Origin of the sequence: Frankia sp. AvcI1, from assembly GCF_001420875.1 — a bacterium.
Lineage (GTDB): Bacteria > Actinomycetota > Actinomycetes > Frankiales > Frankiaceae > Frankia > Frankia alni.
The window spans coordinates 56,962-112,042 of sequence record NZ_LJFZ01000001.1; the positions used below are offsets into that span (position 1 = coordinate 56,962).

Annotated in this window: 39 protein-coding genes, 52 pseudogenes and 1 riboswitch (2 of these 92 running past the window's edge); of the genes and pseudogenes, 55 read left to right on the top strand and 36 right to left on the bottom strand. The window is 73.4% G+C overall.

Annotated elements, in window-relative coordinates; genetic code table 11:
* Positions 1-1,215 carry the 5' portion of a bifunctional adenosylcobinamide kinase/adenosylcobinamide-phosphate guanylyltransferase gene (locus UK94_RS00230; protein WP_055748225.1) on the bottom strand. 219 nt of this gene lie to the left of the window's left edge, so the window shows 1,215 of its 1,434 coding nt (coding positions 1-1,215); its start codon is at positions 1,213-1,215; the stop codon falls past the left edge of the window.
* A 537-nt stretch (positions 1,216-1,752) separates the two neighbouring features.
* On the opposite strand from UK94_RS00230, the gene UK94_RS00235 reads away from it, so the two are divergent.
* Positions 1,753-1,965, top strand: a complete 213-nt coding sequence (locus tag UK94_RS00235) for a hypothetical protein (RefSeq protein WP_011606242.1) — start codon at positions 1,753-1,755, stop codon at positions 1,963-1,965.
* 285 nt (positions 1,966-2,250) lie between these two features.
* On the opposite strand, the gene UK94_RS00240 is transcribed toward UK94_RS00235, so the two are convergent.
* Entirely contained in the window at positions 2,251-2,859 is a 609-nt protein-coding gene (locus UK94_RS00240; RefSeq protein WP_235485963.1) for a hypothetical protein, read from the bottom strand.
* Positions 2,860-3,002: 143 nt separating this feature from the next.
* Between UK94_RS00240 and UK94_RS35200 the strand changes: the two are divergent.
* The 5 genes and pseudogenes from UK94_RS35200 to UK94_RS00250 form a co-directional block, all read left to right on the top strand.
* A pseudogene (locus UK94_RS35200) lies at positions 3,003-3,143 on the top strand (nitroreductase family deazaflavin-dependent oxidoreductase); the annotation flags it as partial.
* A gap of 1 nt (position 3,144) precedes the next feature.
* Positions 3,145-3,293 (top strand): annotated as a pseudogene (locus tag UK94_RS35205) (nitroreductase/quinone reductase family protein); the annotation flags it as partial.
* A 1-nt stretch (position 3,294) separates the two neighbouring features.
* Positions 3,295-3,369 (top strand): annotated as a pseudogene (locus UK94_RS35210) (nitroreductase family deazaflavin-dependent oxidoreductase); the annotation flags it as partial.
* A 1-nt stretch (position 3,370) separates the two neighbouring features.
* Positions 3,371-3,488: pseudogene (locus UK94_RS35215) on the top strand (nitroreductase family deazaflavin-dependent oxidoreductase); the annotation flags it as partial.
* A 68-nt stretch (positions 3,489-3,556) separates the two neighbouring features.
* Positions 3,557-4,153 carry a TetR/AcrR family transcriptional regulator gene (locus UK94_RS00250; protein ID WP_011606239.1) on the top strand — a complete coding sequence of 199 codons (597 nt, stop codon included), beginning with the start codon at positions 3,557-3,559 and terminating at the stop codon, positions 4,151-4,153.
* A 100-nt stretch (positions 4,154-4,253) separates the two neighbouring features.
* On the opposite strand, the gene UK94_RS00255 is transcribed toward UK94_RS00250, so the two are convergent.
* The 9 genes and pseudogenes from UK94_RS00255 to nadA (UK94_RS00270) all read right to left on the bottom strand — a co-directional run.
* The gene (locus UK94_RS00255; RefSeq protein ID WP_268761171.1) at positions 4,254-4,997 is read right to left on the bottom strand and encodes an enoyl-CoA hydratase-related protein; all 744 of its coding nucleotides are present in this window, start codon (positions 4,995-4,997) and stop codon (positions 4,254-4,256) included.
* 96 nt (positions 4,998-5,093) lie between these two features.
* The coding region (locus UK94_RS35220; RefSeq protein WP_235485965.1) for an aldo/keto reductase at positions 5,094-5,324 on the bottom strand (231 nt) is incomplete at its 5' end.
* A 1-nt stretch (position 5,325) separates the two neighbouring features.
* Positions 5,326-5,384: pseudogene (locus UK94_RS35225) on the bottom strand (hypothetical protein); the annotation flags it as partial.
* 39 nt (positions 5,385-5,423) lie between these two features.
* Positions 5,424-5,783 (bottom strand): annotated as a pseudogene (locus UK94_RS35235) (aldo/keto reductase); the annotation flags it as partial.
* A gap of 1 nt (position 5,784) precedes the next feature.
* A pseudogene (locus UK94_RS35240) lies at positions 5,785-5,944 on the bottom strand (aldo/keto reductase); the annotation flags it as partial.
* Position 5,945: 1 nt separating this feature from the next.
* Positions 5,946-6,059, bottom strand: a pseudogene (locus UK94_RS35245) (aldo/keto reductase); the annotation flags it as partial.
* 80 nt (positions 6,060-6,139) lie between these two features.
* Positions 6,140-6,717: DUF3043 domain-containing protein (locus tag UK94_RS00265; protein WP_235485967.1), on the bottom strand; the 578-nt coding region annotated here is incomplete at its 5' end.
* Positions 6,718-6,753: 36 nt separating this feature from the next.
* Positions 6,754-6,985 (bottom strand): quinolinate synthase NadA (gene nadA / locus UK94_RS35250; protein WP_235485969.1); only part of this gene is annotated, 232 nt, incomplete at its 5' end.
* A 1-nt stretch (position 6,986) separates the two neighbouring features.
* A pseudogene (gene nadA, locus UK94_RS00270) lies at positions 6,987-7,944 on the bottom strand (quinolinate synthase NadA); the annotation flags it as partial.
* A gap of 588 nt (positions 7,945-8,532) precedes the next feature.
* On the opposite strand from nadA (UK94_RS00270), the gene UK94_RS00275 reads away from it, so the two are divergent.
* The 5 genes and pseudogenes from UK94_RS00275 to UK94_RS35265 all read left to right on the top strand — a co-directional run.
* On the top strand, positions 8,533-8,781 hold a 249-nt coding region (locus UK94_RS00275; protein ID WP_235485971.1), incomplete at its 3' end, for an iron-sulfur cluster assembly accessory protein.
* 20 nt (positions 8,782-8,801) lie between these two features.
* Positions 8,802-8,847: pseudogene (locus UK94_RS72460) on the top strand (iron-sulfur cluster insertion protein ErpA); the annotation flags it as partial.
* 246 nt (positions 8,848-9,093) lie between these two features.
* Positions 9,094-9,341, top strand: a 248-nt coding sequence (locus tag UK94_RS35255; RefSeq protein WP_235485973.1) for a PfkB family carbohydrate kinase, incomplete at its 3' end; no start/stop codon positions are given.
* A gap of 10 nt (positions 9,342-9,351) precedes the next feature.
* Positions 9,352-9,629: pseudogene (locus tag UK94_RS35260) on the top strand (carbohydrate kinase family protein); the annotation flags it as partial.
* A 1-nt stretch (position 9,630) separates the two neighbouring features.
* A pseudogene (locus UK94_RS35265) lies at positions 9,631-10,074 on the top strand (PfkB family carbohydrate kinase); the annotation flags it as partial.
* Positions 10,075-10,141: 67 nt separating this feature from the next.
* On the opposite strand, the gene UK94_RS00285 reads toward UK94_RS35265, so the two are convergent.
* Together UK94_RS00285 and UK94_RS00290 are read right to left on the bottom strand one after the other, a co-directional pair.
* Complete coding sequence (locus UK94_RS00285; protein ID WP_083866885.1) at positions 10,142-10,426, bottom strand: sulfurtransferase TusA family protein; 285 nt, start codon at positions 10,424-10,426, stop codon at positions 10,142-10,144.
* A gap of 246 nt (positions 10,427-10,672) precedes the next feature.
* Positions 10,673-11,821, bottom strand: a complete 1,149-nt coding sequence (locus tag UK94_RS00290) for a cysteine desulfurase family protein (RefSeq protein WP_055748233.1) — start codon at positions 11,819-11,821, stop codon at positions 10,673-10,675.
* A 245-nt stretch (positions 11,822-12,066) separates the two neighbouring features.
* Here UK94_RS00290 and coxB point away from each other — a divergent pair, with 245 nt between their 5' ends.
* The 7 genes and pseudogenes from coxB to UK94_RS00305 all read left to right on the top strand — a co-directional run bounded on the left by coxB (position 12,067) and on the right by UK94_RS00305 (position 15,136).
* Positions 12,067-13,041 carry a cytochrome c oxidase subunit II gene (coxB, locus tag UK94_RS00295; RefSeq protein ID WP_041939642.1) on the top strand — a complete coding sequence of 325 codons (975 nt, stop codon included), beginning with the start codon at positions 12,067-12,069 and terminating at the stop codon, positions 13,039-13,041.
* 5 nt (positions 13,042-13,046) lie between these two features.
* Positions 13,047-13,283, top strand: a pseudogene (locus UK94_RS35270) (cytochrome ubiquinol oxidase subunit I); the annotation flags it as partial.
* 1 nt (position 13,284) lies between these two features.
* A pseudogene (locus UK94_RS35275) lies at positions 13,285-13,561 on the top strand (cbb3-type cytochrome c oxidase subunit I); the annotation flags it as partial.
* Position 13,562: 1 nt separating this feature from the next.
* Positions 13,563-13,953, top strand: a pseudogene (locus UK94_RS35280) (cbb3-type cytochrome c oxidase subunit I); the annotation flags it as partial.
* Position 13,954: 1 nt separating this feature from the next.
* Positions 13,955-14,077: pseudogene (locus UK94_RS35285) on the top strand (cbb3-type cytochrome c oxidase subunit I); the annotation flags it as partial.
* Position 14,078: 1 nt separating this feature from the next.
* A pseudogene (locus UK94_RS35290) lies at positions 14,079-14,720 on the top strand (cbb3-type cytochrome c oxidase subunit I); the annotation flags it as partial.
* A 14-nt stretch (positions 14,721-14,734) separates the two neighbouring features.
* The gene (locus tag UK94_RS00305) at positions 14,735-15,136 is read left to right on the top strand and encodes a cytochrome c oxidase subunit 4 (RefSeq protein WP_041939640.1); all 402 of its coding nucleotides are present in this window, start codon (positions 14,735-14,737) and stop codon (positions 15,134-15,136) included.
* A 142-nt stretch (positions 15,137-15,278) separates the two neighbouring features.
* Here the strand turns inward: UK94_RS00305 and trpD are convergent, their stop codons facing one another.
* Both trpD and UK94_RS00315 read right to left on the bottom strand, forming a co-directional pair.
* On the bottom strand, positions 15,279-16,388 hold the full coding sequence (gene trpD, locus UK94_RS00310) for an anthranilate phosphoribosyltransferase (RefSeq protein ID WP_055748499.1): 1,110 nt from the start codon (positions 16,386-16,388) through the stop codon (positions 15,279-15,281).
* A gap of 116 nt (positions 16,389-16,504) precedes the next feature.
* Complete coding sequence (locus UK94_RS00315) at positions 16,505-16,933, bottom strand: response regulator (protein ID WP_011606227.1); 429 nt, start codon at positions 16,931-16,933, stop codon at positions 16,505-16,507.
* Positions 16,934-17,344: 411 nt separating this feature from the next.
* Between UK94_RS00315 and UK94_RS00320 the strand changes: the two genes are divergently transcribed.
* The 5 genes and pseudogenes from UK94_RS00320 to UK94_RS35300 all read left to right on the top strand — a co-directional run.
* A complete protein-coding gene (locus UK94_RS00320) occupies positions 17,345-17,824 on the top strand; it encodes a transcriptional repressor (RefSeq protein ID WP_050997216.1) in 480 nt (159 codons plus the stop codon).
* Positions 17,811-18,251: a rubrerythrin family protein gene (locus UK94_RS00325; RefSeq protein WP_011606224.1), complete on the top strand. Its 441-nt coding sequence runs from the start codon at positions 17,811-17,813 to the stop codon at positions 18,249-18,251. Before UK94_RS00320 ends, UK94_RS00325 begins: the two co-directional genes overlap by 14 nt.
* 134 nt (positions 18,252-18,385) lie before the next feature.
* Positions 18,386-18,982, top strand: coding sequence for a DUF3501 family protein (locus tag UK94_RS00330; RefSeq protein ID WP_011606223.1), 597 nt, complete (start codon positions 18,386-18,388; stop codon positions 18,980-18,982).
* A gap of 200 nt (positions 18,983-19,182) precedes the next feature.
* Positions 19,183-19,466 (top strand): annotated as a pseudogene (locus UK94_RS35295) (SseB family protein); the annotation flags it as partial.
* Position 19,467: 1 nt separating this feature from the next.
* Positions 19,468-19,755: pseudogene (locus tag UK94_RS35300) on the top strand (SseB family protein); the annotation flags it as partial.
* A gap of 210 nt (positions 19,756-19,965) precedes the next feature.
* On the opposite strand, the gene UK94_RS00340 reads toward UK94_RS35300, so the two are convergent.
* Complete coding sequence (locus UK94_RS00340) at positions 19,966-20,457, bottom strand: hypothetical protein (RefSeq protein ID WP_055748235.1); 492 nt, start codon at positions 20,455-20,457, stop codon at positions 19,966-19,968.
* A 509-nt stretch (positions 20,458-20,966) separates the two neighbouring features.
* Between UK94_RS00340 and UK94_RS75655 the strand changes: the two genes are divergently transcribed.
* The 10 genes and pseudogenes from UK94_RS75655 to UK94_RS35330 form a co-directional block, all read left to right on the top strand.
* Positions 20,967-21,016, top strand: a 50-nt coding sequence (locus tag UK94_RS75655; protein ID WP_313949434.1) for a hypothetical protein, incomplete at its 3' end; no start/stop codon positions are given.
* A gap of 31 nt (positions 21,017-21,047) precedes the next feature.
* A pseudogene (locus UK94_RS00345) lies at positions 21,048-21,533 on the top strand (heme-copper oxidase subunit III); the annotation flags it as partial.
* Positions 21,534-21,538: 5 nt separating this feature from the next.
* On the top strand, positions 21,539-22,137 hold a 599-nt coding region (locus UK94_RS00350; RefSeq protein WP_235485975.1), incomplete at its 3' end, for a cytochrome c.
* 1 nt (position 22,138) lies between these two features.
* Positions 22,139-22,453 (top strand): annotated as a pseudogene (locus UK94_RS35310) (cytochrome c); the annotation flags it as partial.
* Positions 22,450-23,346, top strand: an 897-nt coding sequence (locus UK94_RS00355) for a (2Fe-2S)-binding protein (protein ID WP_235485976.1), incomplete at its 3' end; no start/stop codon positions are given. The pseudogene UK94_RS35310 and the gene UK94_RS00355, both read left to right, overlap by 4 nt.
* Before the next feature lie 37 nt (positions 23,347-23,383).
* Positions 23,384-23,784: pseudogene (locus UK94_RS35315) on the top strand (Rieske (2Fe-2S) protein); the annotation flags it as partial.
* 46 nt (positions 23,785-23,830) lie between these two features.
* Positions 23,831-23,973: pseudogene (locus UK94_RS72465) on the top strand (hypothetical protein); the annotation flags it as partial.
* A gap of 1 nt (position 23,974) precedes the next feature.
* Positions 23,975-24,582: pseudogene (locus UK94_RS35320) on the top strand (cytochrome b); the annotation flags it as partial.
* 1 nt (position 24,583) lies between these two features.
* Positions 24,584-24,759, top strand: a pseudogene (locus UK94_RS35325) (cytochrome b); the annotation flags it as partial.
* Position 24,760: 1 nt separating this feature from the next.
* A pseudogene (locus UK94_RS35330) lies at positions 24,761-25,394 on the top strand (cytochrome b); the annotation flags it as partial.
* A 113-nt stretch (positions 25,395-25,507) separates the two neighbouring features.
* Here the strand turns inward: UK94_RS35330 and UK94_RS35335 are convergent.
* The 3 pseudogenes from UK94_RS35335 to UK94_RS35345 all read right to left on the bottom strand — a co-directional run.
* A pseudogene (locus UK94_RS35335) lies at positions 25,508-26,468 on the bottom strand (endonuclease); the annotation flags it as partial.
* A 1-nt stretch (position 26,469) separates the two neighbouring features.
* Positions 26,470-27,081 (bottom strand): annotated as a pseudogene (locus tag UK94_RS35340) (exonuclease domain-containing protein); the annotation flags it as partial.
* Between the two features lies 1 nt (position 27,082).
* Positions 27,083-27,250 (bottom strand): annotated as a pseudogene (locus UK94_RS35345) (exonuclease domain-containing protein); the annotation flags it as partial.
* Positions 27,251-27,569: 319 nt separating this feature from the next.
* On the opposite strand from UK94_RS35345, the gene UK94_RS00370 reads away from it, so the two are divergent.
* The 3 genes and pseudogenes from UK94_RS00370 to UK94_RS35355 form a co-directional block, all read left to right on the top strand.
* On the top strand, positions 27,570-27,983 hold the full coding sequence (locus tag UK94_RS00370; protein ID WP_041939637.1) for a VOC family protein: 414 nt from the start codon (positions 27,570-27,572) through the stop codon (positions 27,981-27,983).
* Positions 27,984-28,081: 98 nt separating this feature from the next.
* A partial coding sequence (locus UK94_RS35350; protein ID WP_235485978.1) for an HIT family protein occupies positions 28,082-28,306 on the top strand: 225 nt, incomplete at its 3' end.
* A gap of 1 nt (position 28,307) precedes the next feature.
* Positions 28,308-28,477, top strand: a pseudogene (locus UK94_RS35355) (HIT family protein); the annotation flags it as partial.
* 95 nt (positions 28,478-28,572) lie between these two features.
* Here the strand turns inward: UK94_RS35355 and UK94_RS00380 are convergent.
* Positions 28,573-29,919, bottom strand: a complete 1,347-nt coding sequence (locus UK94_RS00380) for a DUF4352 domain-containing protein (RefSeq protein ID WP_055748240.1) — start codon at positions 29,917-29,919, stop codon at positions 28,573-28,575.
* Between the two features lie 491 nt (positions 29,920-30,410).
* On the opposite strand from UK94_RS00380, the gene UK94_RS00385 reads away from it, so the two are divergent.
* The 3 genes and pseudogenes from UK94_RS00385 to UK94_RS00395 all read left to right on the top strand — a co-directional run.
* Positions 30,411-31,402, top strand: a 992-nt coding sequence (locus tag UK94_RS00385) for a hypothetical protein (protein WP_235485980.1), incomplete at its 3' end; no start/stop codon positions are given.
* A gap of 1 nt (position 31,403) precedes the next feature.
* Positions 31,404-31,721 (top strand): annotated as a pseudogene (locus UK94_RS35360) (NYN domain-containing protein); the annotation flags it as partial.
* A 642-nt stretch (positions 31,722-32,363) separates the two neighbouring features.
* Positions 32,364-33,500, top strand: a complete 1,137-nt coding sequence (locus tag UK94_RS00395) for a glycosyltransferase family 4 protein (RefSeq protein WP_041939634.1) — start codon at positions 32,364-32,366, stop codon at positions 33,498-33,500.
* A gap of 87 nt (positions 33,501-33,587) precedes the next feature.
* Here the strand turns inward: UK94_RS00395 and UK94_RS35365 are convergent.
* From UK94_RS35365 to UK94_RS35390, 6 genes and pseudogenes are all read right to left on the bottom strand, one after another.
* Positions 33,588-34,180: AMP-binding protein (locus UK94_RS35365; protein ID WP_235485982.1), on the bottom strand; the 593-nt coding region annotated here is incomplete at its 5' end.
* A gap of 1 nt (position 34,181) precedes the next feature.
* A pseudogene (locus UK94_RS35370) lies at positions 34,182-34,369 on the bottom strand (AMP-binding protein); the annotation flags it as partial.
* Between the two features lies 1 nt (position 34,370).
* Positions 34,371-34,518: pseudogene (locus UK94_RS35375) on the bottom strand (hypothetical protein); the annotation flags it as partial.
* A 1-nt stretch (position 34,519) separates the two neighbouring features.
* Positions 34,520-34,760, bottom strand: a pseudogene (locus UK94_RS35380) (long-chain fatty acid--CoA ligase); the annotation flags it as partial.
* 1 nt (position 34,761) lies between these two features.
* A pseudogene (locus tag UK94_RS35385) lies at positions 34,762-34,941 on the bottom strand (AMP-binding protein); the annotation flags it as partial.
* A 1-nt stretch (position 34,942) separates the two neighbouring features.
* A pseudogene (locus UK94_RS35390) lies at positions 34,943-35,393 on the bottom strand (AMP-binding protein); the annotation flags it as partial.
* A gap of 301 nt (positions 35,394-35,694) precedes the next feature.
* Between UK94_RS35390 and UK94_RS00405 the strand changes: the two are divergent.
* The 4 genes and pseudogenes from UK94_RS00405 to UK94_RS35395 all read left to right on the top strand — a co-directional run.
* A complete protein-coding gene (locus UK94_RS00405) occupies positions 35,695-36,462 on the top strand; it encodes a metallophosphoesterase (RefSeq protein ID WP_011606205.1) in 768 nt (255 codons plus the stop codon).
* Between the two features lie 153 nt (positions 36,463-36,615).
* Positions 36,616-37,050, top strand: coding sequence for an SRPBCC family protein (locus tag UK94_RS00410; protein WP_011606204.1), 435 nt, complete (start codon positions 36,616-36,618; stop codon positions 37,048-37,050).
* A 15-nt stretch (positions 37,051-37,065) separates the two neighbouring features.
* The coding region (locus UK94_RS00415) for an ArsA family ATPase (RefSeq protein WP_313949431.1) at positions 37,066-37,924 on the top strand (859 nt) is incomplete at its 3' end.
* 1 nt (position 37,925) lies between these two features.
* A pseudogene (locus UK94_RS35395) lies at positions 37,926-38,271 on the top strand (ArsA family ATPase); the annotation flags it as partial.
* Here UK94_RS35395 and UK94_RS00420 read toward each other — a convergent pair.
* On the bottom strand, positions 38,253-38,759 hold the full coding sequence (locus UK94_RS00420; RefSeq protein WP_055748243.1) for a hypothetical protein: 507 nt from the start codon (positions 38,757-38,759) through the stop codon (positions 38,253-38,255). The pseudogene UK94_RS35395 and the gene UK94_RS00420 sit on opposite strands and share 19 nt — an antisense overlap.
* A gap of 545 nt (positions 38,760-39,304) precedes the next feature.
* Between UK94_RS00420 and UK94_RS00430 the strand changes: the two genes are divergently transcribed.
* Both UK94_RS00430 and UK94_RS35400 read left to right on the top strand, forming a co-directional pair.
* Positions 39,305-39,962 (top strand): ROK family protein (locus tag UK94_RS00430; protein WP_235486136.1); only part of this gene is annotated, 658 nt, incomplete at its 3' end.
* A 1-nt stretch (position 39,963) separates the two neighbouring features.
* Positions 39,964-40,234 (top strand): annotated as a pseudogene (locus tag UK94_RS35400) (ROK family protein); the annotation flags it as partial.
* Between the two features lie 27 nt (positions 40,235-40,261).
* On the opposite strand, the pseudogene UK94_RS35405 reads toward UK94_RS35400, so the two are convergent.
* The 7 pseudogenes from UK94_RS35405 to UK94_RS35430 form a co-directional block, all read right to left on the bottom strand.
* A pseudogene (locus tag UK94_RS35405) lies at positions 40,262-40,529 on the bottom strand (TIGR00300 family protein); the annotation flags it as partial.
* A gap of 1 nt (position 40,530) precedes the next feature.
* A pseudogene (locus UK94_RS35410) lies at positions 40,531-40,762 on the bottom strand (TIGR00300 family protein); the annotation flags it as partial.
* Position 40,763: 1 nt separating this feature from the next.
* Positions 40,764-41,069: pseudogene (locus UK94_RS35415) on the bottom strand (TIGR00300 family protein); the annotation flags it as partial.
* Between the two features lies 1 nt (position 41,070).
* Positions 41,071-41,527: pseudogene (locus tag UK94_RS35420) on the bottom strand (TIGR00300 family protein); the annotation flags it as partial.
* 249 nt (positions 41,528-41,776) lie between these two features.
* Positions 41,777-42,337 (bottom strand): annotated as a pseudogene (locus tag UK94_RS35425) (hypothetical protein); the annotation flags it as partial.
* Between the two features lie 529 nt (positions 42,338-42,866).
* Positions 42,867-43,469: pseudogene (locus tag UK94_RS00445) on the bottom strand (alpha/beta fold hydrolase); the annotation flags it as partial.
* A gap of 1 nt (position 43,470) precedes the next feature.
* Positions 43,471-43,631: pseudogene (locus UK94_RS35430) on the bottom strand (carboxylesterase); the annotation flags it as partial.
* 580 nt (positions 43,632-44,211) lie between these two features.
* Here UK94_RS35430 and UK94_RS35435 point away from each other — a divergent pair.
* The 10 genes and pseudogenes from UK94_RS35435 to UK94_RS35460 all read left to right on the top strand — a co-directional run.
* A pseudogene (locus UK94_RS35435) lies at positions 44,212-44,409 on the top strand (1-acyl-sn-glycerol-3-phosphate acyltransferase); the annotation flags it as partial.
* Between the two features lie 13 nt (positions 44,410-44,422).
* Positions 44,423-44,470: pseudogene (locus UK94_RS35440) on the top strand (hypothetical protein); the annotation flags it as partial.
* Position 44,471: 1 nt separating this feature from the next.
* A pseudogene (locus tag UK94_RS00450) lies at positions 44,472-45,120 on the top strand (1-acyl-sn-glycerol-3-phosphate acyltransferase); the annotation flags it as partial.
* A 177-nt stretch (positions 45,121-45,297) separates the two neighbouring features.
* Positions 45,298-46,836 carry a hypothetical protein gene (locus UK94_RS00455; RefSeq protein WP_235485989.1) on the top strand — a complete coding sequence of 513 codons (1,539 nt, stop codon included), beginning with the start codon at positions 45,298-45,300 and terminating at the stop codon, positions 46,834-46,836.
* 4 nt (positions 46,837-46,840) lie between these two features.
* Entirely contained in the window at positions 46,841-47,371 is a 531-nt protein-coding gene (locus tag UK94_RS00460; protein WP_011606194.1) for a polyadenylate-specific 3'-exoribonuclease AS, read from the top strand.
* Positions 47,372-47,590: 219 nt separating this feature from the next.
* A partial coding sequence (locus UK94_RS00465) for an ATP-dependent 6-phosphofructokinase (protein ID WP_235485991.1) occupies positions 47,591-48,404 on the top strand: 814 nt, incomplete at its 3' end.
* Position 48,405: 1 nt separating this feature from the next.
* Positions 48,406-48,616, top strand: a pseudogene (locus UK94_RS35445) (6-phosphofructokinase); the annotation flags it as partial.
* A gap of 42 nt (positions 48,617-48,658) precedes the next feature.
* Positions 48,659-48,785, top strand: a 127-nt coding sequence (locus UK94_RS35450) for a 3-deoxy-7-phosphoheptulonate synthase (protein ID WP_235486137.1), incomplete at its 3' end; no start/stop codon positions are given.
* A 1-nt stretch (position 48,786) separates the two neighbouring features.
* Positions 48,787-49,437, top strand: a pseudogene (locus UK94_RS35455) (3-deoxy-7-phosphoheptulonate synthase); the annotation flags it as partial.
* Between the two features lies 1 nt (position 49,438).
* Positions 49,439-50,056 (top strand): annotated as a pseudogene (locus UK94_RS35460) (3-deoxy-7-phosphoheptulonate synthase); the annotation flags it as partial.
* Positions 50,057-52,317: 2,261 nt separating this feature from the next.
* Here the strand turns inward: UK94_RS35460 and UK94_RS00480 are convergent.
* Both UK94_RS00480 and UK94_RS35465 read right to left on the bottom strand, forming a co-directional pair.
* The coding region (locus tag UK94_RS00480) for a Stk1 family PASTA domain-containing Ser/Thr kinase (protein ID WP_235485993.1) at positions 52,318-54,223 on the bottom strand (1,906 nt) is incomplete at its 5' end.
* A 1-nt stretch (position 54,224) separates the two neighbouring features.
* Positions 54,225-54,537, bottom strand: a pseudogene (locus UK94_RS35465) (serine/threonine protein kinase); the annotation flags it as partial.
* Between the two features lie 492 nt (positions 54,538-55,029).
* A riboswitch (TPP riboswitch) is annotated at positions 55,030-55,081 on the top strand; it runs 63 nt beyond the window's last position.

Sequence of the window (55,081 nt, forward strand, 5' to 3'; positions counted from 1 at the left end):
CAGCTCCGCCGGGTCATCGAGCAGTGCGGCCACCCACAGCCCGACGCCGTCGACGAGCAGCGGCGGACCCGGCGAGCGCAGCAGCGGCGCCAGGTCGAGGGTCTCCACGGTCGTCCACGCCGCCGGACGGCGCTCGCGGTGCGCGGCGATCCGCGCCGACCACTCGGCGTCGGTGGGGTCCGGGGGCGCGGAGGTGGCGACGTACACCACTGCCGGCTCGGCGAGCAGCCGGCGTTCCGCCTCGGCGGACTTCCCCGACCGGGCCCCACCGGTGATCAGGACCCGGTGCGGCGCCGGCGTCCCGGTGGAGCCGGTGGGGCCGGCGGGGCGTGAGTGGGGCGCGAGGTCGAGGACGGTGCCGTCGCCGGGAGCCTGCGCGCCGAGCAGGGCGAGCCGGCGGGCCAGCTCGTCGCCAGGCGGGTTGCGGTGGCTGAGGTGGACGGCGAGCACCCGGGTGCCGTCGACGACGGCGCCGCGGCGGCGCAGCTCCGCGACGAGTTCGGCGAAGGAGTCGAGATCGAGGTGCTCACCGAAACCGGGCCGGTCGCCGTTGTTCTCCTCCAGCAGCACCACGTCGTACGCCCGGCCGGTCACCGCGGCGAGCGTTGCCGCTGGCAGCGGCGCGGCGGTGTCGCAGCCGTAGAGCAGCCGGCCGCCGTCGGGCGCGGTGACGTCGTAGAGCACCGCGGGGCCGATGCTCGCGTCGCCGTGCCGGGCGGCCAGCGGGCGCACCAGGTACGCGGCGTCACCCTCGCCGAGGCGCAGCGGATCGCCGTCCGGTGAGTCGTCGCCGTCCGGTGCGTCGTCGCCGGCCGTCGCCGGGACGAATCGCAGGGCGGAGCCCTCCCGGGTCGGGTCGGCGCCCTCCCACCGGGTCAGGAACGCGCGGCACACCGCCAGCGCCGCGGGCGGCCCGACGACGTCGAGTGGCCGACCGGCGGCGGACGACCACGACCGCCACATCAGGCTCTCCGGGCCGAGGTGGTCGGGATGCGCGTGGCTGATCAGCAGATGGCGCAGGCCGGAGAGTCGGACCCCGAGCCGGGCGGCGGTCCGCGGCACGTCGGGCCCGCAGTCGATGAGCAGGGCGTCGTCGACGAGGACGGCGGTCTGCCCGCGGACCTCGTTCTGGCGCGCCCAGGCGCAGGACGCGCAGTCGCACCACGGATTCGGCCAGCCGTCCGCCGAACCCGTGCCGAGCAGCGTTACCCGCACCGCCGCCGCGCCCGGATCACACGTGCGGGTGGCGCTTGCGCTCCCACCGGGTCATCAGCGCGAGCACCGCCGCCAGCAGAAAGATGGCCACGAAGGTGACGATCACGGCAGNCCACCAGGTCAGGGGCGGATCGTGCTCCGCGGACTCGGCGGCGAAGGCTGCGGCGTTGTAGACGGTCGTTCCCACGCGGGTTGTTCCTCCTCGACGGATGTACCGGACTCGACCGGATGGACCGGATGTGCGCTCGACGTCGCACGTCGTTCCGTGTCCTGTCGAGGCCGACGTTACCGGCGTCGAGGACATCCTGACGCGGGTGTCCGCCTGCGCGCCAGTGGCGTGCGGCACCGAGCCAGNCGTCCGCTCGGCCGATTCCCCGGGGAGCATCGGCCCCTGGCGAGGGTGACCACGGGCGGCACGCTGATCCGCGGCGCCGCGCCGACGAGGGGCACACGGTTGGATGGGTCCACCGGTCGACCGATCGGCGATCGCGCACGGCGGCCGGCCGACTCGGGCCGCCCCGGAGAAGGGACCCACGCATGACCTGGACCTGGCGTTACGAGGGCGACGACGGAGCGATCGTCACGGTCGGCGGTGCGTCGAGCTCCGAATCCTTCACCAGCCAGGGCGACGCCGAGACCTGGCTCGGGGAGACCTGGCGCGACCTGCTCGCCGCGGGCGTCCTCCAGGTCACCCTGCTCGACGCCGGACGCCGCATCTACGGCCCGATGAGCCTGCGCCCGGTCACCTGATCCGTGCCGCGTCCCGACCTCCCCGATGCCGGCCTGCTCACGGCACGTGGTGGGNCAGCAGGCGGTGGCCGGTACCTGGTGGCCGGTGATGCTGCCTGCCATCGATGGAACCGGGCCGATGGCGCGGCGCGGTTCCGCGGAACCGCATGCTGGCCGGGGCCGGGATTGGGACGCGTGGCGCGGTTTCGCGCGCCGCGCCGATCCCCGACCGGCGTCGCCCGCGAGCTCGGCGTCGCCAGACACGCGCTCTCGTTCCCCATCGCGGAGAAGAGCGCTGTGAGCGCCTCAGATGGTCGGCCCGGGAGGGAGAGCGTGTCGCCCGGACGAAACCTGGTCGCCGAGATCCCGAACAGATGCGAGGCGTGCCCAGTCGTTGTTGCGGACCAGCATGCACCAAAGGCCTGCGGCGCGGCCGACGGTGGGACCGTCAGGAACCTCTCTGCCGTCGATCGTCGCTACGGCGTCGACTGCGGCCCTGGCGGCTTGTTCGGGGTCGGGGTGGCGGCGGTGAACAGACGCGCGCGCGAGTGCGAGATGTGTACCGGCGGTCGACCTGTATCGCCCGCTGTGGGCCAGCATCGTCAGTGATCTTCTGGCGTGTGGTTCAGCTTCCTCGCCCGCGCCGAGGTAACCGAGGATGACAGCACTGAACGCCTCGTACGTTTCGTCATCGATGGGTGAGAGGCCCGGCACCTGCTTGCCCGTCCAGATGTTCTCGCCCATGGTTCGCAGGGCGGAGCGCGCTTCGTCCTGCCGCCCGGCAAGGGCGAAGGCGCGGGCCTGTGCGCAGGCCAGCATCGGAACGATGTACGGGTGTGCGCGTGCTTGCGCCTGCACGGCGATGTCTGCAGCAGTGTCGAACTCGCGACCGAAGAAGGCCACGGCTGAACGCATGGCGGCCTCGGATCCGGCGAGGAGAGGATCGCCGGCTGCCCTGGCATGCCGCCCGGAGCGGGTTGACAGGCTCTGGCTAACGTTGTTAGCTAGCGGTGTGGCTAACGGTGTTAGCCGCATTGTCGACCCGGAGGTGTGGATCCATGAGCGAGCAGCGTGATCAGGCGTCGTCCCGTGCCGGCGGGGCGCATTACCTCGCGCCCGGCTGGTTCACCCGTAATGTGGCCAACCGCCTGGTGGCGCTGGTAACCCGGGCCGGGGTGAGCGTGCTGGGCAGCCGGGTGNTGGAGGTGCGCGGGCGGGCCAGCGGCCAGCCGCGGCGGACCCCGGTGAACCTGCTGACCTACGAGGGGCGGCAGTACCTGGTGTCGGCGCGCGGCCATGGGCAGTGGGTCCGCAACGTCCGCGCCGCGGGTGGTGAGCTGTCTTTGCTGNGGGGGCGCTCGCGTACGCTCTACCACGCCGACGAGCTGGACCCGGCGGACAGTGTCGCCGTGCTGCGGGCCTACCNGAAGCGATGGAAGGCCGAGGTCGGCGCCTTCTTCGATGGGATCGGGCCCGACTCCACCGACGAGGAGATCCGCCGGATCGCCCCTCGCCATCCGGTCTTCACGCTGACCGCGCGCTGACCCTTCGTGGCGTCGCCCCGGCGCCGCGGGAGAGATCGGCACGGGCGCGCGAGAGAGGGACGGGACGGATGGGGACGCCGCAGGGTTCGGGTGGGCTGCCGCTGGCGCCCGTCGCGCCCCGGCCCGCACTGGCGCCGCCCTCGCCGCGGCTCGGCGAGATCATCGCGGTCGCGCGGGAGGTGCTGGAGAAGGAGGGCGCGGCGGCGCTGACGATGCGCCGGCTCGGCGAGCTGCTGGGCATCCGCGCGCCCTCGCTGTACAAGCACCTCGCCGGCAAGAACCAGCTGGAGGCCAGGCTGGTCGACGCCGCCCTGGTCGAGATCGGCGACCTGCTGCACGGTGTCGTCGACCGCGCCGACGCCGCGAGCGTGCTCGGCGACCTGCTGGCCGCCTACCGCGCCCACGCCCGCGCGCATCCGAACCTCTACCGCCTGGTCACCTCCGGCCCGCTACGCCGCGACCAGCTCACCGCGGGGGTGGAGGACTGGGCGGGCGAGCCGTTCTACCGGGCCACGGGGGAGCCCTACCTCGCGCAGGCGCTGTGGGCGGCGGCGCACGGCACGGTCATCCTCGAACTGGACGGCCGGTACCTGCCGGGCTCCGACCTGGATCGGACCTGGGCCGCGCTGACCGCGGCGTTCGGTCGACCCGTCGACGGCGCCTGATCCCGCTCCCGTCGCGTCCCGCCCGCCCGCGGCGGCGGAGGAGGCCGGGCCGCAGCCGAGGAGGCCGGGCCGCAGCCGAGGGCGTCGGGCCGCCAGCCGCTCAGCGGCCCAGCCGGCTGTTCAGGGCGGCGCCCTCGGCGAGCTCGCGGCGCAGCACCGCGCGGGCGATCTGGATCCCGGCCCGCTCGATCCCCGGCCGGGGCGCCGCCGCGGGCTCGGCGGGACCGGCGCGCAGCAGGCGTTTGGTCGCCGCCACCGCGGGCGCCGGGAAGGCGGCGATGCGCGCGGCGAGCTCGCCGGTCACAGCGTCGAGGTCGGCGTCGGGGCAGCGGCGGATCGCCAGGCCATACTCGACGGCCTCGGCGCTGCTCAGCCAGCGCGAGGTGAACAGCAGCTCGGCGGCCCGCTGGGCGCCGACCGCCCGCGGCAGCAGCACCGAGCTCATCGCCTCGGGCACCGTCCCCAGCTCGGTGAACGGTGCCCGCAGCCGCGCCGACTCCGCGACCACCACCAGGTCGCAGTGCAGCAGCATCGTCATCCCCAGGCCGACGGCCGGCCCGCGGACCCCCGCGACGAGCGGCTTGGCCAGGCCGGCCAGGGCGAGGACGAGCGCCTCGAAGTCGGCGACGAGCCGGCCGCGGTCGGTGCCGGGAAGCTCGGTGAGGTCCGCGCCGGCGCAGAACGCCCGCCCGGCGCCGGTGAGCACGACCACCGCCACCGCCTCGTCGCCGTCCGCCGCCACCAGCGCCGCCCGCAGCGCCCGGTAGGAGTCCGCGGTCAGGGCGTTGAGCCGGTGGGGACGGTTCAACGTGAGCCACCGGACCGGTCCGGCGTCGCGGGTCAGGACGTGCTCACCCGCGGCCGGCGGGGGTAACTCGGCTTCGTCGGAGGTCGGGTCGGCGNCACTCACCGGTCACCTCGATCGGGTTCGGCGGCGGCCTCAGCCGCGCTGGATGACGTCGGCGAGCACGTCGTCGATCCGCTTGAGCAGGGCCGGGTCGAGGGTCACCCCGGCGGCCCTGACGTTCTCCCGTACCTGCTCCGGCCGGGAGGCGCCGATGATCGCCGAGGCGACGTTGTCGTTCTGGAGCACCCAGGCGACGGCGAGCTGGGCCATGCTGAGGTCGGCGTCCGCGGCGATCGGGCGCAGGTCCTGCACCGCGGTCAGGACNTCGTCGTTGAGCAGCCGGGAGATGAACCTCTCTCCGGTGCCGCCGGTGGCGCGGCTGCCNCTCGGCGGCGGCTGACCGGGCAGGTACTTGCCGGTCANCACGCCCTGCGCGATCGGCGACCAGACGATCTGGGAGATGCCGGCCTTCTCGCTGGCGGGCACGACGTCCGCCTCGATGGTGCGCCACAGCATCGAGTACTGCGGCTGGTTGGAGATGATCCGGTCCAGCCCCAGCTCGCCGGCGATCCGCACGGCGTCGGTGATCTGCTCGGCGGACCACTCCGAGACCCCGATGTAGAGCACCTTGCCGGCGCGGACCAGGTCGTCGAAGGCCCGCAGCGTCTCCTCCAGCGGCACCGTCGGGTCGTACCGGTGCGCCTGGTAGACGTCGAGATGGTCGGTGCGCAGCCGGCGCAGCGAGGCGTGGGCGGACTCGATGATGTGCTTGCGGCCGAGGCCNTTGTCGTTCTCGCCGGGGCCGGTCGGCCAGTAGACCTTGGTGAACAGCTCGTAGGACTCCCGGCGGACGCCCTGGAGAGCGTCGCCCAGCACGGCCTCGGCGCGGGTGCCCGCGTACACGTCCGCGGTGTCGAAGGTCGTGATGCCCTCGTCGAGGGCGGNGCGCACGCAGGCCGTCGCCGCGTCCGCCTCGATCTGATCACCGTGGGTGATCCAGTTTCCGTAGGAGATCTCGCTGACGGACAGGCCGCTGCGCCCCAGGCGCCGATGCTTCACATCACAAACCTACGACGGCGTCCGCCCACCCCGGCGAGGGTCCGCGTAACCCACGCCGGGGCTCGCAGCCCAGCTGAGGGCTAGGGCCGCGCGTCGCCGCGGGACACCCGCGGGCGCGGCAGCCGCCAGCGGCGCGGCAGCAGGGCCCGTTGCGCGGCGTAGGCGCGTACCCGCACCCGCGAGTCCGGGTAACGCTCGGCGACCTTACGGCTCACCTGCCAGGAGAGCACGATCGAGTCGACGACGACCGCGATGATGCCGAGCAGCATCAGCAGGGTCGCGGCGAGCCGGACGACGCCGTTCGGGATCAGGCCGCCGACGAAGTACACGACCGCGGCCACCAGGAAGAACGGGCCGACGGTGAGCCGGGTGTCGACCAGGTCGCGTGCCAGCACCCGCTCCGGGGCGCGCTCGCGCGGCGGCAGCCGGCTGACGTCCCCGGACATCATCGCCGCCCGGTACTCCTGGCTCTGCCGGCGGCGGGCGGACTTGGCGTCCTGGCGGCTCGCGCCCTTGCCCGCCGGCGCGACGGTCCTGCCGCGGGCGGCCCGGGCGTCCGAGCGTTTCGGCGTGGGACGCCCCTTCGCCGCGGTGCGCCGCGGGTCGGCCGACGGGTCCTGAACGTCGAGCTCGACCTGCTCGGCGAGCGGTTCGGCGTNGGCCTCGGNGGAGCCACGCCGCTTCAGCAGGGCCATCAGGGCAGAGCCAACATCTGATCGAGTGCCTTCCGGGCAAAGGTGGCCACGTCCCGGTCGACGGAGATCTGGTTGACCGTCTCGCCGCGGACGAGCGACTCCAGCGCCCAGACGAGGTGCGGCATGTCGATCCGGTTCATGGTGGAGCAGAAACACACCGTACGGTCCAGGAAGACGATGGTCTTGTCGGGGTGCCGCTTCGCCAGCCGCTGCACGAGGTTCAGCTCGGTGNCGATGGCGAACGCCGAGCCGGCCGGGGCGGCGTCGACGACGGAGATGATGTATTCGGTGGAACCGACCAGGTCCGCCGCCGTGACGACCTCCCGGCGGCACTCCGGGTGCGCCAGGACGGTGACCCCGGGGATGCGGGCGCGCACCTCGTCGACGCTGTCGCGGGTGAAGCGCCCGTGCACCGAGCAGTGCCCGCGCCAGAGGATCATCTTCGCCTCGCGGAGCTGGCGGTGGGTCAGCCCGCCGCCGGGCCGGTGCGGGTCGTAGACGACGCAGTCCGCCTCGGTCATCCCCAGCTCGCCGACGGCGGTGTTGCGACCGAGGTGCTGGTCGGGCAGGAACAGCACCTTCGACCCCCCGCGCTCGCCGAACGCCCACTCCAGCGCCCGCCGGGCGTTCGAGGAGGTGCAGATCGTGCCGTCGTGCCGGCCGGTGAACGCCTTGATGGCGGCCGAGGAGTTCATGTAGCTGACGGGGACGGTCTGCGCGGCGACGCCGGCGTCGAGCAGGTCGTCCCAGGCCTGCTCGACCTGCTCGGCGGTGGCCATGTCGGCCATCGAGCAGCCGGCGGCGAGGTCGGGCAGGATCACCCGCTGGTGCGCGCCGGTGAGGATGTCGGCGCTCTCGGCCATGAAGTGGACGCCGCAGAAGACGATCGCCTCGGCCTGCGGACGCGCGGCGGCCTGCTGGGCCAGCTTGAACGAGTCGCCGGTCACGTCGGCGAACGCGATGACCTCGTCGCGCTGGTAGTGGTGCCCGAGGATGAAGACCCGGTCACCGAGCGCGGTCTTCGCGGCGGCGGCGCGGGCCGCGAGGGTGGGGTCGGCGGCCGGCGGCAGCTCGCCGGGGCAGTCGACGCCACGCTCGCTTGCCGGGTCCGACCCGCGGCCGAGCAGCAGCAGGGCCAGCGGGGACGGGGTGACGCCCACCTGCGCGAGGGCCGGATCCCGCCCGAGGGTNGGATTGATCGTCATGGCGCTCCTCTGGTCGACCGGCCCGCAGCCTGGCCGCCTGGTCGTCCGCGCCGACCGGCCGGCGATCCCGCCGGAGGTCGTCCGCGAATGGTCGATGAGACTCTAACTCCCCGCGCCCATCGTATGCGGAGCTCCGCCGGTCGGGCGCCGGCTTGTTCGACCTGTTCGGCCCGCTTCGGTCCCGGACGTGAACGTGGTCACGAAGGTGACCGCAGGCGAGAAGGCGACCCGAGGTGAGAAAAGGCGACCCAGGGTGATCGGAGGTGATCGGCGTCTCGTGGCCCACCGGTCGGCGCCGTGGCTCGGCTCCGTCGGCATCGCTACGATGGGAAGCGGATCCCGTCCCATGGTGTTGGGCATGAACGTCGGCGCAGACGCTGTGCCGTGCCCGGGGCGTCGCCGAGGCCACTCGGTTCGCCGCGGGCAGTACCCGACCGGATGCAACCGACCGGAAGCGCAGTACCCGACCGGAACCAGTGATGNCTGGCACCTCAGGCACGTCCAGCAAGGGCAGGAGTACTCCTTATGACCGTTCAGGACACGACGGAGACCGCGACNCAGTCCTCGACCGNCATCCTCACCGACACGGCCGCCGGCAAGGTCAAGACCCTGCTGGAGCAGGAGGGCCGGGATGACCTCAAGCTGCGCATCGCGGTGCAGCCCGGGGGTTGCTCGGGCATGCGCTACCAGCTCTTCTTCGACGAGCGGTCCCTCGACGGCGACACCGTCCTGGACTTCTCCGGTGTCAAGGTCGTCCTCGACCGGATGAGCTCTCCGTACCTCGGCGGCGCGACGATCGACTTCGTCGACACCATCGAGAAGNAGGGCTTCACCATCGACANCCCCAACGCGCAGGGCTCCTGCGCCTGCGGCGACTCGTTCCACTGATCGACCGAGCGGCCGACCCGGGCCGCCCGCGGCGACCGCCTGTCAGCCCTGGTGCATTCCTCTCACCAGCGGCACGGAGGTCGCCACTGGCCCGGAGGTCGTGGCCGGCTCCCGCGGGAGCCGCCGGATAGTGCCTGATGCACGAAGCCCGGTCCGACCCACCACGGTCGGGCCGGGCTTCGTGCGTCTCCCCGCGGCGGCGGGGGCTGTTCCGGACCGCCACAGGTGCCGGTAGGCTCCACGATCGTGCGTATCGCCGTGACGGGTTCCATTGCCACCGACCACCTCATGCGCTTCCCGGGCCGTTTCGCCGAGCAGCTGCTCGCCGATCAGCTCCACAGCGTGTCGCTGTCCTTCCTCGTCGACGAACTCGTGATCCGCCGCGGTGGGACCGCGGCCAACATCGCGTTCGGTCTCGGCCAGCTCGGCCTGCACCCGATCCTCGTCGGTGCCGTCGGGGAGGACTTCGCCGACTACCGCTCCTGGCTCGACCGNCACGGCGTNGACACCACCACCATCCGGGTCAGTGAGATCGCGCACACGGCCCGCTTCGTCTGCACCACCGACGAGGATCTCAACCAGATCGCCTCCTTCTACCCGGGGGCGATGAACGAGGCCGCCGAGATCGAGCTCGGGCCGATCGCGGACCGCTTCGGCGGCCTGGACGTCGTGATCATCAGCCCGAACGCGCCGGACGCGATGGTGCGCCACAGCCGGGAGTGCCGCGAGCGCGGTTACGCCTTCGCCGCCGACCCGTCCCAGCAGCTGGCGCTGCTGGCGGGNCCGCAGATCCGCGAGCTCGTCGACGGTGCGGCCTACCTGTTCTGCAACGAGTACGAGAAGGCGCTGCTGGCCAGCAAGTCCGGCTGGAGCGACGCGGAGATCCTGGCGAAGGTCGGCGTGCGGGTCACCACCCACGGCAAGGACGGCGTGGTGATCGAGGCGCCGGAGAGCGACCCGATCCGCGTCCCCGTGGTGCCCGCCCGGGCCACTCCGGACCCGACGGGCGTCGGCGACGCGTTCCGTTCCGGGTTCTTCGCCGGGCTGTCCTGGGAGCTGCCGCTCGAACGCTCCGCCCAGGTCGGCTGCCTGCTCGCGACCCTGGTGCTGGAGACCGTCGGCACGCAGGAGTACACCGCCGAGCCGTCCGACATGCTCAAGCGGATCACCGAGGCCTACGGCGCCGACGCGGCCGCCGAGATCGCCGAGCACCTGCCCGCGGTCTGAACCGGCCGGCGGGCTGAACCGAGCGGCCGGCTGAACCGGCCGGCGGGCTGAACCGCGGGCCGCTCGATCAGGCCAGGCGACGGATGACGAACTCCTCGCCGCCGCCCGGCAGCGCGCGCACCGTCACCAGTTCCTGACCCCGCAGCCGGCACCAGGCCGCCACGTCCGGGCCCGCCGCCGGATCGTCGGCCCAGAGGGCGATCGTGGCGCCGGGCACCAACGAGGCGAACGCACGGGCGAGGTCGATGATCGGCAGTGGGCAGCGCCGACCACGCGAGTCCACCGTCGCCGCCGGCGCGGCGATGTCCCGATCGGGGTTCGTGCCGGCGTCCGCCGGCCCGTCCACGGTCATCCGCCGCTCACCTCCCGAGGCCCTGAGCGGGCAGGTCACCGGCCGTTCCGGGCCGGGCCGGGCGTCGGTGGATCCGGGTGACGTTGGTCGCCCGCCGCGCCGGGTCCGCCGTCCCGATCCGGACGGCCACACGTCGCGTCGTCCCGGGCCGTCCGGTCACAGCCTGTCCGGTCACAGCCCGTCCCGTCCCGGGCCGTCCGGTCACTGCCCGACCCGTCACGACCCGTCCCGTCACAGCCTGTCCGGTCACAGCCCGTCCGCTCCCAGGCGCGCCCGCACGGTCCGTACGACGCCCGGCAGAACGTCGAGGAGCGCGTCGAGATCGGCCCGGGTGGAGTCGCGGCCGAAGGACACGCGCAGGTTCCCGTGGGTCAGCGCGCCCATCGCGACCAGCACGTGACTCGGGGTCAGAGTGTCGGAGGTGCAGCTCGACCCGGAGCTGACCGCGATGCCGGCCCGGTCCAGCTCGGTCAGCAGCGCCTCGCCCTCGACGTACAGGCAGGAGAACGCGGTGATGTGCGGCACGGTCGGAGCCTGGTCCGGATCCCCGAGCAGCTCCACTCCGTCGACGAGCTCGGGCAGCCGGCGCCGCAGGTCGCGGACGTAGCCGGCCAGCCGCGGGCCCTCCGCCGCGAGTTCCGCGGCGCGGGCGGCCAGCGCGGCGGCGGCGGCCACGATCGACGGGACGTCGGGGTAGCCGGCGACCCGCCCGCCCTCGCGCTCGTCGGCCGGCCCAGGGCTGCGCCAGCGGGTTCCCGTGCGCACCGCGAGGATGCCGACCCCGGCCGGGCCGCCGAACTTGTGGGCGCTGGCGGTCAGTAGGTTCGCGCCGAGCGCGCCCAGGTCGACGGGCACCCGGCCGACGGTCACGGCGGCGTCGGTGTGCAGGGGGACGCCCGTGGCGTGCAGCCGCTGAGCGACCTCGGCGACCGGCTGGAGGGTGCCGACCTCGTGGTTTGCGTGCTGGAGGCTGGCCACGGCGGTCCCGGGAGGGGGCGTGAAGGCCGCCGGATCGACGCGCCCGAAACGGTCGACCCCCACCTCGACGAGCCGCCCGCCGGCCTGTTCGTGGTGCTGCGCCGCATGCAGCACGCTGGAGTGCTCGACCGCGCTCACCATGATCAGATCGCCGGCGCGGCGGCGGGCGGACGCGGTGCCGAGCAGCGCGAGCGTGGCCGCCGCGGTCCCGCTTGCCGCGAAGCTGATCTCGTCGGGCCGGGCGCCGAGAACGCCCGCGACGGTCTCGCGGGCGGCGTCCAGCAGCATCCGGGCGCGCCGGCCCTCCCGGTAGAGCCGCGCCGGATCCGCCCAGCCGTCCTGGAGCGCCACCCCGAGCGCCTCCCGGGCCGCGGGATGCAGGGGGGTGGTCGACGCGTGGTCGAGATAGGCCGACACGACTGCGACGCTACGCCGTGACGGGTCCTGGGGGGCGTGCGTCACAGGCCCTTGATGGGGCCTGTGGCGAGAAGCTGTCGGGCCGCTGAGATACGCTGCTGCCGCACCATCTACAGCGTGTCGAAGACAGCATGTCGTCCGGAGGGATCGACCGGGGTGACATGGCGTTTCTGGGGTCTCGCGGATGGCGGCGGACAGCCTCCGCCCCGTCGACGCGGGCCNCTAGTCGTGGGAGGCAGGACCTGGTGAGGAGATCCTTCGGTCGGACCCGGCCGTCGGTCGCGGATGTCGAGGACACGCCGACGACGCCGGCTGACTCCGGCAGTGCGGGCGGGGTCGCGAACGACGCGGTCGAGGCGGTTGGCACGGTCGGCGCCCATGGGAGGCGACGGGCGCGGCCGGTGCGCCGACCCCTGCGCCTGGTCGGCGCGCTCGCCGTCGTGGGGATCGCGGCGACCGCCTGCGACAGACCCAACTTCGGCTACCCGGATGGTGTGACCAACCACACCCCGCGGCTGCTCAACATCTGGCAGGGCTCGGCGATCGCCGCGCTCGTCGTCGGCGTGATCGTCTGGGGCATGATCCTCTACGCGGTCGTCGCCTTCCGCAAGCGCAGCGACGTGCTCCCGCGCCAGATCCGCTACAACCTGCCCGTCGAAATCCTGTACACCGTCATACCCGTCGTGATCGTCGGGGCGATGTTCTTCTACACCGCCCGCGACGAGTCGAAGGTCACGAAGCTCTCGGCCAAGCCGGATGTCACGGTGGACGTCATCGGCTTCCGGTGGAACTGGCAGTTCAAGTACATCGACCCCGGCGCCGGTCACACGGGGCCGAACCAGATCGAGGTCACCGGCCGGCCCGGTGAGCCCGCGGTGCTGGTCCTGCCGCAGAACCGCTCCATCCGGTTCGTGGAGACCTCACCGGACGTCATCCACTCCTTCTGGGTGCCCGAGTTCCTGTTCAAGCGGGACGTCGTGCCCGGTCGGATCAACCAGTTCGAGCTCACGGTGACCAAGACCGGTACCTTCATCGGTCGGTGCGCCGAGCTCTGCGGGACCGACCACGACCGGATGAACTTCTACGTGAAGGTCGTGCCGCAGGACGAGTACGACAGGTTCATCTCGGAGCGGCAGAACGCGTCTGTTCCGTCGACGTCCGCCGGGACGACGACCGCCGCCAGCACCGCAACCACCGCCACCACCGGGAGCGGACAGTGACCCTCGTGCAAGAGTCGGGCGTCGGCCACGCCGAGCCCGAGCAACCCCACCTACCCAAGCGGACGAACCTGCTCGGCTACCTGCGTACGACGTCCCACAAGGACATCGCGGTCATGTACTTCGTGACCTCGTTCGCCTTCTTCCTCTTCGCCGGCATCCTGGCCGTCATGATGCGGGCGGAGCTCGCGCGGCCGGGCCTGCAGTACTTCTCCAACGAGCAGTACAACCAGTTGTTCACGATGNACGGCACGCTCATGCTGCTGATGTTCGCGACGCCGATCGCGTTCGCCTACGCGAACTTCCTGGTGCCGCTGCAGATCGGCTCGCCGGACGTCGCCTTCCCGCGGCTGAACGCGCTGTCCTACTGGTTCTTCCTGTTCGGCAGCCTCACGGTGGTGGCCGGGTTCCTCACCCCGAACGGCGCGGCGTCGTTCGGGTGGTTCGCCTACTCGCCGCTGAACAACGAGATCTACTCGCCCGGGGCGGGCTCGGACCTGTGGATCGTCGGCCTGACGGTGTCNGGTCTCGGCACCATCCTCGGCGCCGTCAACATGATCACCACGATCCTGACGCTGCGCGCGCCCGGCATGACGATGTTCCGGCTGCCGATCTTCTGCTGGAACTTCCTGGTCACCTCGATCCTCGTGCTGGTCGCGTTCCCGGTGCTCGCCGCGGCGCTGCTGGCCCTGGAGGCCGACCGCCGGTTCGGTGCGCACGTGTTCGACGCCGCGAACGGCGGGGCGCTGCTCTGGCAGCACCTGTTCTGGTTCTTCGGCCATCCCGAGGTCTACATCCTCGCGCTGCCGTTCTTCGGGATCATCAGCGAGATCCTGCCGGTGTTCTCCCGTAAGCCGCTGTTCGGCTACAAGGGCCTCGTCTTCGCCACCATCGGCATCGGCGCCCTGTCGATCGNGGTGTGGGCGCACCACATGTACGTCACCGGCGCGGTGCTGCTGCCGTTCTTCGCCTTCCTGTCGTTCCTGATCGCGGTGCCGACCGGCATCAAGTTCTTCAACTGGATCGGCACGATGTGGCGNGGGCAGCTCACCTTCGAGACGCCGATGCTGTTCAGCCTCGGCTTCCTGGTGACCTTCCTGTTCGGCGGTCTGACCGGCGTGCTGCTGGCCAGCCCGCCGATCGACTTCCACGTCAGCGACAGCTACTTCGTCGTCGCCCACTTCCACTACGTGATCTTCGGAACCGTCGTGTTCGCCGCCTACGCCGGCACCTACTTCTGGTTCCCGAAGGTCACCGGCCGGATGATGAACGACCGGCTCGGGAAGATCCACTTCTGGACCGTGTTCTTCGGCTTCCACGCCACGTTCCTGGTGCAGCACTGGCTGGGTCTGCGCGGGATGCCGCGGCGCTACGCCGACTACTCGCCGACCGACGGCTTCACCACCCTGAACACGTTCTCCTCGGCGGGGTCGTTCCTGCTGGCCCTGTCGACGCTGCCGTTCATCTACAACCTGTGGCACTCGTACCGCAAGGGCCAGCTCGCCGTCGTCGACGATCCCTGGGGCTACGGCAACTCGCTGGAGTGGGCGACCTCCTGCCCGCCGCCGCGGCACAACTTCCGGACGCTGCCGCGGATCCGCTCCGAGCGGCCCGCGTTCGACCTGCACTTCCCGGCCACGGTGGGCCGGGTCGACTACCACGCGACACCCGAGATCGGTTAGGAGGCGGTGATCGTATGAAGGTGGAAGGCATCATCTTCAGCTTCTTCGGCGTCTTCGCCGGGGCTGCGGCGCTGGTCTACTGGTTCTGGGCGAAGGACCCGACCGGCACCGCGGCGCTCACGCTCACCACCGGGTTGGGCCTGCTGGTCGGCGGCTACCTCATCTTCACCGGCCGCCGGATCGGCATGCGCCCGCAGGACCTTCCGGACGCCGAGGTGGCGGACGGTGCCGGCGAGCTCGGGCACTTCACGCCGGGCAGCTACTACCCGTTCCTGATCGGCGCGAGCTCGGTGACGGCGGCGATGGGGCTCGTCTTCGGGATCTGGCTGCTCGTCCTCGGCCTGGCCATGGTCGTGGTGTTCGCGACCTGCCTCGTGTTCGAGAACTTCTGGCACCCCCCGGTGCCCGAGGACTGAGTCTCACCCCGCGGCCCGGGACACCTCCCGGGCCGCGCCCCGCGCACCTTCGGGGCCGGCAGATGCTTCGGCATTGGCCGGCCCCTTTCGCGTGCGCGCCCCGCCGCGGGTTCTCGCCGTGCCGGGGGTGGGGCGGGGCGGCTCAGCGGGTGATGGCCGCGGCTGCGGCGGCGGCCTGGCTGGCGTCCGTCCAGCGGTCCAGGACTGCGGCGGCGGCGCCGGAGTCGATGGCGTGGGCGGCCCGGGGCAGCGCTGCGGCGATCTGCTCGGTGATGGCGGCGTCGGTCGGCCCCGCCGCGGCGACCAGCGAGGCGGCGGCGGCAAGCAGCACCGTGTCGCGGACCGGCCCTGGCTCGCCGGCGAGCAGCGCGCGGGTGACGGCGGCGTTGTGCGGGGCGTCGGCGCCGCGTAGGACGGCGATGTCCGGCACGTGGATGCCGACGTCGCGGGGGTCGAACTGCTCGCGGCGCGGCGGCGCGGCCGTCTGGCCGGCCGCCTCGCCGGCGGCGGATGGCTGGCCGCCGGGGATCACCCAGATGGTGGACGTGGTCGTCGGGGTGAGCTCGTCGAGGCCGTCGTCGCCGCGGAAGACCAGCGCCCGGGTGCCGCGGTCGGCGAGGACCTGGGCGACGACCGGCGCGAGGCGGGCGTCGGCGACCCCGACGGCCTGCGCGCCCGGCTCGGCCGGGTTGGTCAGCGGACCGAGGATGTTGAAGGCCGTCGGCACGCCGATCTCGGCGCGGGGGCCGCCGACATGCCGCATCGCCGGGTGGAAGATCCTGGCGAAGCAGAAGGCGATGCCGGCCGCCCGCAGGCATGCCTCGACCCCGGCCGGCGGCAGGTCGATGGCGACTCCGAGCTCGGCGAGCAGGTCGGCCGAGCCGCAGGCGGACGACGCGGCCCGGTTGCCGTGCTTGATCACGGGCACGCCCGCTCCGGCCACGACGAGGGCCGCCATCGTGGACAGGTTGACCGTGTTCGACCGATCGCCGCCCGTCCCGCAGGTGTCCACCGCGCGTGCCCGGATCTCGTCGGGGATGCGTAGCGGGGCGGCGTGGGCGCGCATCGCCGCGATCAGGCCGCCGATCTCGGCCGGCGTCTCGCCCTTGGCTCGCAGCGCCACCGCGAACCCGGCGATCTGGGCCGGGGTGGCGGCGCCGGCCATGATCTGGTCCATGGCCCAGGCCGTCCGCGCGGAGTCCAGGGACTCGCGGGCGAGCAGGGCGCCGATCAGCTCCGGCCAGCTCGCCACCGCCGAGGCCGAGCCGGCGGGTGGCCCGGCAAGTGGCCCGGGCCCGGCAGGGGGCCCGGCCAGCGGCCCGGTGGGTGACACGGCGGGCGGCACGGTGGCCTCGATGGTCATCGGTGTCAGCCGGCGAGCTGGGCGCCCGTCAGCGGCCGCCGGGCCGCCGCGCCGCCGGCCCGTGCGCGCAGCAGCGTGACGACGGCCTCGGTGAGCCGGCCGGGGTCGACCGGGTGGGCGACGACGGCGTCGGCCTGCGACCAGGTGGCCAGCCACCGGTCGTCGGCGCGCGCGACGAGCAGGACCGTCGGCGGGCAGTCGGCCACCTCGTTCTTCAACTGGCGGCACAGGCCCATGCCGCCGGTGGGGGTGGCCTCGCCGTCGAAGATGCAGAGATCGGCCTCGTGGTGATCGACGACGTCGATCGCCGCGGCCGCGTCCGCGGCCTCGACGAACTCCAGCGGGCCGAGGTCGGCGGCGGGCAGTCGACCGATCGCGGCGATGACGCGCGCGCGCACGTCGGCGCGGTCGGCGTAGACGAGGACTGTGCTCATGGCGTCCACGGCCTTTCGCATCAGGTGGCCACCGCCGACCGGCGGCCCGGGGCGGACCGCCGCTCCCCGCCGCGACCGCGACCGGACCCGCGCGGGGCGGGCGATCGCGGGCGAGCGGGAGCGACCGGATGACCGGCGCGATCCGCTCCGAAGATTACCCGGTCGTGGGGTCACGTCACGCCGTCACGCCGTTGTCCACCCGGTCCGCGGCCACGGGTGTGCCGGGCCGGCCCGCCGCGTGCGTCGGTGGCCGGAGCGGTTGCCAGGAGTCGGGAACAGTTGCCAGGAGGCGGGAACATCGGTGATAGTGAGAGTCGTTCTCAACCAGCGGAGCCCTCCGTCGGCACGGTCGCCGGGCGTTCGCCCGCAGGCACGGGCGGCGGGTTCCGCTGCGACCGACGGGCGTGATCCATGACCGACCTGGCTGATCTTCGACTGACCCCGCAACGGATGGCCGTTCTGGAGGTCCTACGGGCCGCCGACGACCATCCCACCGCGGCCGAGGTGTACGAGCGGGTACGCCGTGCCTCGCCGCGAATCGGCAGCGCTACGGTGTACCGCACCCTCGCGCTGCTGGTGTCGACCGGTCGGGCGCTGGAACTCAACCTGGGCGACGGCGCGGCGGCCCGGTACGACGCCAACACCCGCCGCCACGACCACGCGGTCTGCGACGGCTGTGGCCGCGCGGTCGACATCGATCACCCCGTGCCGGACGGAATGATGGCGGAGATCGCCCGTCGCTCGGGCTTCGCCATCACCGGCTACGACCTGCAGTTCCGGGGCATGTGCCCGGACTGTCAGGCGAACGGCTCCGATCCGGCCCGCGCCGCGGGCGGGACCGGCCCGACAGTGAACACCCACGCCAAAGGAGCGCTTCATGCCGAAGCTTGACGGCACCAAGACCCACGAGAACCTCAAGGAGGCGTTCGCCGGCGAGAGCCAGGCCAACCGGCGCTACCTGTACTTCGCCCGCCGTGCCGACATCGAGGGTCTGACCGACGCCTCGTCGCTGTTCCGCGACACCGCGGAGGGCGAGACCGGGCACGCCTTCGGGCACCTGGAGTTCCTCGCCGAGGTCGGCGACCCGGCCACCGGCGAGCCGCTCGGCACCACCGCCAAGAACCTGGCCAGCGCCGTGGCCGGCGAGACCTACGAGTTCACCGCCATGTACCCCGGCTTCGCGAAGACCGCCCGCGAGGAGGGCTTCGAGGAGATCGCGGACTGGTTCTCGACCCTCGCCCGCGCCGAGAAGACCCACGCCGGCCGGTTCAAGAAGGCCCTCGACGCCCTCAACGCCGAGGAGACCGCCGACGCCTGATCGGCGCCTGCGCACCACGTCGGTGGCCGGCTCCGGGCATCCTTCCGCCGGAGCCGGCCATCGCCGTGCTCTACCCCCGACGTGTTCTACCCCCGACGACACCCACTCCACGCTTCCGGACAGGAGGCCGCGCCATGGCGCTGACCGTCGCCGACATCACCACCGACCACCAGGCGTACGCGGAGAGCCGCCCGCAGCTGCGCCGCCAGATGCTTCCCGTGCGCGCCGAGCGCCGCGTCCGGGTCGGCGACATCGTCCTCGCCGAGTTCGAGAACGAGCAGACCCTGCGCTACCAGGTGCAGGAGATGGTCTACACCGAGCGACTGACGGCGTCTGCCGACGTCGCCCACGAGATCGAGGCGTACTCCCGCCTGCTGCCCGGCAGCCACGTCCTGACCGCCACCGTGTTCATCGAGCTCAACGTGCTCGAGACGGTGCGCGAGGAGCTCAGCCGCCTCGCCGGCCTGCAGCACAGCCTGGCCCTGGAGATCGGCGGGACCCGCGTCGCGGGGGAGGAGATCCCCGGCCTCGACGAGGACCCCGACGTCCCGTCCGAGACGGTCTCCGTCCACATGGTCCGCTTCGTGCTCACCGACGAGCTGCGCGACGCCTTCCGCGATCCGGACGTCCCCGCCGAACTCGTCGTCGACCACGCCGAGTACAGCGACTCCACCCCCCTGACCGGCGCCACCCGCCGCGCCCTCATCGCCGACCTCGCCCTGCGCCCCTGACCGACCCGCCGTCCCTCGTGCGGGCCACCGATCCGGGGAACAGGTAGTCGAGGAAGCAGGAGGTCGATGGGCCGCTGGGGGCGGCNGGCGAGATTTGTCGGGGGCCATCCGTTCGGAGCGCCCGCGACCGGGTAGGCGAAGGGCTTACGGCACTTACGGCACTCACGTCAGCACGTTCATCCACGTCAAGGGAGTCACCCGTGACCGATGACCAGCTACGTCCCGACCTCGCGTCCGCCGGCTCACCAGCTCCCGACCTGTCCCGCGGCGCTTCGGACCCGTCCCGCGCAGTCCCCGGCCGCGACCCGGACTTCGCCGGCGCGAACGGCGGCGCCCCCGGGCCGGCCGGGGGTACCGGGCGGGGGCCGACGGCCGGTGGCCGGGCGTCCGAGCAGGGCGCGGCGGCGCTCGACGCGCTGCACCGTCTGGCCGACGGGGAGGACGAGCGTTCCGCGCTCGGTGACCTCGCCCTCGCGGACGTCCTNCTCCCCGACCTCGGCGACGAGATCACCGACCTCTCCGAGGAGAGCGAGGTTCTGCAACTTCCCGTTGCGGAGCGTCAGGACGGCACTCAGTTCGTCCCGACGTTCACCTCCGAGCAGCGCCTGACCGAGGCCCTGCCCGACGTCGCCCGCTACCGCACGGTGCAGATCGCGACCCTCGGTCGGATCTGGCCGTCGGACGACCTGCTGCTGGCGGTCGATCCGGGTTCCGAAGCCGGGATCGCCCTGCCGGCGGAGGGCCTGCGGGCACTCGCCGCCATGTCCGCCTGACCTCGTGGCCTCCGCCAGGCCGCACGCCTTCCGCCCGGGCGTGCGGCCGGCTCGGCTCACCTGTTCGGCAGGTCCCGTATCCCGCCGATCACCCACGGATGCTGAAGAACGGATGCTGAAGACCGGTCCGCCGGCAGTTCGGCCACAGGACAGCTACCCGCCGCGGCGCCTCCCGCGTGCCACCACCTGATCTCACGCGGGTGCGCGCTCTCACGGTGGGTTCGACGTCCGGGCGGGCGGCGGGGCCAGCGCCTGCCAGCCGAGGTAGGCGACGGGCAGGCGGGTCTCCAGGCCCGTCATCCGGGCCCGCTCCTGGGCCACGGCCAGGATCGTCGGGACCACCTGGCGGGTCACGGCGAGCCGCTCGCCCAGCCGGTGGACCTCGTAGCCGTCCCGTTCGACCGCGGTCCTCAGCGCCGCCTCGCCTGCTCCGGAACTCGACGCTCCGGCGCCTTCGGGCGGTCCGGGCGTGTCGGGCTGGGCGGGCGTGTCGGGCTGGCCGGGCGCGTCGGAGGGGTCGGGGAGGGCGAACAGGTGGCGGAGCAGCACGGGGGCGTCGGCTGGGTGGCCGGCAGCGGCCAGGGCGGCCAGGGCCGGCCCCTCCCCGGCGGCCGGATCGAACGAGGAGGCGAGGACGGCGAGTGAGCCGTCGTCGACCAGGATCGGCGGCGGGGTGCGCCCGGACCGCCAGGGCCATCGCATCGAGAACCTCGAACTCCTTCCGGCCACCGGCCCGGCTCCGTTCCAGTCGGTCACCCTCTCGGCTCGGCGGTCGACTGGGTGTTCGCGGCGCCCGGTAGGCGCTCTGACCTGCCGTTTCGATCGGCTATGGCGGTCGCGCGACGCGCGGAGGGCCACGTGGGCCGTGCCGTCCGGCCCGGCTCCACCGGGCCGGGCGACCCGGCTCCTGAGGTGGACGTCCGACGGGTGAGGCACGCAACATCCGCCGGAAGGGCACCGGTCGTCATGGTTTTTTCGCCCCCCGCCGCAGCGGCCCGAGGACCTGCGGTTTCCGCTGCGGCGCAGCGATTTGTGCGGTGCGTGGGGTGGTCCGCACGGGGCCTCGGGCCGGTCATCGACGCNTCGTAGTCCTACCGAACGTCGAACCTACGGTGGCGCCTGGAGCGTCGCGTGCCAGAATGACCGTCGTGGCCTCAGCCCCCGTCCTCGAGAAGGCTCCTCCACCACACCCGACGGCCAACCGTCCCTCGATGGTCTCGGTCGGCACGGTCGTGTGGCTGTCGTCGGAGCTGATGTTCTTNGCGTCCCTGTTCGCGATGTACTTCNCGATNCGTTCGGTCAACAGCGGCAACTGGCCGCCCGTGACGGGTGATCCCGCCGGTTCCGAACACGGCCCCGTGGAGCTGCACGTCGGGTACGCGCTGTTCTTCACCGTGATCCTGGTGCTGTCCAGCGTCACCTGCCAGCTCGGGGTGTTCGCCGCCGAGCGCGGTGACGTCCACGGACTGCGGCGCTGGTACCTGGCATCGTTGATCATGGGCCTCGTCTTCGTTGGCGGCCAGGCGAACGAGTACTTCGGCGAAAACAAGTTCACGATGGCGTCGCACGCCTACGGCTCGGTGTACTACCTGACCACCGGGTTCCACGGGCTGCACGTCATCGGTGGTCTCGTCGCCTTCGTCATGGTGCTGGGCCGATCGACGTTCGGGCGCTTCACGCCGGAGAAGGCGACATCGGCGATCGTCGTGTCGTACTACTGGCACTTCGTCGACGTCGTCTGGATCGCCCTGTTCGCGACCATCTACCTCCTCCAGTGAGCGACATGACTGAAACCTCGGGCACACCGTCGGACACGCCGCCGGAAGCCTCGTCGGACTCCGCGCCGAGCGAGGTCGCGGCGCCGGTCGCCGCCACGAAGCGGTCCGCGCGCAAGCGCGACACGTCCGCGCGCAAGCGTGGTCCGTCCGCGCGCCGGCGCCGGAGATCCTCCGCCCTCGTCCTCGTGCTCGGCCTGATGGCCACCGGGGTGCTGTGGACGATGCTGGCTCCCAGTGGCAACGCCGCGCAGACGGCGGACGCCAACGAGGCCGTCCGGCAGGGTCGCGCCCTGTACCTGCAGGGCTGCTCGACCTGCCACGGCCTCGGCGCCCAGGGCTCGAACACCGGTCCCAGCCTCGTCGGCGTCGGCGCCGCCGCGGTGGACTTCCAGGTCTCGACCGGCCGCATGCCGCTGGCCGCCCCGGCCGCGCAGGCCGACCGCAAGCCGCCGATCTACTCGGCGACGCAGATCGACCAGCTCTCCGCGTACGTCGCGAGCCTCGGCGGTGGCCCGGAGGTGCCCAAGGTCACCGACAAGGAGCTCAGCGACGCAGACCTGGCTCACGGCGGCGAGCTCTACCGCGCCAACTGCGCGCAGTGCCANCAGGCCGTCGCCCAGGGTGCTCCGCTGACCTACGGTAAGTTTGCGCCCTCGCTGAGCGAGTCCACTCCGAAGCAGATCGTCGAGGCCATGCGCACGGGGCCGGAGTCCATGCCGGTCTTCGGGGACCGTCAGCTCAACGACGAGGACGCCGCCGCCGTGGCGGCCTACATCAAGCACCTGACCGACACCAAGAGCCCCGGTGGTTTCAGCCTCGGTAAGTACGGTCCGGTGCCCGAAGGGTTGCTGGCCATGCTGGTAGGCATTGGTGGCCTGCTCGTCGTGTGCCTGTGGATCGGAGCGAGGCAGAAGGTATGAGTGACCAGACGGGCCCGGGGACGCCGGGACCGGCGGGCTCGGGCGGAGGGGACCAGCCGGGCGACTCCGCCCAGGAACGCGTGCACTACGCGGGCTACCAGGGTGAGCCGGCAGACAAGTCGGACCAGGACTCGATGAGCAGCATCTTCAAGCGGGCCAAGCACCCGGTCGACACGTCGGGTGCCGCCGCCGGGGGGTCGGGGATCTCGGCCGGTGGACCGGACATCCCGGCCGGCACCTCCGACGGCCCGGAGGCCCTGGGCACCCCGCCGCACCAGACGGACTCCACCCGCGATCCCGAGACCACGGTGATGCGGACCGGCGACGCCGGGGTGGCGCAGCCGTCCTACGGCACGCACGCCGGCGGCGGTGGCGGGGTCACCGTCCGCCCGCCGCGCGCCGAGGACGTCGACCGCCGCGCCGAACGGCGGGCGGAGCGGCTGATCGCCTGCTGGTTCCTGATCTCGGTGGTCGGCACCGTCGGGTTCGTCATCACGAACTTCGTCGGTGACAAGCACCAGGCGTACTACACGCCGTGCCTCGGTTCGGCGCTCGGCCTGGCCGTCGGCGGGCTCGGCATCGGCATGATCCTGTGGGCCAAGCGGCTGATGCCGCACGAGCAGGCCGTCCAGGAGCGCCACGAGTTCACCTCCGCCAAGGAGGAGATCGCGGTCACCGAGGCGGAGATCACCGCCGGCTTCGCCGACACCGGTCTCGCCCGCTTCCCGCTGCTGCGACGCACCCTGCTGGGCGCCGGCACCGTGCTCGGTGGCCTGATCGTCGTGCCGCTGCTCAACCTGACCAACTCCAAGCCGGGCAAGAAGCTCGACCACACCTCCTGGGTGAAGGGCGCGCGCCTGGTCACCGAGGACGGCCGCCTGGTCAAGCTCGGGNACATCTCCATCGGCGGCATCGAGACCGTCTTCCCGNCCATCCCGGTGACCGAGTCGGACGGCACGACCACCTACAAGCCGAAGACCGACGTGCACACCAAGGCGGACAGCACCACGATCCTCATCCGCCTGCCTCCGGGGGTCGACCGCCCGCGCAAGGGGCGGGAGAACTGGTCCATCGACGGCCACGTCGCCTACTCCAAGATCTGCTCGCACGCCGGTTGCCCGGTGAGCCTGTACGAGCAGCAGACGCACCACCTGCTCTGCCCCTGCCACCAGTCGGTCTTCGACGTGCTGGACGGCTGCCGGGCGATCTTCGGTCCGGCCAGCCGGTCGCTGCCGCAGCTGGCCATCGCCGTGGACGACGACGGATTCCTGTACGCCCGCAACGGTGACTACGACGAGCCGGTCGGTGCCGCCTTCTGGGAGCGCTCATGACAACCGCATCCCCACCGGAGTTCGTCAAGCGGCCGACCCCGGTCCNCAAGGCCAACCGCGCCATCGACGAGCGGTTCGGCACCCAGGCCGGGCTGCGGCGCAACCTGAACAAGGTCTTCCCCGACCACTGGTCGTTCATGATCGGGGAGATCGCGCTCTACAGCTTCATCGTCCTGCTGCTCACGGGCANCTACCTCACGCTGTTCTTCGACCCGTCGAACACCGAGGTCATCTACAACGGCTCCTACGTCCCGCTCAAGGGCGTGGAGATGAGCCGGGCGTACGCCTCGACGCTCGACATCAGCTTCGACACCCGGGCCGGACTGGTGTTCCGCCAGATCCACCACTGGGCCGCGCTGGTCTTCGTCGCGTCGATCGTCGTCCACCTGTTCCGGGTGTTCTTCACCGGCGCCTACCGCAAGCCGCGCGAGGTCAACTGGCTGATCGGGGTCGGCCTGCTGATCCTCGCCATCCTCGAGGGCTTCGCCGGCTACTCGCTGCCGGACGACCTGCTCTCCGGCACCGGTCTGCGGATCGCCGCCTCGATCGCCCAGTCCATCCCGATCATCGGGACGTGGGCGTCGTTCCTGGTGTTCAACGGCGAGTTCCCGGGTGACAACTTCCTGCCCCGGCTCTACGTGATCCATATTCTGCTGGTGCCCGGGGTGCTGCTCGCCCTCATCGGCGCGCACATGGGCATCCTGTGGCACCAGAAGCACACCGACTTCCCCGGCCCGGGCAAGACCGAGCACAACGTCGTCGGCCACCGGGTCTTCCCGGTGTTCGCGGTGAAGTCCGNCGGGTTCTTCATGATGGTCTTCGCGATGCTCGCCCTGCTCGGTGGCCTCGCGCAGATCAACCCGATCTGGATGTTCGGTCCGTACGACCCGTCGAAGGTCTCCTCGGCGTCCCAGCCCGACTGGTACATCGGCTTCCTCGACGGCTCGACCCGACTGATGCCACCGTGGGAGTTCCNCGGCCTCGGCCATACGGTCCCGGCCGTGTTCTGGCCGACGGCGGTCCTGCCCGGCATCCTGTTCACGCTGCTGGCGCTCTACCCGTTCCTGGAAGCCAGGTTCACCGGCGACACCAAGTCGTACAACCTGCTCCAGCGACCCCGGGAGGCGCCGACCAGGACAGCGCTCGGCGCGATGTCGATCAGCTTCTACCTGGTCCTGTGGATCTCGGGTGGTAACGACGTCATCGCGAAGACGTTCAGCATCTCGCTGAACGCGATGACGTGGGCCGGCCGCATCGGTCTGATCATCGTCCCGCCGATCGCGTACGCGATCACGAAGAAGATCTGCCTTGCCCTCCAGGCGAAGGACGCCGAGGTCGAGCACCACGGCATCGAGACCGGCATCATCCGCCAGCTCCCCAGCGGGGAGTTCGTGGAGGACCACCGGCCGAAGCCGACCCCGGTACCCGACCATCCGCTGGTCACGAACGACCGGTTCGCGCTGCCGTCGGCGAACGGCCACGGGGACGGGGACGGTCACGGCAAGGGCCTCGCCCGCCGCGCCGGCAAGGCCGTGGGTGGCTTCTTCGTCGAGGAGAAGGAGACCGGTCCGGGCGGTCCGAGCGCACCGGTCGGCGGCGGCAGGCACTGACGCCGGCACCGACTCCGTCAGCGCTGAGCTGACACCGGCCGCGGGGCCGGTCCGCCGTCGCGGCGGGCCGGCCCCGCGGCCTTTGCCGCGACTGCCGAGCTCGCCGGGTGTGGTCAGCGGCGGGGACGCTCGCCCTCGGCGCGCCGGCCAGGCGCCTGCTCCGGGCTGTCGGGGGAACGGTGGAGCTCGGCGTAGCGCAGCGCGTCGCGGCTGGCACCCGCCGCCGGCCAGCTCCACTCGCCGTCGAGGCGCACGAGCCGCACCCCGGAGCCGGCCAGCCAGCGGGCGATCCGCTCGGTCTCCTCGACGGAGGCGCACGGCGCGGGCCCCGGCTGTGGTCGCACCGTCTCGGCGCTGGCGACCGCGGCGTCGACCCAGGGCCGCGGGTCGATGCCGGGAGCCACGTTCGCCGCTGACACCAACCGGCCGTGCCGGACCACCGCCAGGTCCCAGCCGGCCTGCGCGGTCGGCGCCGCCGCGACGAGCTGCGGGATGCGGGTCAGCGCGGCCAGCCGCTGACCGCGGGCCGCGGCGCGGACGAACGACACCATCCGGTCGCGGTGGACGGCCGCCTCCTCGTAGCGCCGCTCGCCGGCCAGGCGGTCGATACGCCGCGTCGACGCCGCGATGACCGGCCCCGGATCGCCCGTGATGGCCGCCCGGGCGGCGGCGACGTGGCGGGCGTAGGCGGCGACGTCCTCCCGGCCGTCGCAGGGTGCCCCGCACCGGCCCAGGTCGGCCAGGGCGCAGGCGGGGCGGCGGGCGCGTGGCGAGAGCCGGCCGGTGCACTGGCGCAGCGGCACGGCGGCGAGCAGCGCGTCGGCCGCGTCGTCGGCGCCCCGGGTGCTGGCGAACGGACCGAGGTAGGTCGCCTCGTCCCGCGCGGCGCGCACCCGGGAAAGCCGGGGGAACGGCTCGTCGGTGAGCTTGAGGTACACGGTGCGTTCCGGGAAGCGGGAGCGTCGGTTGTACGGCGGCTTGTGCTCCGCGATCAGCCGCAGCTCCCGCACCTCGGCCTCCAGGGCGTGCGCGCAGCCGATGGCGTCCACCCGCTCGGCCAGTGCCACCATCTCCNCCATCCGGGTGCGGGGCTCACTCGCCGTGAAGTACGTGCGCACCCGGGACCGGACCGACCGAGAGGTGCCGACATAGAGGGCCCGTCCGTCGGCGTCCCGGAAGATGTAGACGCCCGGGCCGGTGGGCAGCCCGTCGGCGAGGTACCGCTTGCGCCGCTGAGCCGGGGATACCCGGGCGCTGTACTCGTGCAGCTCCTCCAGCGTGCGCACGCCGGCGTTGCCGAGGCGCTCGAACAACCCGTGCAGCACGTCCACCGTGGCGCGGGCGTCTGCCAGCGCCCGGTGGCAGGGCTCGGTCGAGCTGCGGAACAGCCGGGCCAGCGAGGCCAGCCGGCAGTCGGGAGCCTCGTCCCGGCTGACCAGCCGCCGCGCGATGCGCAGGGTGTCGAGATGCTCCCAGGCGGGTGGCGGATAGCCGCAGCGCTGCGCCGCGGCCCGCAGGAAGCCGAGATCGAACGGCGCGTTGTGGGCGACCAGCACGGCACCGCGGGCGAACTCCAGGAACGTCGGCACCACCTCGGCCTCCGCGGGGGCCGTCGCCACCATCGCGTCGGTGATCCCGGTGATCACCGAGACCATCGGCGGGATACCTGCGCTCGGGCGGACCAGGGNGGACATCTCCGCGAGCACCTCGCCGCCACGCACCCGCACCGCGCCGATCTCGGTGATCTCGCTGGTCGCCGCCGAGGTCCCCGTCGTCTCCAGATCGACCACGACGAACGTCAGATCGGACAGCGGCCGGCCGAGCTCGTCGAGGCTGGCCTGCCGATGCGCGGGCACGCCACCGCGGTCGACGGGCGGGCGGGCGACGGGTGGGCGGTCGACGGGTGGGCGGTCGGCCGCGGGGCGGTCGATGGCGGGGCGGTCGACGAGGGAGCGGTCGACGGGAGCGGGGTCCGGGCGCACGGCGTCACGGTAAGCCCCACCGCCGACAGTTCTGGCACGGGTCGGTTCAGGCTCGGGGCGCGGGAGGCGTCCACAGGGGACGTGACGGGTCCCCCCGCGGGTGTCGTTGTGGTCCCGTCGGGGCTGTCCCGCGCCCCTTGTGGCGCCACNCCGGAGACACGTGGCGGCCACTCGGCAGGCCAACCCGCCTGGAATGCGAAATCATGCGCAGGTGGCGTGGTTTGAAACGAACGGCATTCGGGTGGGGCGGGTCGCAGTGGACTGCGCGAACGTGGACGTGATGGTGCGCTTCTGGTCCGCCGCGCTGGGGTACGAGGTGGACCGGCGCGACGACGACGCGGCTCTGCTGCGTCATCCCGCCGGGGCGGGGCCGAAGCTGTTGCTGCGGCCGGGCGCCCGCCGCGGCGGCGGTCCCAGTCGGCTGCATCTCGACCTCTACGCGGTGGACGCCGAGCGGGTCATCGGCTGGTTGTCGACCCTCGGCGCCCGCCGGGTCGGCCGCTACGACGACGACGGGGAGCGCGGCTACATCCTGTCCGATCCGGAGGGCAACGAGTTCCGGGTGATGACGGCCGGTCCGACCGGCTTCGCCCGGCCCTTCGTCTGATGACCGGTCCACCGGTGGATGACCGGTCCCGCGATGGATGACCGGTCCACTGATGACCGGCCGGCGAGCGGATGACCGGGTCGATAGGGTCGTGAGCCATGCCGAGCGTCTTCACCCGGATCATCAACGGCGAGCTTCCCGGGCGCATCGTGTACTCCGATGAGTACACGGTCGCGTTTCTGACGATCGCCCCGATCCGGCCGGGCCACACGCTGGTGGTCCCGCGCGCCGAGATCGACCACTGGATCGACCTGCCCGACGACGTCCAGACGGCGCTGTGGACCGCCGCCGCGACGGTCGGCCGGGCCATCGACGCCGCGTTCNGGCCCCGGCGGGTGGCGGCGCTCGTCGCCGGGCTGGAGGTGCCACACGTGCACGTGCACCTGCTGCCCATCGAGAACGAGTCGCAGATCGACTTCACGCTCGCCGACCACGACCCGGACTCGGCCGAGCTCGACGCCGTGGCGGAGCGGATCCGCGCCGCCGTCGGCTGACGTGCGGCCGGGTGGGATGGATCCGGCGATGGTCCACCCCACCCGGCGTGCCCGCGGCGGGCCGGGTGGGGGGGCTCCGGTGGGACCCGACGGGCTCAGAGCTGGAACATGGCCGGGCTGACCGCGAACAGCGGCTCCCAGTGCAGCACGCCGTGCCCGGGCGGCGCGTCGATGACGACGTTGCCGCGCACCTTCTGGCCGGCCTTCACCGTCGACGCGGACAGCCGCGGCTCCACGTTCTCGTAGCTGCCGTCGTAGCGCGTCCCGTCCGGGGTCTGGATGTAGAAGTCCGACGGGGAGGCGGACGTGTCCCCGCGGCTCACCTCGACCGTCACGTTGACGATGTAGTAGGCACCCTGGGTCGGCGGGTCGCCGTACTCGGTCACCTTGCCGGTCGTCGAGCAGACGCTGTTGAGGGTCACCCGTGCCTCGAAGTCGCTGACGGACGAGTTCGCCTCGCCGACGACGGTCCCCGAGCCGCCGATGGCGGCCGCGCCGGCCCCCGGCGCACCCTGTGGGGTGACCGCGACACAGTTCGAGACGCCGATCGGGCCGGTCGCGGTGGCACTGGGCGCGGGTGACGTCGGTACCGCAAGCGCGGGTGCGCTCAACGAGGGCAGCGGTACCGGCGCGGAGAGGTCGTTCGAGTCGTCGCCCCCCACCGCGAGCGCGATCACCACCCCGACGACGATCGCGGCGACGACGGCGAGCGGCACGATCACGAACAGCGGGTTGCGCCGCCGCGGCGGCGGCGGGGGCGGGGCACCCTGCTGCCAGCCGCCCTGCTGCCAGGCGGCGCCCGGCTGCCAGCCACCGGGTGGATTCTGCTGGTAGGAGCCCTGCGCGCCCGGGTAGCCTGCCGGCCCCTGGTACGCCGGGCCGCCCTGGTAGGCCCCGGTGCCACCGGGCGGGTAGCCGGCCTGGGGCCAGCCGCTCGGCTGTCCCCAGCCCTGCTGCTCCGTGCCTGGCTGCCCCCCACCGGGTTGCCCCCAGCTCTGCTGGTCGGACGCCTGCTGCCCCCCACCGGCTTGCCCCCAGCCCGGTTGCTCGGCGCCGGGCTGTCCCGCGCCCGGCTGCCCCCAGCCGGTGGAGCCGGCGCCGGGCTGCTGCGGCGGCGGCCAGGACTGCTCACCGCCGGGGCGCGGTCCCGCCGCCCACGGCTGCCCGGGGGTGGCGGGCCCAGGGACCTGCGGCCCGCTCGGGGAGGTCCCACCCGAAGGGGCAGGGGTGTCGGCGGACCAGGCGAGCCGGGTCTGCTCGTCGGACCGGTCCGGGGCGGCGCCCCACGACGGGGCCGGCGCAGGAGTGGACCCGGACGGGCCGGGCGTCGCGCCGCTGCCCGGCGTCTGCGCGGACTGGTGCCAGGGGTTGCTCGGCTGCTTCCACGTCTCCTGGCTCCCGTCACCGCCGGGGGGCTGGTGAGGGGGGTTCTGGTCGGTCACGATGATCCTCTCCGGCGCAGCCGGGCCGCGTTTGGAATAAATCGCACGCTGGGGAACGCACCACGCGAGGCTACATAAGCAGGCTTTCCCGTGAGACAATGCCTGCCCCGGCGCGGCTCACCGGTCCTAGATCCCACACCGGTGGTCCGCGTGAGCCCTCTGAGCTCTCTCGATACGCTGTACCTTCATCGTTCTTCCCGTCGGCTCCGGAGTCCCTACGTGCCTTGCTGTCTGGCCGGTCGGAGGAGCCGTCGGAGACGCGGCCCGTCGGCTTTCCCGCGTCGTCCGGACGCTGACGGACNTTTCCGCACGGGACCTCAACCCGCGTTGCCCGGGTCCGGACCGCGGGCCGTCCCGGTCGGTGCTCCAACCGCGCCAGGCGGCCTCTCCCACCGGCCTGCCGCCGGGATGGTGGGTGCTGCGTCGGTCGTGTCCTCGGCGCGGGCCGTCCGGGCCGTGTCCGTGGCGACCGGCCCGGCGGGGAGCATGCTGTGACGGGTCCGCTGCCCGCGTCCGTGCGGGAGTACGTCATCGAGCTCGCCGCGCAGACTCTCGCCGATCTGCCCGAGTCCGACGTGCCGCCGTCGCTCGCCGCGGTGCGCCGGTTCAAGGCGTCCCGGCGGGCGAAGGTGGGCGCGATCCCGCTGGCCGCCGCCGTCGACAACGACGTGTTCCGCGGCCGCGTCGCCGAATGGATCCGCCGGCATCAGCCGGAGCTGGCCGAGGCTGCCGATTCCGCCGATGGGCCCCCGCCGGCCGCCCCGCCGGAGAAGGTCGCGGCGGTGGCCTACCTGCTGCGGGTCCCGCACTGGCCCGAGCTGGTCGAGCTGGCCTCGGCCTCGGCCGCGGAGGCGGAGGTCCGCGGCCGGGCGGACGAGGCCGAACGGACGATCCGCCGGCTCACCGAGCAGCTCGCCGCGCACCAGCGCAGCGCCGCCGACGAGCTGGGGCAGGTGCGTGAACGCCTCGCGGCGGCACGCGCCGAGGCGGAGGAGACCCGGCGGCGACTGCGGGCGTCCTCGGATCGGATCCGCCGCGCCGAGGAGGCCGCCAGGGAGTCGGTGGTCGCGGCCGAGTCGGTGCGGGACGCGGCGCTCGCCGCCGGTCGTGACGCCGAGGTGGAGGTGCGTCGGCTACGTGGCCGGGTCGCCGAGCTGGAGAGCGCCCTGGCCGCCGCGCGCCGGGACTCCCGCGACTCCCGCAGCGTGGACGACGCCCGCATGCGCGTCCTGCTCGACACGCTCATCGCCTCGGCCCACGGTGTGCGCCGCGAGCTCGACCTGCCGACGATGGTCGCCCGGCCGGCGGACCTGCTGGCCCGCGGCGGCGACGGGCCGAGCAGCGCGCCGCAGGCGTTCGTCGGGGCCCGCGGGCGGCCCGACGACGATCCCACCCTCATCGACGAGGTGCTCGCCGTGCCCGGCGTGCATCTGATCATCGACGGGTACAACGTGACCAAACGCGGCTACGGCCGGCTCACCCTNCAGGCGCAGCGGGAACGTCTGCTGTCCGGGCTCGGCGCGCTTGCCGGGCGCAACCCGGACAGCGAGGTCACGGTCGTCTTCGACGCGACCGCGGTCGTCGCCCGCCCGGTCGGCGTCACGATGCCCCGGGGTGTTCGGGTCCTGTTCAGCCGGCCCGGCCAGCTCGCCGACGAGGAGATCGTCCGGCTGGTCCGGATGGAGCCCCAGGGTCGGCCGGTCTTCGTCGTCACCTCCGACCGGGAGGTGGCGGAGAACAGCGCCGCGGCCGGTGCCCGGGCGGTGCCGTCGGCGGCCCTGTTGGCGCGGCTCGACCGCTAGACGAGCGTGTCCGCACCGCCCAGGGTCATGGCTACTCGTCTCTGAGTGGCGGCGGTGTCGTCTCCCCGCCCCCGCTCGTCCCGCGGATCACGACCCTTCACCGGCGGTGGCCGCCGAAAATTGTCGGACCCGGGTCCTACCGTCGATCACGTCGGGACATCGGTGCGCGGATTGTGTCGCCAGCCGTCACCGGCCGGACCTCGGGAAGGTGAGTGCGATGCTGATCGACTGCGACTCCTGTGTCGGCCGCGGCGCCCGGTGCGCCGATTGCGTCGTCACCGTCATGTTCGCGGACGGGGGNCTGGTGTGGGACGCGCAGGAGCGTCGCGCGCTTGCCGTGCTGGCCGCCGCGGGCCTGCTGCCGCCGCTGGAGGCGCTGGCCGGCTCGGTACTCGAGCGCGTGCCCGGCGATGCCGCGCGCCCGGCGGCTCGCCCGCCGCGTCGCGCCGGCTGAGCGGCCCGCCATGTCGAGGCGCAGGTCGACGACCCTGCGCGACGCAGGCCGTCTCCGCGTGGCGGAACTCCTCGGGTGGTGGGGTCGCGCGTGGTGGCTGCGGGCGTGGTGGAAGCACAGGGTGTGCGGGAAGGCTCGNGGCGCCGGCCGGGCGGTGACCGCCGGCCGGCGTGGGAGAGCATGGGCGGATGCGCGTTCTGGCCGTCACCAACGACTTCCCGCCGCGTCCGGGCGGCATCCAGGCCTACGTGCACAACTTCGCGGCCCGGCTGCCGGCCGGCGAGGTCGTCGTCTACGCCCCGGCGTGGGAGGGCGCGGCGGCCTTCGACGCCGCGCAGGGCTTCCCGGTCGTGCGCCACCGGACCTCGCTCATGCTGCCGACCCCCGACGTGCTGCGGCGGGCCCGCCAGATCGCCCGGGCGGAGGGCTGCGACACGGTGTGGTTCGGGGCGGCCGCCCCGCTCGCATTGCTGGGCTCGCGGCTGCGCGGGGGAACGGCGGTGCGCCGCGTCGTGGCAAGCACCCACGGGCACGAGGTTGGCTGGGCGGCGCTGCCGGCCGCACGCCAGGCGCTGCGCCGCATCGGCGCGAGCGTGGACGTCGTCACCTATCTCACCGACTACACCCGGACCAGGATCGGTCCTGCGCTCGGCGTTCATCCGGCGCTCGCCCGCCTGCCCAGCGGCGTCGACGCGACGCTGTTCGGCCCGGGCACCGGGCGGGAGGAGACCCGCCGCCGGTACGGGCTGTCCGGGCGGCGGGTGGTGGTGTGCGTGAGCCGGCTGGTCGCCCGCAAGGGGCAGGACATGCTCGTGCGCGCCCTGCCGGCGCTGCGGCGTCGGGTGCCGGAGGCGGCGCTGCTCGTCGTCGGCGGCGGCCCGCACCGCGCGGAGCTCGAACGGCTCGCCCGGGACAGCGGGGTGGACGAGCACGTCACGTTCACCGGTTCGGTGCCGTGGGAGGAGCTGCCCGCGCACTACGCGGCCGGCGACGTGTTCGCGATGCCGTGCCGGTCACGGCTCGGCGGGCTGGAGGTGGAGGGGCTCGGGATCGTCTACCTGGAGGCGTCGGCCACCGGCCTGCCGGTCGTGGCCGGGAACAGCGGTGGCGCCCCTGACGCGGTGCTCGACCAGCGCACCGGTCTCGTCGTCGACGGGACCGACCTCGGCGCGGTGGAACGAGCCGTGGGGGACCTGCTCGCCGACCCGGATCGGGCCGCCTCGATGGGCGCCGCCGGGCGGGCGTGGGTCGAGCAGCGCTGGCGCTGGGACGTGCTCGCCGCCGAGCTGCGCTCGCTGCTCGCCGGCCAGCCCGACCCGGCCTGACCTTGACCTGACCTTGACCTGAATCCCGGTCCCGACCTGGACGTGGCCCCGACCACGGTCGGCGCGGCCTGTCCGGGACCAGGAGCCTCAGGAACGGCGCGCGTCGGCGTAGAGGCCGTCGACGGCGCTGCCGAAGCGGTCCATCACCAGTGCGCGGCGGACCTTCAGACTCGGGGTCAGCTCGCCGCTCTCGACGGTGAAGTCCTGCGGCAGGATCACGAACTTCTTGATGCCCTCGGCCTTCGACACCGTCGCGTTGGCCGCGTCGATCGCCTGCTGCACCTCGGCGCGCAGGTCGGCGTCGTCGACGAGGTCCGCGACGGTCGTCCCGGCCGGCTTGCCGGCGCCGTCGCGCCAGGGCTCGAAGGCCTCCGGGTCGATGGTGACCAGCGCGGCGATGAACGGGCGCTGGTCACCGACGAGCATCGCCTGGCTGACCAGCGGGTTGGACTGGATCACGTGCTCCAGCGGGGCCGGCGCAACGTTTTTCCCACCGGCGGTGACCAGCAGTTCCTTCTTCCGGCCGGTGATCCGCAGGTAGCCGTCGTCGTCGAGTGAGCCGAGGTCGCCGGTGTGCAGGAAGCCCTCGGCGTCGAGCGCCTCCTTCGTCGCGGTCTCGTTGTGGTGGTAGGCGCGGAACAGCAGGTCGCCCCGAACGAGGATCTCGCCGTCGTCGGCGANCCGGATCGTCACCCCCGGAAGGGGCTGCCCGACGGTGCCCATCCGCACCGAGTGCGGCCGGTTCGCCGCCGCCGGCGCCGAGGTTTCCGTCAGGCCGTAACCCTCCACCACGGTGAAGCCGATGCCGCGGAAGAAATGGCCGAGCCGCGGGCCCAGCGGCGCCCCACCGCTGATCGCGAACCGGGCCCNCCCACCGAGTGCGGCGTGCAGCTTGCCGTACACCAGCGCGGCGAACAGCCGGTGCCGCAGCCGCAGCAGCAGCCCGGGACCGCCGCGGTCGAGGGCCTCGCTGTAGGCCACGGCCGTGTTCTCGGCCGCGTCGAAGATGCGGCCCTTGNCCTCGCCGTGCGCCTTGAGCCGCGCGCCGGCGTGCACCTTCTCGAAGACCCGGGGAACGGCGAGCAGGAAGGTCGGCCGCACCTTGGCCAGGTCCGGCAGCAGGGTGCCCGAGTCCGGGGTGTAGGCGAGCTCGAAGGCTCCCTGCACCAGGCCCACCTGCAGCATGCGGGCGAACACGTGGGCCAGCGGCAGGAACAGCAGCGAGGAGCAGCCCGGCGCGAACACCTCCGGCAGCATGGCNATGGACGCCTCGGCCGTGAACAGCAGCGCCCGGTGGGTGATCTCGCAGCCCTTCGGCTGCGCCGTGGTACCGGAGGTGTAGATGATCGTCGCGAGACTGTCGGCACCGAGGGGCGCGCGCGCCGCGGCCAGCCGGTCGTCGTCGACGCCGGCGCCGTCGGCCGCGAGGGTGCCCAGCGCGNCGTCGTCGAGGACGAGCACGTCGCGCAGGGCCGGCGCCTCGCCGCGGACCTGCTCGACCCGCGCGGCGAGCTCGGCGTTCTCGACGACGAGCAGTTCGATCCCCGCATCCCGGAGGATCCATGCGATCTGGCTCGGGCTGGACGTCTCGTAGATGGGCACGCAGACGGCGCCGGCGGTCCAGGCGGCGTAGTCGACCACGGTCCACTCGAAGCGCGTGTGGCTGAGGATCCCCACCCGACCGCCGGTCTCCACTCCGCGCGCGAGGAGTCCCCGGGCGGTGGCCACCACGTGATCGTGGAACTCGCGGGTCGTCATCCCGACGAACTCTTCGGCCACCTTGTGGCGGATGAGAATTTTGTCCGGATGAGCGGCCGCGTGCCGGAACACGGCGTCCGTCAGCGTCGCATCGTCCTCGATGGTGACCAGGGGCGCAGAGGTGTACTCCCGCACTGCTACTCCTACCAGGTGCTCTCGTGTGTCCTACCGGATGCCCGCGGGCGCCCGCCGGATGACGAGGCCGCCGAACGGCGCAAGACCGTTCAGGGCACCAGACGTTAGCGGGCGGGCGGGGNGCTGGCGACCGTGCGGACGGCGATGGACGGGGCGCGACCTGTCCGCGTACGGATGGTGGCTGCTCGCGACGGTGAAGCGCCCCACCCGAGGTGCGGGTGTCGTACGGCACTACGGTGGCGGCCGACCGACCTGTCCGGACCGGGCCGAATGTCCCTCGCCGCCGCCTAAGCTTCCCGGTATGCGGGTCCACGTGGTGAGCGACGTGCACGGACGGGCGGACGCGCTGCCCGCCGCCGCCGAGGGCGCCGACGTCTTCATCTGCCTCGGCGACCTCATCCTGTTCGTCGACTACCGCGACCACAGCCGGGGGATCATGGGTGATCTGTTCGGCGCCGAGGCCGTCGGCCGGATGGTGGAGCTGCGCACCGCGCAGCGCTTCGACGAGGCGCGGGAGTGGTCGCGCTCGCTGTGGGCACGTCTCGACGGTGACCGGACCGAGATCGTCGAGGCCGCTATCCGCCGGCAGTACGAGCGGCTGTTCGCCGCCTTCCCCACCCCGACCTTCCTGACGTTCGGCAATGTCGACCTGCCCCACCTCTACCCCGACTACCTGCGCGACGGCATCACCCTGTTGGACGGGCAGACCACAACGATCGGCGGCTGGCGGTTCGGCTTCGTCGGCGGCGGGCTGCGGACCCCGATGCACACGCCGTACGAGATCGACGACGACGTCTACGCCGCGAAGGTGGCCGCCGTCGGCGAGGTGGACGTTCTGTGCTGCCACATTCCCCCGCATCTGCCGGAGCTGGTCTATGACGTCCAGGCCCGGCGCTTCGAGCGGGGCAGCGTCGCGATCCTCGAGGCGATTCACGCCACCCGGCCGCGCTACGTGCTCTTCGGGCACGTTCATCAGCCCCTCACCGCCAGTCTGGAGATCGACGGAACGCGTTGCGTGAACGTCGGTCATTTCAACGCACGAGGTACCCCGTTCGTCCTCGAGTGGTAGCCAGCCGCTGGGCGAGATGTGGCCGGGGTTCCGGTAGCCTCAGGCGATCGGTCGGGGAATGATCCGGGATCCCGGAGAGATCCGGGTTGCCGGTGGGCCGGCGACGCCGTGCTCCTTCAGACGTGCTTGACGAATGTGGAGGTGCTGCTCTCCATGGCGGACCACGCCCGATCGACCATCGTCATCAATGCCAGGCCCGCCGCGGTGATGGGGGCGATCGCCGACATCCCCGCGTACCCGACCTGGGTCGGCCAGATCGAGGAGGCCGAGGTGCTCGACGTCGGCCCGGACGGCCGGCCACGGCGCGCCCGTTTCCGGATCAACGCCATCGTCGTCAAGGACGAGTTCGTCAACGAGTACGTCTGGTCCGACGACCTCCAGGTCACCTGGTCCATGGTCGAGGGCCAGGCGATGTCGTCGCAGGACGGCAGCTACACCCTGCGTGACCTCGGCGACGGCACCACCGAGGTCACCTATGACCTCACCGCCGAAACCAAGATCAAGATTCCGGGACTGCTCCGGCGCAAGGTACAGAGCGGCATCGTGGATGCCGCTCTCAAGGACCTCAAGAAGCACGTCGAGAGCTGAGCGCACGTGCGGTGTGTGCTCTTCACCGGGAAGGGCGGCGCCGGCACCACGACGGTGGCGGCGGCGACCGCGATCCTTGCCGCGCAACGGGGTCATCGCACCCTGGTCCTGTCCGTCGATCCGGCGGCCGGGCTCTCCGGCGCGCTTGACCACCCCGTCGGTGCCGACCCGACCGACCTCGAACCCGGGCTGACCGGTCAGCAGGTCGACCTGCGCCGCGCCGTCGGCACGCGCTGGCCGGCCGTGCGCGAGGTGTTGGCCGACACCTGGCCGTCCTTCGACGTCGATCCGGTCGAGCTCGAGGAGCTGGCCTTCCTGCCCGGTGCCATCGAGACGCTGACCCTGCTCGAACTGCGTGACGGGCTGGCCAGTGCCGACCACGACGTCGTCATCGTCGACGGTGGCCCGGTCGCCGGCCTGCTGCGGCTGCTCGCCTTCCCGGAGACGCTGTCGTGGTACTGCCGGCGGCTGCTGCCGCCCGACGGCGCCTTCGCCCGCTGGCTGCGGCCCGGTTTCGGCTGGGCGGGCGCGTTCGGCGGCCGGTGGGGCAACCTCGCCGCGCCCGCCTACGACACCGTCTCCCGGGTGCACCGCGCCGCCGTGGATCTGCGGGCGATCCTGACCGATCACGCGGCCACCAGCATCCGGCTGGTGCTCACCCCGGAGAGTGGGGCGCTGGCCACGGCGCGCAGCAGCCTGACCGCGCTGTCGCTGCATGGCTTCACCCTCGACGGCGTGGTCGTCAACCGGATCTTCTCGCCGGCCGGGGCGGACGCCTGGCGGGCCGGCTGGGCCGCCGCCCACCGCGAGGCACTCGCCGAGATCACCGGGGCGTTCGCGCCGACCCCGATCCTCCCGGTGAGCTATCGGGCCGNCGAACCGGTCGGCCTGGAGGAGCTTGCGGCCTTCGGCGCGGCGACGTACGGCGAGCTCGACCCGGCGGGGGTCCTCGGCGCCTCGCCGACCGGGGCCGGCGAACAGCCGCGGGTCGAGCGCACCGACGACGGGTACGCGCTGTCGTTCGGGTTGCCGTTCGTCGACGGCTCCCAGATCGACCTGGCCCGGCTGGGCGACGATCTGATCATCACCGTCGGCGCGTTTCGCCGGGCGGTCCCACTGCCCGCGGCGCTGCGCCGCTGCGACGTCAGTGCCGCCCGGCTGCGTGACGATCGGCTGGTGGTCTCGTTCGTACCCGATCCGGATCAGTGGGTGCGGGCATGACGTCCGTCCCGGTCGACCCGCCCCTCGACGATCCCACCCCGAGCAGCGATCCCACCCCGCGTGGCGGCCCGGACCGGCCGCCACCGCCCGGGCCGCTCGCAGTCGAGGCGGCCCTTCTCGTCGATGCTCTGCGGGGCCTGGCCGGCACCGAGTCGGGTGGCCGCCTGTGGGAAACCGTCGCCGACGTCGCCGGTGGTGTCGGGACCGCGGCCGGCGGGTTCGGCGTCGGCGGTGTCGGGGCCGGCCGTACCGGGGCCGGCAGCGTTGGTGCCGGTGATGTCGGTGCCGGTGATGTTGGTGCCGGTGATGTCGGGGCCGGTGATGTCGGGGCCGGCACGGGCGCGCGGACCGACGCCGGTGTGCCCGCCGGCGCTGCGGGGGCGGCTGGCGGCGCGGGCTGCGCAGGACAGGGGCGGCCCTGCACGTCGTGCCCGCTGTGCCGGCTGCTGGCGATGTTCGCGGGGGATCGACCCGAGGTGGTCCGCCACCTGGTGACCGCCGCGGAATCACTGACGGCGGCCTTCCGCGCGGCCCTCGACGCCTACTCCGGCGGCGCCCACTCCGGCACCGCGCACCCTGGCACCGGCCGCCCTGACACCGCGCGCCGTGACACCGCGCGCCCTGACACGGCGCGCCCTGACACGGCCCGACCCGGCACCACGCGCACCGGTGACGCCCGCCCTGGGGGAACCCCCTCCCGCGACGCCCGCGACGAGACCAGCGCCGCCGCCCCCGCGTCCTCGGGCGCGGGGCGCACAGCACACCAGGACCCGCGGCCGGGGGCCGCCGCGGGCACCCGTCCCGCCCCAGCGCCCAGACCACGCGTCCAGAGGATCGATGTCACGTGAGCACCATTGTTTCCGGCAGCTCGGATCGTCCCGGCAGCCCGGATGGTTCCGGTAACGCGGATCGTCCCGGCGCGCCGGACAGCTCCTCAGCCCGTCCCGCGGGCTCGGACGCCCCGCTCAGCCCCCTCCCGCCCGCCGTCGCGGACAGGTCGGCCGACGACGACCGGTGCACCGCGGGCCTCACGATCGGCGTGGACGTCGGGGGGACGAAGGTCGCCGCCGGCGTCGTCGACGGCGCCGGCACCGTCCTCGCGTCGGTCCGGCGCCCGACTCCCGGTCATTCGGCGTCCGAGGTCGCGGACACCATCGCCGCCGTGGTGGCGGAGCTCAGCGCCGACTACGAGGTGAAGGCGGTCGGCATCGGCGCGGCCGGCTGGATCGACGCGGACCGCTCGCGGGTCCTGTTCGCTCCCAACCTCGCCTGGCGCGACGAGCCGCTGCGCGACGAGGTGAGCGGCCGCGTCGGGCTGCCCGTCGTCGTCGAGAACGACGCCAACGCGATGGCCTGGGCCGAGTACCGGTTCGGTGCCGGGCGGGGGCGCCGTGACCTGGTCTGTCTCACGGTGGGCACGGGTATCGGCAGCGGCATCGTCCTCGGTGGCGAGCTCTACCGCGGCGCGTTCGGCATCGGCGCGGAGACCGGCCACATGCGGATGGTGCCCGACGGCCACCTGTGCGGGTGCGGCAACCGCGGCTGCTGGGAGCAGTACGCCAGCGGTCGGGCGCTGGTCCGCGCCGCGCGCCAGATCGCGGCGACGGATCCGTCCGCAGCCGCGTCGATGTTGGAGGCGTGCGGGGGTGACGCCGAGCGGCTGACCGGCCCGGATGTCACCGAGGCGGCCCNCAAGGGGGACGCGGCGGCGATCCGCTGCCTGACCGAGATCGGCCACTGGCTCGGCGAGGGCATGGCGACTCTGACCGCCGTGCTGGACCCGGACCGTTTCGTCATCGGCGGCGGGGTGTCGGACTCCGGCGACCTGCTGCTCGGCCCGGCCCGGGAGCGGTTCGCCCAGACGGTGCCCGGCCGCGCGCATCGGCCCCCGGCCGAGGTGGTCATCGCCGAGCTCGGTTCCCAGGCCGGTCTCGTCGGCGCCGCCGACCTCGCCCGGATCTGAGCGGCCCGGGATCTGAGCGGCCCCGGTTCAGGCGCCCGGGCCGCCCGGCCCCGGTCGGGGTGGGCGGAAGTCCGGCACCAGCTCGACGGCGAGCTCCTCCAGGAACAGGCCCGTGTCGGCGACGACCCCGACGGCGTGCGCGCTGGTGCGTTCCGTGAGGGCGTGCACCGTCGTCGGGTTCACGTCGACGCAGGCGACCGGAATCGACGCCGGCAGGATGTTGCCGGTGGCCACGGAGTGTTGGGCGCTGGCGATCATCAGTGCGTAGCCGACTCCGCGCAGCGCCGCGCGCATCNCCCGCTGCCCCTCGACCACGTCGGTGTGGACGTCGGGCAGCGGGCCGTCGTCGCGCACGGAACCGACGAGCACGAAGGTCTTGTTCGCCTTCACCATCGCGTGCATGATCCCCTGGGAGAGGACGCCGGACTCCACCGCGGCCTGGATCGAGCCCTCGCGGCGGATCGTGTTGATCGCGCGGATGTGCTGCTCGCTGCCACGCTGCACCCGGCCGCTGCGCAGCGGCCCGAGNCCGAGCGGGGAGCCGTAGAGCGCCGCCTCCACGTCCAGGGTCGCCAGCGCGTTCCCGGTGAACAGCACGTCGACGTAGCCGGCCTCGACCAGGGCGACGAGCGCGGGTGCGGCGCCGGTGCTGACGACCGTCTGCCCGGCGACCCACAGCACCTGGGCGCCCTCGGCCTTGACCTCGCGGACCTGGCGGGCGATCGCCTTCACCAGGACCGCCTGCGGCTGGGTCGAGCTCGGAAGCGGTGCGCCGAGCGCCTCGTACTCGGCGTAGATCCGGCTGGAGTGGTCGGTGACCGGCAGGACGACCTTCNCCCCGTCCACCCCGCAGACGATCATGTCGCCGGCGCGGACGTCCGTCACCGGGACGGTGCGGACGCGCCCGCCGGAGACGACCAGGCCGCAGTCCATCTCGGGGTGCTCCACCGGGACCCACTGGCCGTCGAGATGGACGACGGTCTCCAGGTTCGTGGTCGAGTAGAAGTCCGGCGGGAAGGCACCGTCGCGGTCCGCGGCCTCGCAGCGCGCCGTGCCCGCCTCGACCTTGTTCACCCCGTGGACCTGGATCCGCATGAGGATGCGCATGAGCCGCCGCGGCGTCTCGGCGCCGACGGTGATGACCGCGTGGGACTCGTCGTCGTGGCTGCGCCCCAGGTCGATGTGATCCACCCGGTAGTCGCCGCCGTAGTCCAGCACGTCGTCGAGCACCCTGGCCAGTACACCGGTGTCCATGAGGTGCCCGTGCACCTCGACCTTCTCGTGGTAACGCACGCCCAACGCCTTCCCTTCGGTGCCAGTACGACGGCTGCCACGCCGACGTCGTCCTCAGGCCCGATGCCATGCACCGACCCTGCCTTCCCTCCGGTGTGCCCGGGGTGACCGTTCCCGGGATCCGGCCGGGGTGCGAGAACGTCCACAGGGCGCGCGCCCCGACCACGCGGCCACGCACCGACGCCGGCCGCACCACCGGTTCGCCGCCGCAGGTTCATCGCGGCGGCTGGTTGCCCCGGTCCGTCGCGGTCAGATCACCGCGCCGTCGTCGGGGCCGTCGACATCGGTGGGTGGTCGGTCACCCATGCGGGCGACGAGGGTGCCGACCCCACCGAGGATCAGCAGCACGCCGGTGACATCCTGCGCGCGCGACTGGTTGAAGCCGATCAGGGTCGGCACGACGAGGAAGACCACCCCGAGGGCGATCGAGCCCAGCGCCCAGCGGGTCACCGGCCGGATCCGAGGCAGGGGCGGCGCCGGTGGCGGCACGTAGTGGTCGTCTTCCGGGTCCGCCGGGGCGTCGGTCGATCCGCCCAGGTCGATCACGACGAAGTCGGCCGGGTCGGCGCCGCGCCCGCCGCCGATGCCGGGCGGGTTCAGCCCCGGGGGCGGCGGTGCCTCGTCCAGGCCGGGATCGGTGCGGTCGTCCGGCGCGGGCGGAACGCCGGGCTCGAACGGCGGACGGAGGATGATCACGGTGGGGCGGCGGGTGTCGCCGAGGTCCTCCGCCGCCGGCCACCGCCGGGTGTCGGGCTCGTCGTCGAAGTGCGCGATGAGATCGAGGAAGGCCGCGTCGTCGGCCTCCTGGGANCGGGGCGCGGGCCGCGCGGCGGGCTCCTCGGGCCGAGACCCGGGCGACTGTCCGTCGGCTGGGCCGGCCTGCCCGCCTCCGCCGGCGACGACCTCGTCCGCCTCCGGCTTCCCCGGGGCGCCGGCGGCGGCGTCCGGCCGCCCGGTGGAGGACGGCGGGGCTGGCGGGTGCGTCGAGGCCGGCGAAGGAGTCGGTGCCGTCGACGGCGGGACGGCCGAGGACCCCGGCCCGGCCGGGCCGGGGTCCGTGGAGGACGCCGCAGCGGTGCCGGGGGGTCCGGACGGGCTGCCGCCCGCGCACGTGCCGGCCACGCCCGACGCCTCGCCACCCGCAGGGGTTCCCGCGGCATCGGACGGGCCGGTCTCGGCCGGCAGTGCCGCGCCGCACCCGGCGGGTGCCACGCCGGCCCCTGGCGCCCCGCGGTCCGTCACCGGACGGTCGGGCTCCGCCGCGCTCGCCGCGGACGGCCGGGGATCGCCCTGGCCCGGCGACGGCGGATGCTCAGCCATCGTCGCGGGGGGTGTCGGNCACGAGCGCGCGCGCCGCATGCTGCTGGACGAAGTCCAGACTGCCTTTGAAGATCGTTTCCTTGTCGTTGTCGAGGGTTGCCACGTGCCAGCTGTCCGGCAGCAGCCGTTCCTCGATCGGCGCGCGCACCCCGGCCAGCAGGATCGCCCCCGAGCTCGGCTCGACCACGTGATCGACGACGCTGCGGTACGCGAGCACCGGACACTCGATCCGCCCGAGGTCGCCGCGGGTCACCCCCCACAGCTTGCGCAGCGAGGCGAACGCGAGCAGCGGCACCCGGTCGTAACCGACCTCGGGCACGCCCTTGGCCTTCACGTCGCCGGCGACGCCGCGCACGGCCGGGATGAACCGCCCGAGCAGCGGGGCGAGCGCCGCGTGCCACCGCTCGGTCGACAGGCTCGCGTTCACGGTGACCACGCCGGCGAGGTCGGAGCCGTGCTCCTCGGCCAGCCGCAGCGTCAGCGTCCCGCCCATCGACAGGCCCATGACGAACACCTGCTCACAGTCCGCCCGCAGGCGCAGGAACGCGCCCTGCACGGTGGCGTACCAGTCCGGCCAGGTGGTGGGAACCATGTCCTGCCAGCGGGTGCCGTGGCCCGGCAGNAGCGGGCAGGAGACGGTCAGCCCGGCGGCGGCGAGGGACTCGCCCCAGGGCCGCATGCTGCCCGGCGAGCCGGTGAACCCGTGGACGAGCAGGACGCCCACCGGGCCACCCGCGAACTCGAACGGTTCGGCACCGGGTAGGACGGCTGTGCCGGTGGAGCCNGCCATCGTGATCCGCCTTTCGTGCCCTGGGCCCGCCCGCATGCCACGTCCGCGGGCGGCGCGAAAGGAAAGCGCCGGTAAACGTATGCTCGCACGGTCCGCGGGCTGAGGCCACGATCGTGCGTATCTCACGGTCGTGCGGACCCCGTCGAAACGCCAGGATCCCGCCGGGAGCGAGAAAGCCCCGGCTGGGATGATATAGGCGTGGGCCGGTCCGCGCGCGCCCGGCGAGTTGCGTGCCGTCGGGGCCCGACCGGCGACCGTGGGCACGACCCGGGCCGCATCGGCGTTGGAGGGACGTGATGATGGCCGATCACCGGACCTGCGGGCGGCTGGCGTCCCTCGGCGACCATGGCCGGGCCGGNTCCGCCGGGCGGCCCGCGTACCGTCGCAGTCCGCGGGCCACGGAGCGCCGCCGTGCCCCACCTGGCGCACGGTGGGATGCTCGGTTCTGGTGTGATCGGCGGCGGATGGAGACGGGCGGTCCGGCCACGGCCGCCCCCGGCGGGCGTCGTCTGACGGCGGTGACCAGGTGGGAGCTGTCTTGTTCTACTGGGTGCTCAAGGCGGTCCTGACGCCNATCCTTCGGGTGGTCTGGCGTCCGTGGGTGGAGGGAGCCGAGAACATCCCCCTGGAGGGCCCCGCGATCCTCGCCGGCAACCACCTCTCCTTTCTGGATCACTTCTTCCTGCCGGTGGTGGTCCCGCGTCGGGTGACCTTCCTGGCCAAGAGCGACTACTTCACCGAGGCCGGCGTCAAGGGCTGGTTCAAGCGCGTGNTCTTCAGCGGCNCCGGCCAGATCCCGATCGACCGCAGCGGCGGCAAGGCGAGCGAGGGTGNCCTGCGCTCCGGTGTGCGGGTCCTGCGTCAGGGCCGGCTGATCGGCATCTACCCGGAGGGCACCCGCTCGCCCGACGGTCGCCTCTACCGCGGCAAGATCGGCGTCGCCCGCATGGCCCTGGAGGCCGGCGTGCCGGTGATCCCGGTCGCGATGATCGGCACGTTCGAGGTGCAGCCGCCCGGACAGCTCGTCCCGAAGATCCGCCGGATCGGGATGCGGGTCGGTCGGCCCCTCGACTTCTCCCGCTACGCCGACATGGCGGACGACCGGTTCGTGCTGCGGTCGATCACCGACCAGATCATGTACGAACTGATGGCCCTGTCGGGCCAGGAGTACGTCGACATGTACGCCAAGCGGGCCAAGGAGGAGATTGCCGCCGCCCGTGCCGCTGGCACCTCGGTGCCGGCCGGACGGTCGACGCCGGCCGCGGGGACGCTGCCGGCTGCGGGGACGGGGACGACTGCCGGGACCGGCACGACTGCGGGTACGGGGTCGGTGCCGGCGGCGGCTGGACACGTGCCGGCGGCCGGGGCGGTGGCGGGGATCCCCGAGGGACCGGCCGCGGCGGCGGGCGAACGCCCGGCCCGGCCCGTGGCCGCGCCGACCCGCCCGCGCGGCTCCGACGACCACGCCGACCGGGCGGTCTGACCCGGCTGGCGGCAACACGGCAGGATGGTCCGCGTGCGTCGCGATTGCGGTCCTTTGCCGGCGGTGGTTGATCGGTCGGCTGGCGCGCGCCGGTGGCGGTGTGCTCCGGGCTCGCGGCGGGGCCGTGGCCGCCGCACCGGCGCGCCCGGCGCGCGCCAGAGCGCCCGCCGGCCCGCCGTGCTGCTGCTTGCGCTTGGCGCGATCGCCGGCTGCCTCGTCGCCGGCGGCCCGGCCGCACTCGCCGCTCCCGCCCCAGTGGTGCCCGCCCCCGCGGCTCCCGCCCCCGCGGCTCCCGCCCCCGCCGGCACCATCGGCCACTCCGGGGCCTACCTGACCGACGGCGAGCGCCGAGCGGTCGTCATCCGCGGGATGACGGTGCCGGCCGGAGTCACCCCGACCGCCGCCGACCTCGACACCTGGATCGCCTACGGCTTCAGCGGCGTGCGCCTCGCGGTGCCGGTGGCCGCGGGCGGCCGCTTTCCGGCCACCGCCGGCTGGCCGGCGTCCGACGCCACCGCGCGCGCCGCCGCCGATCCCGGGCTCGATCAGGTCACGGGCCTGACCCGGGCGTTCACCGGCCGCGGGATGCGAGTCGTGCTGCGCCTCGTTCCCGCCGCCCGTGGCCAGGCGCTGTCGGGCACGACGCTCGCCACCGGCCTCGGCCGGCTGGCGACCCGGTTCCGCGGGGAACCGGGCCTGATCGGCTACGAGGTCCCCGCCGCCGCGGGCATCGGGGCGGCGGGCACCGGGGCGGCGTTGGCCGAAGCCGTCACGGCGCAGGACCCCGACCATCTGCTGTGGCGGGACCGCCCGGCGCCGTTCGACGCCGCCGCCACCGTCGCCGTCAACGACCCGACCGGCTACCTGGTCGGGTGGAAGGACGGCTCGCCCGCGGCGGTGCGCGCCCTGGCGTCGGCCGCGGACGCGTTCGGGCTGAGCTGGTTCTACGACGCGCCCAGCGGCACGGGCGGGACGGTTGGCACCGACCCGCCGCAGGCCCTGGGCGGCGGGTCGCTCCCGGCCGCCCCGGCAGAGATCGTCCGTCCGTACCCGGTGGCCGTCGCGGGAACCCCCGAGTCGCTGCGGTTCGACGACGCGCGGGTCCTCACCGTCTCCTACCGGACCGAGGGGCCCGCCGGCGGTTCCCTCGCGCCCGGTGCGGCGACGGCCATCAGCGTGCCGGCATGGTCCTATCCGCAGGGGTACCAGGTCCAGGTCGTCGGCGCGCGGGTGACCTCGGCGCCGGGTGCGGGCCTGCTGTGCGTCGTGGCCGAGCCCGGCGCGGCCCGGGTCGACGTCCGGGTCTCCCCGGCCACCGCCGGCCCGCAGGTGCGCGCGCCCGCGGCCGCGGGCGCGGGCGGCTGCGCGACCTCGCCGGTCCCCGCGGCGGGGGCGGCGGGATCGGTCACCCCTGCCCCGGCGGCTGCCGAGGGCCGCGACGACGACTACTCCGGGCCGCTGTTGTGGGTGTTGCCCCTGGTCGGGGCGGCCGGCGCGGCGGCGCCGCTCGCGTTCGTGTTCCGGCCCTGGCGCCGACGCTCGCGTCGCTCGGGCCCCTCCGGCCCGCCCGGCTGGTCGTCGCCGCTGGACCTGGCGCCGCTCGACCCGGCGCCGCTGCACCCGCGGCCCGCGCCGGCCGAGCCGGCGGAGCGGCGGCCGGTGGTGGTCCCGGGGCAGGCGTCCGTTCCCGCCGATCCGGACCGCGGAGGAGACTGAGCCGGTGGGCACCCGATTCTTCTACGACACCGAGTTCATCGAGCGCCGTGAGGCCGATCATCTCTGGCTGGATCTGGTCAGCATCGGCATCGTCAGCGAGGACGGCGCGCAGCGCTACTACGCCGTGTCCACCGAGTTCGACCCGGCCTTCGCGGTGCCGTGGGTCCGTCGCAACGTCCTCGACCAGCTACCGCCGCCCGCCGACCCGGCGTGGCGGTCCCGCGCGCGGATCCGCGAGGAGATCGCCGCGCTGCTGACCGCCGACGGCACGCCGGAGCTCTGGGCCTGGTACGGCGCCTATGACCACGTGGTGCTCTGCCAGCTCTTCGGGACGATGACCGACCTGCCCGCGGCGCTTCCGCGGTTCACCCGGGACCTGCGTCAGCTCTGGGAGGACGTCGGCCGCCCGGCACTGCCGCCGCCGCCGGCCAACGCCCACGACGCCCTCGCCGACGCCGTGCACAACCAGGCTCGCTGGGAGGTCCTCGCCCCGCTGCGGGCCCGCGTCGCCGCTGCTCCGTCCCCGCGGCGCTGACGCCGCTCCCGTCCTCCCGGCGCCGACGGCGCTCCGTCCCCGCGGCGCTGTCGGCGCTCCGTCCCCGCGGCGCTGTCGGCCAGTGCGGGCAGGTCGCGGAGCCCTCGTCCTTCCGTGTGGTCGAAGCGCCACGCCGAGTGACTGAACTCGCTTCCTGGACGCGGACCTGCCGCTACGCTGCCGCCGGCGGGGGCCTGCGGCTCGACAGGAGGATGCGCGATGAGGATCGGCGTACTGACCGGTGGCGGCGACTGTCCCGGACTCAACGCGGTGATCAGGGCCGTCGTCCGCAAGGGCGAGAGCGTCTACGGGCACAGCTTCGTGGGGTTCCGGGACGGCTGGCGCGGGCCGCTGACCGGTGACACGGTGCCGCTCGACACCGCCGCCGTACGGGGCATCCTGCCGCGCGGCGGGACCATCCTCGGGTCGAGCCGCACGAACCCCTACGCCGCCGTGGACGGGCCGTCGCTCATCCGCGAGAACCTGGCCGCCGCCGAGATCGACGCGCTCGTCGCGATCGGCGGCGAGGACACCCTCGGCGTGGCCGCCCAGCTCCACGCCGAGGGTCTGCCCGTGGTCGGGGTCCCCAAGACCATCGACAACGACCTGTTCGCCACCGACTACACCTTCGGCTTCGACACCGCCGTCAACATCGCCACCGAGGCGATCGACCGCCTCCACACCACCGCGGAGAGCCACCACCGCGTGCTCATCGTCGAGGTGATGGGACGCCATGCCGGCTGGATAGCGCTGCACAGCGGCATGGCCGGCGGCGCGAACGTCATCCTCATCCCGGAACGGCCGTTCGACTTCGACAAGGTCTGCGCCTTCGTCGAGGCCCGCTTCGCGACCCACTACGCCCCGATCATCGTCGCCGCGGAGGGCGCGACCCCGATCGCCGGCACCCTGGTCACGAGGGAGGGCGAGCTCGACGCCTTCGGCCACGTCCGTCTGCAGGGCATCGCGCAGGTGCTCGAGACCGAGATCCGCGGCCGCACCGGCCGGGACGCCCGCGCCACCGTGCTCGGCCATCNCCAGCGTGGTGGCACGCCGACCGCGTTCGACCGCTGGCTCGCGACGCGCTTCGGCCTGCACGCCGTCGACGCGGTGCACGAGGGCGACTTCGGGGTGATGGTCGCCCTGCACGGGACCCGCATCGACCGCGTGCCGCTGGCGGAGGCGACCCGTGAGCTCAAGACGGTGCCCGAGGAGCTCTACAACGAGGCGGAGACCTTCTTCGGCTGACTTCGGCTGAGCGGCAACATGTCGGCCGGATGACCGGCCGACATGGCGGTCGGGACCGTACCCTGGTGTCTCGTGAGCGCATTGGATGTCTGGCGGACCCTTCCGGCCAAGCAGCAGCCGTCGTGGCCCGACCTCGAGGAACTGCAGTCCGCCTACAACCAGCTTGCGGNACTTCCCCCGCTGGTCACCGCGCCGGAGGTGCGTTCGCTCACCGAGCGCCTCGCGATGGTCGCCCGGGGTGAGGCGTTCCTGCTCCAGGGCGGTGACTGCGCCGAGACCTTCGCGGCGAACACCGCCAACAAGATCCGTGACAAGGTCAAGACGCTGCTGCAGATGGCGGTCGTGCTCACCTACGGCGCGAGCACGCCGGTGGTGAAGGTCGCCCGCATCGCCGGCCAGTACTCCAAGCCGCGCTCGGCGGACATCGAGTCGAGCACCGGCCTGCCGTCCTACCGCGGCGACGCCGTCAACGACATCGCGGCGACGGCTGCGGCCCGCCGGCCGGACCCGATGCGCATGGTCGCCTCCTACCACCAGAGCGCGATAACGCTGAACCTCGTCCGGGCGTTCGCCACGGGCGGGTTCGCGGACCTGTCGAAGGTCCACGAGTGGAACAAGGCGTTCGTGCGGGACTCGGCGGCCGGCCGGCGCTACGAGGTGATGGCGACGAACATCGAGCGGGCGCTGGCCTTCATGGCGGCCTGCGGCATCGACCTCGGCAGCGCGGCGTTGACCGGGGTGGAGCTGTTCACCAGCCACGAGGGTCTCCTGCTGGAGTACGAGCGGGCCCTCACCCGCGTCGAGGACGCCACCGGCAACCCNTACGACCTGTCCGCGCACATGATCTGGATCGGGGAGCGGACCAGGGACCTCGGCGGCGCCCACGTCGACCTGCTGTCCCGGGTCGGCAACCCGATCGGCTGCAAGATCGGACCGAAGGCCAGCCCGGACGAGGTCCTCGAGCTGGCCGAGCGGCTCAACCCGCAGCACGTCCCCGGCCGGCTGACCCTGATCACCCGGATGGGCGCGGGCAAGATCCGGGACGCCCTTCCGCCCATCATCGAGAAGGTCAACGCCGCCGGGCCGCCGGTCGTCTGGTCCTGCGACCCGATGCACGGCAACACCCGCGACGTCAGTGGCATCAAGACCCGTCACTTCGACGACGTGCTCGACGAGGTCTTCGGCTTCTTCGAGGTGCACAAGGCCCTGGGCACCCACCCGGGCGGGCTGCACATCGAGCTGACCGGCGAGAACGTCACCGAGTGCCTCGGCGGCGCCGAGCTGATCGGCGAGGAGGACCTCGGCGGCCGCTACGAGACCGCCTGCGACCCGCGTCTGAACACCGGCCAGGCACTCGAGCTGGCCTTCCTCGTCGCCGAGATGCTCCAGCAGGCGCGGGGCGAGCGCGCCGCCGCGATGCAGGAGCTCCCCACCGCCTAGGCCGCGTCCGGACGCCGGGGGCGCCGTTCAGTCGGCGAGCCCGTAGTCCGTGGTGGCGCCCNTCGTGGTGCTGGCCGTCGGGGCCGTGCCGCTCGCGGGGGCCGTGTCGTCGCCGCCCGCAGGCTCCCACCTGTCGATGCCCGTCAGGCCGGCGTTGTCCCCTTGGTCGGCGTTATCCCCTTGGCCGGTTTTGTCTCCTTGGTCGGTGCTGCTCGGCTGGCCAGTGCTGCTCGACTGGCTGGCGGTGCCGGTCTGACCGGTGGCATCGGTCTGGCTGGGGACTGCGGTCGTGCTGGCGTCGGTGGTCGCCGGCACGGCGATGGCTGGTGTGCGCGGAGCCTTGGCCGCTGACCTCGTCGAGGATGCGTCGGGTGGCGCGGCCGGGGCCGCGGGGCTCGGCCGCCCCGGCGCGGCTGCCGGACTCGGCGCGGCCAGTTCGGCGGCCCGCTCCGCCCCGGTCGTACCGGGCGCCTCGTCGTCAGCGCCGCCGATCGGGCTGCTGGCCGGCGTCGGCGCAGTGCTCGGATCGGCATCGTTCGGGGAGGTCGGACTGTCCGGCGTGACGGGCGGCGGGAGGTCCTGCGGGGACGTGGTCGGCGCTGGGGTGGGCACGGCGCTCGTGGGATGCGTCGCGGTGGCGGCCGTCGTCCGCGGGAGCCGGGGGCCGAGGGCCCGGCGGAACTCGCCGATGAGGTCGACCGCCGCCTGGGCGGCACCGGTCGTACCGAGGGGAAGGGCGGCGAGGACGGGACTCAGCCGGTCGGACTGCTCGGTGGTGAAGGTGTCCATCGTCGCCCACGCATCGGAGTTCCCGGCGAAGGCGCGGGCGAGCAGCACACGCGAACCGGCCCGCGCCTGGGCGCACCAGGCCCGCAGCAGGCTGTTGACCGTGCCGGCATCCGCGTGACGGCCGGGCGGGGCGGGGGCCCGCGTCGAGGCAACTGCCGTGGGCGAGGCATCCGCCGTGCCCGAGGTGGTTGCCGGGTTCGGCGCGGCTGTCGGGTTCGGCGCGGCTGTCGGGTTCGGCGCGGCTGTCGGGTTCGGCGCTGCCGCCACGCGCGGGGTGCGCGGCACAACCGGGGCGGGAGACCCGCCGGGCGGGAGAGGCTCGGCAGGGAAGGGGAGTTCGGCAGGGGGGAGGAGTGCCGCGGGTGGGAGAGGCCCGGGGGACGGGGGGAGCCGGACGGGCAGGAGGGGAAGGGGCGTCCCTGCGGTGCGCGGCGGGCCGACCGGACCTTCGTGGTTCGACGGATCACCCCGGTGTGACGGGTCCTCCGCAGGGCCTGACCCCTGGTGGGTGGGGCCCNCGGGACCGGTGGCCGACGCGGATGTCCGCAGGGCCGACGAGAGCGTGCCGACCCCGGCCAGCGAGGATGCCTCGGGTACGCCGGCCGCCGCCGTCGGCGGAACCCCGGTAGCCGCCTCGGTGCGGGTGCCGCCGGCACCGGGGCGGTCGAGGGAGGTGTCGTCACCAAGAGTGATGGCGCGCAACTCGCTCATGCGGGTGCCGGCCACGTCGAGGCGGGTCTTCGCCTTGGCGACCGGATCGCGCACCAGCGATACCTGAAGGTTCTCGACCCCCCGTTTGACGCTGTAGAGCGTCTCCCCGGGCAGGGCATCCTCCGCGCTGACGGCGAGACCGGCCAGGGCGACCGCGGCGGCCAGGGAGACGGCCAGCAGCGGGCGGGCGGCGCGCAGGACCCGGCCTCGTGGTGGCGGGGCCGAACGCACCCGCCGTCCGGTCACGCCCGATCCGCGGGCCACGGCGGGCTCGGCACGTGCGGGGCTGGCCGGTGCGGGGCTTGCCGGTGCGGTGCTGGTCTGTTCGGTGCTGCCCTGGTCAGCGCTCGTCTGCTCAGCGCTCGTCTGCTCAGTGCTCGTCTGCTCAGTGCTCGTCTGTTCGGCGTTGGACTGTTCGGCGAGGAAGGCGAGCAGGCGGGTGCGCACGGCGTCACGGCGCGCCGGACTCATGCGGGGGGACGGCAGGTCGCGCAGGGCCGTCGCCGCGGTCACCAGGCGCAGGTCGGCGGCGTCGGTCGGGGCTCGTCGGCCGTCCAGCAGCGAGGCGACCCGCTCGGCGCGGGCTCGCCGCGGCCGCCACCACCGGGAGCCGCGCTGCCGAGGCCCGGGTTGCTCCACCCCGGCGGAACGCCGGTCGCGGCCGCGCGCTGCCCTCACGTCCTCCCCCTGGGAGCGGTCGTGCGGCGGCGGTCCGAGGGCCGGCTGCCCCCCGCGCCGGCCCGACCGAGGTCTGCCGTCGTTCAGTTACCGAGCTGCCACACAGTGTTCACGTGTACTGTACTACCCTTTTCGATCTTGGAGTTGGGCTGGGCGGACTGGGCTGTCACCCGGTCGTTCGGCTTGCCGAACGGGGCGAACCGGTCGATCTTCAGCCCGCGTTGGGCGAGGATGCCCTCGGCCTCGCGGTAGGTCTTGCCGACCACCTTGGGGACGACGACCTGCACGCCGCTGCCGTCACCGCCGTCGGAGGTGCCGGAGGTGTCGGTTCCGTCGTCCGGCGCGGTGGCGACCGTCAGCGTCACGACGGTGTTCGGCGCGATCGGCTGGCCGACCCCGGGGGCGGCGCCGACGACGTTGCCGGCAGGCGTGTCCTCGGTCACGGCGAGATCGCGCTGAACCGTGACGCCCGCGACGCCGAGAGCGTCGATCTCCGCCTTGGCCGCGTCGTAGGGCTTGCCGATGACGTCGGCCGGCATCTGCCGGGTGTCCGGTCCGCTCGACATGATCAGCGTGACGCCGTCGCGGGGCTTGAGCACCGTGTTGACGGCCGGGTTCGTGCCGATCACGTGGCCGGCCGGGACGGTGTCGCTGGCCTGGTTGATCTGCCCGCCCACGGCGAGGTTGACCTCGTTGAGCCGGGCCGCGGCCTGGTCCCGCGTGAGGTTCGCGAGATCCGGCACGGGGACGGTCGCGGGCCCGGAACTCAGCCGCAGCGTGATCACCGCGCCCTTGTCGACCTTCGTCCCGTCCCTGGGGTCCTGCTGGGCGACGTGACCGGCGGCCACCTTGGGGCTGGCGATCGGATCGAGGTAGGTCGCCTTGAGCCCGGCGTCCCGCAGCATCGTCTCGGCGTCCGACTTGCTGACGCTGGTCAGCAGCGGGACCTCGACCTTGTCGCTGGACAGCATGCGCACGGCGAGGAAGCCGATCAGCAGTACCAGGATCGCCGCGCCGCCCACGGCGAGCGGCAGGTACCGGCGCGGGCCGGCGCCCGAGCCGGGGCCCGCGGCGCGGCGCCGCCCGTGCCCGGCGCCGAGGTAGCTGGTGGAGGTCGGGGTCGGCGCGGCGGCGGAGCGGTAGAGCGCCCCGGTGCCGGGCTGGCTCGCCACGCCGCCCGCGTAGGGCGCCCCGGCGGCCGAGTCGTGCTCCGCGATGCCCGCCCGCGGCCGTCCCGCCTCCGCGCCGGTGAACCCGGCGACGCCGTGCGGACCGTCGTAGCCGGTGTCATGGTCGGCGCCGTAGCCGGTGTTGTAGTCGTTGTCGTAGTCGGTGGGCTGGAAGGGGCGGGTGTGGTCGGGGCCCGGGTCCTCGGGGGGCGGCGCCATCAGGCCGATCCGCTCGACCTCGCCGGTGAAGCCGGTCTGGTAGGAGTCCGGCGCCGGCAGGTACGGCCCGATGCGGTGCAGCTCGTCGAGCAGCGCCGCGCCGTCGGCGGGCCGGCGGGCCGGGTCGCGCGCCGTCGCCCGCAGCACGAGTCCGTCGAGCTCCGCGGGAACGCCCTCGACGATGGTGGACGGCGCGGGCACGTCGCCGTGCACGGACTGGTAGGCCATCGACATCGGGGTCGCGCCGCTGTGCGGAAGGTGGCCGGTCAGCGACTCGAACAGCACGACCCCGGCGGCGTAGACGTCGCTGCGGGTGTCGGCGGTGCCGAGGGTGACCTGCTCGGGCGCGAGGTACCCGACGGTGCCCATCACCACCCCGTCGGTGAGGGCCTGGGTGGGCTGGCCGAGCGGGCGGGCCAGACCGAAGTCGGCGACCTTCACCTGACCGTCGTCGCCGAGCAGGATGTTCTCGGGCTTGATGTCGCGATGGATGATGCCCGCGTCGTGCGCGGCGGCGAGCGCCTCCATCACGGGCTCGATGATCTCGACGGCCTCGGCGACCGACAGCCGCCCCCGGGCGCCCAGGTGCTGGCGCAACGACNGGCCGCGCACCAGCTCCATGACCAGGTAGTTGATCAGGCCCGCCGAGGTGTGGTCGGAGCCCTGGTCGAGCACCGAGACGACCCGGGGGGTGTTCAGGCGCGCCACCGCCTTGGCCTCGCGGTGGAAACGGCCGACGAACTCCGGATCGTGGTTGAGGTTGGGATGCATGACCTTGAGTGCGACGAGCCGGTCCAGCCGGTTGTCGTGCGCGACGTACACCGTCGCCATGCCGCCGACGGCGAGTCGTTCCTGCGCCGTGTAGCGGCCGTCGAGAAGCCGACCTATGACGGGGTCGGCCACGGTGGCATCCACGGGAGACAGTTTACGATCGTTGCCGAACCATGCCGCTACCGGCGCCACGTGGCGTTAGCTCCGGATTCGGCTGNGGGGCGGCGGCGAACGCATCGGCATGCCCNTACTACGCATCGCCATGCCTGCGGACATAGCGCGGCCTATCGCCTTACCTGCTGATGGCCGTCGGCTGAATCCCTGATCCCGCGGCTATGCGGCCACCGCGCTGCGCGGATCCGCCGTGGCGTATGGATATCGTCCCGCGAAACCGCCCGGGCCGGCGACGGCGTGTCCCGGCACGCCCGAGTCGTCGCTGTCCGTGAACATGACGTTCGCGGGACGCCGCCCGTCCGGGTGCCGCCCCCGATCCGCGGGCCCCCGCTCGGCCCCTGATCGCCCCGCTCGGCCCCCGCTCGGCCCCCGCTCGGCCCTCGGTCCGGACGCCGGTCCGGACGCCGGACGTCGGCGGCCTGCATCGATCCGGCGCGGGCTCGGTTGCGGGCCGGCTAGACTGGGGTTGCACCGGGGAGCCCGTGGACATGGGCTGAGAGGCCGGCCAGGAGCA

What these genes read in the sequence shown, in the direction of transcription:
- UK94_RS00235 (WP_011606242.1), top strand. Translation starts at nt 1,753, where the DNA reads ATGACCTGGACCTGGCGTTACGAGGGCGACGACGGAGCGATCGTCACG.
- UK94_RS00240 (WP_235485963.1), bottom strand. Translation starts at nt 2,859, where the DNA reads ATGCGTTCAGCCGTGGCCTTCTTCGGTCGCGAGTTCGACACTGCTGCA.
- UK94_RS00250 (WP_011606239.1), top strand. Translation starts at nt 3,557, where the DNA reads ATGGGGACGCCGCAGGGTTCGGGTGGGCTGCCGCTGGCGCCCGTCGCG.
- UK94_RS00285 (WP_083866885.1), bottom strand. Translation starts at nt 10,426, where the DNA reads ATGACCGTGGACGGGCCGGCGGACGCCGGCACGAACCCCGATCGGGAC.
- UK94_RS00305 (WP_041939640.1), top strand. Translation starts at nt 14,735, where the DNA reads ATGAAGGTGGAAGGCATCATCTTCAGCTTCTTCGGCGTCTTCGCCGGG.
- UK94_RS00315 (WP_011606227.1), bottom strand. Translation starts at nt 16,933, where the DNA reads ATGAGCACAGTCCTCGTCTACGCCGACCGCGCCGACGTGCGCGCGCGC.
- UK94_RS00320 (WP_050997216.1), top strand. Translation starts at nt 17,345, where the DNA reads ATGACCGACCTGGCTGATCTTCGACTGACCCCGCAACGGATGGCCGTT.
- UK94_RS00325 (WP_011606224.1), top strand. Translation starts at nt 17,811, where the DNA reads ATGCCGAAGCTTGACGGCACCAAGACCCACGAGAACCTCAAGGAGGCG.
- UK94_RS00330 (WP_011606223.1), top strand. Translation starts at nt 18,386, where the DNA reads ATGGCGCTGACCGTCGCCGACATCACCACCGACCACCAGGCGTACGCG.
- UK94_RS00340 (WP_055748235.1), bottom strand. Translation starts at nt 20,457, where the DNA reads ATGCGATGGCCCTGGCGGTCCGGGCGCACCCCGCCGCCGATCCTGGTC.
- UK94_RS00370 (WP_041939637.1), top strand. Translation starts at nt 27,570, where the DNA reads ATGCGAAATCATGCGCAGGTGGCGTGGTTTGAAACGAACGGCATTCGG.
- UK94_RS00395 (WP_041939634.1), top strand. Translation starts at nt 32,364, where the DNA reads ATGCGCGTTCTGGCCGTCACCAACGACTTCCCGCCGCGTCCGGGCGGC.
- UK94_RS00405 (WP_011606205.1), top strand. Translation starts at nt 35,695, where the DNA reads ATGCGGGTCCACGTGGTGAGCGACGTGCACGGACGGGCGGACGCGCTG.
- UK94_RS00410 (WP_011606204.1), top strand. Translation starts at nt 36,616, where the DNA reads ATGGCGGACCACGCCCGATCGACCATCGTCATCAATGCCAGGCCCGCC.